General features: G+C 70.4%; 51 protein-coding genes, 1 tRNA gene and 5 pseudogenes. 36 read left to right on the forward strand and 21 right to left on the reverse strand.

Going from position 1 to position 57017, the window contains the following annotated elements; genetic code table 11:
• Nucleotides 1-581 precede the first annotated feature (581 nt).
• The 4 genes and pseudogenes from ACF09E_RS11840 to ACF09E_RS11855 form a co-directional block, all read right to left on the reverse strand.
• The gene (locus ACF09E_RS11840) at nt 582-833 is read right to left on the reverse strand and encodes a hypothetical protein (protein ID WP_392205028.1); all 252 of its coding nucleotides are present in this window, start codon (nt 831-833) and stop codon (nt 582-584) included.
• Between the two features lie 764 nt (nt 834-1597).
• Nucleotides 1598-2020, reverse strand: a complete 423-nt coding sequence (locus ACF09E_RS11845) for a PASTA domain-containing protein (protein ID WP_392205029.1) — start codon at nt 2018-2020, stop codon at nt 1598-1600.
• 112 nt (nt 2021-2132) lie between these two features.
• Nucleotides 2133-2206: transfer RNA gene (locus ACF09E_RS11850), tRNA-Ala, on the reverse strand.
• Nucleotides 2207-2833: 627 nt separating this feature from the next.
• Nucleotides 2834-3248: pseudogene (locus tag ACF09E_RS11855) on the reverse strand (transposase); the annotation flags it as partial.
• Nucleotides 3249-3343: 95 nt separating this feature from the next.
• On the opposite strand from ACF09E_RS11855, the gene ACF09E_RS11860 reads away from it, so the two are divergent.
• On the forward strand, nt 3344-3679 hold the full coding sequence (locus tag ACF09E_RS11860; protein WP_392205030.1) for a hypothetical protein: 336 nt from the start codon (nt 3344-3346) through the stop codon (nt 3677-3679).
• A gap of 128 nt (nt 3680-3807) precedes the next feature.
• Complete coding sequence (locus ACF09E_RS11865; RefSeq protein WP_392205031.1) at nt 3808-4071, forward strand: hypothetical protein; 264 nt, start codon at nt 3808-3810, stop codon at nt 4069-4071.
• Nucleotides 4072-4083: 12 nt separating this feature from the next.
• Here ACF09E_RS11865 and ACF09E_RS11870 read toward each other — a convergent pair whose 3' ends face one another.
• On the reverse strand, nt 4084-4713 hold the full coding sequence (locus ACF09E_RS11870) for a hypothetical protein (RefSeq protein WP_392205666.1): 630 nt from the start codon (nt 4711-4713) through the stop codon (nt 4084-4086).
• On the opposite strand from ACF09E_RS11870, the pseudogene ACF09E_RS11875 reads away from it, so the two are divergent.
• Nucleotides 4600-4878: pseudogene (locus ACF09E_RS11875) on the forward strand (transposase); the annotation flags it as partial. The gene ACF09E_RS11870 and the pseudogene ACF09E_RS11875 sit on opposite strands and share 114 nt — an antisense overlap.
• Before the next feature lie 365 nt (nt 4879-5243).
• Here the strand turns inward: ACF09E_RS11875 and ACF09E_RS11880 are convergent.
• Nucleotides 5244-5480 carry a hypothetical protein gene (locus tag ACF09E_RS11880; protein ID WP_392205667.1) on the reverse strand — a complete coding sequence of 79 codons (237 nt, stop codon included), beginning with the start codon at nt 5478-5480 and terminating at the stop codon, nt 5244-5246.
• Nucleotides 5481-5761: 281 nt separating this feature from the next.
• Between ACF09E_RS11880 and ACF09E_RS11885 the strand changes: the two genes are divergently transcribed.
• The 5 genes and pseudogenes from ACF09E_RS11885 to ACF09E_RS11905 all read left to right on the forward strand — a co-directional run.
• A complete protein-coding gene (locus ACF09E_RS11885) occupies nt 5762-5908 on the forward strand; it encodes a hypothetical protein (protein WP_392205032.1) in 147 nt (48 codons plus the stop codon).
• Nucleotides 5909-5943: 35 nt separating this feature from the next.
• Nucleotides 5944-6246, forward strand: a complete 303-nt coding sequence (locus ACF09E_RS11890; protein WP_392205033.1) for a DUF6087 family protein — start codon at nt 5944-5946, stop codon at nt 6244-6246.
• Nucleotides 6247-6356: 110 nt separating this feature from the next.
• Nucleotides 6357-6926 carry a class I SAM-dependent methyltransferase gene (locus ACF09E_RS11895; RefSeq protein ID WP_392205034.1) on the forward strand — a complete coding sequence of 190 codons (570 nt, stop codon included), beginning with the start codon at nt 6357-6359 and terminating at the stop codon, nt 6924-6926.
• 562 nt (nt 6927-7488) lie between these two features.
• Nucleotides 7489-8505, forward strand: coding sequence for a hypothetical protein (locus ACF09E_RS11900; RefSeq protein ID WP_392205035.1), 1017 nt, complete (start codon nt 7489-7491; stop codon nt 8503-8505).
• A gap of 76 nt (nt 8506-8581) precedes the next feature.
• Nucleotides 8582-8763: pseudogene (locus tag ACF09E_RS11905) on the forward strand (IS5/IS1182 family transposase); the annotation flags it as partial.
• A gap of 12 nt (nt 8764-8775) precedes the next feature.
• Here ACF09E_RS11905 and ACF09E_RS11910 read toward each other — a convergent pair.
• Nucleotides 8776-8883, reverse strand: a pseudogene (locus ACF09E_RS11910) (IS630 family transposase); the annotation flags it as partial.
• Nucleotides 8884-9280: 397 nt separating this feature from the next.
• Between ACF09E_RS11910 and ACF09E_RS11915 the strand changes: the two are divergent.
• The gene (locus ACF09E_RS11915) at nt 9281-11530 is read left to right on the forward strand and encodes an FG-GAP repeat domain-containing protein (protein WP_392205036.1); all 2250 of its coding nucleotides are present in this window, start codon (nt 9281-9283) and stop codon (nt 11528-11530) included.
• Nucleotides 11531-11719: 189 nt separating this feature from the next.
• The gene (locus ACF09E_RS11920) at nt 11720-11893 is read left to right on the forward strand and encodes a hypothetical protein (protein WP_392205037.1); all 174 of its coding nucleotides are present in this window, start codon (nt 11720-11722) and stop codon (nt 11891-11893) included.
• 70 nt (nt 11894-11963) lie between these two features.
• Here ACF09E_RS11920 and ACF09E_RS11925 read toward each other — a convergent pair whose 3' ends face one another.
• On the reverse strand, nt 11964-12833 hold the full coding sequence (locus ACF09E_RS11925; RefSeq protein ID WP_392205038.1) for an IS5 family transposase: 870 nt from the start codon (nt 12831-12833) through the stop codon (nt 11964-11966).
• A gap of 289 nt (nt 12834-13122) precedes the next feature.
• Between ACF09E_RS11925 and ACF09E_RS11930 the strand changes: the two genes are divergently transcribed.
• Entirely contained in the window at nt 13123-13608 is a 486-nt protein-coding gene (locus ACF09E_RS11930) for a hypothetical protein (RefSeq protein WP_392205039.1), read from the forward strand.
• A 374-nt stretch (nt 13609-13982) separates the two neighbouring features.
• Here the strand turns inward: ACF09E_RS11930 and ACF09E_RS11935 are convergent, their stop codons facing one another.
• Nucleotides 13983-14648, reverse strand: a complete 666-nt coding sequence (locus tag ACF09E_RS11935) for a hypothetical protein (RefSeq protein WP_392205040.1) — start codon at nt 14646-14648, stop codon at nt 13983-13985.
• 146 nt (nt 14649-14794) lie between these two features.
• Complete coding sequence (locus tag ACF09E_RS11940) at nt 14795-15280, reverse strand: hypothetical protein (RefSeq protein WP_392205041.1); 486 nt, start codon at nt 15278-15280, stop codon at nt 14795-14797.
• 564 nt (nt 15281-15844) lie between these two features.
• Between ACF09E_RS11940 and ACF09E_RS11945 the strand changes: the two genes are divergently transcribed.
• Nucleotides 15845-18082 carry an FG-GAP repeat domain-containing protein gene (locus tag ACF09E_RS11945; protein WP_392205042.1) on the forward strand — a complete coding sequence of 746 codons (2238 nt, stop codon included), beginning with the start codon at nt 15845-15847 and terminating at the stop codon, nt 18080-18082.
• A gap of 331 nt (nt 18083-18413) precedes the next feature.
• Nucleotides 18414-19499: a BTAD domain-containing putative transcriptional regulator gene (locus tag ACF09E_RS11950; RefSeq protein WP_392205043.1), complete on the forward strand. Its 1086-nt coding sequence runs from the start codon at nt 18414-18416 to the stop codon at nt 19497-19499.
• Here ACF09E_RS11950 and ACF09E_RS11955 read toward each other — a convergent pair whose 3' ends face one another.
• On the reverse strand, nt 19500-20165 hold the full coding sequence (locus ACF09E_RS11955) for a cutinase family protein (protein ID WP_361399560.1): 666 nt from the start codon (nt 20163-20165) through the stop codon (nt 19500-19502). It lies immediately after the preceding gene.
• A gap of 181 nt (nt 20166-20346) precedes the next feature.
• Here ACF09E_RS11955 and ACF09E_RS11960 point away from each other — a divergent pair, with 181 nt between their 5' ends.
• Entirely contained in the window at nt 20347-22089 is a 1743-nt protein-coding gene (locus ACF09E_RS11960; RefSeq protein ID WP_392205044.1) for a peptidase M23, read from the forward strand.
• Between the two features lie 102 nt (nt 22090-22191).
• Here ACF09E_RS11960 and ACF09E_RS11965 read toward each other — a convergent pair whose 3' ends face one another.
• Together ACF09E_RS11965 and ACF09E_RS11970 are read right to left on the reverse strand one after the other, a co-directional pair.
• Entirely contained in the window at nt 22192-23223 is a 1032-nt protein-coding gene (locus ACF09E_RS11965) for an alpha/beta hydrolase (protein ID WP_392205045.1), read from the reverse strand.
• A gap of 53 nt (nt 23224-23276) precedes the next feature.
• Nucleotides 23277-25736: a penicillin acylase family protein gene (locus ACF09E_RS11970; RefSeq protein WP_392205046.1), complete on the reverse strand. Its 2460-nt coding sequence runs from the start codon at nt 25734-25736 to the stop codon at nt 23277-23279.
• Between the two features lie 230 nt (nt 25737-25966).
• Here ACF09E_RS11970 and ACF09E_RS11975 point away from each other — a divergent pair, with 230 nt between their 5' ends.
• From ACF09E_RS11975 to ACF09E_RS11990, 4 genes are all read left to right on the forward strand, one after another.
• Nucleotides 25967-27535 (forward strand): peptidoglycan DD-metalloendopeptidase family protein, encoded by a 1569-nt coding sequence (locus ACF09E_RS11975; protein WP_392205047.1) that lies wholly within the window; start codon nt 25967-25969, stop codon nt 27533-27535.
• Between the two features lie 25 nt (nt 27536-27560).
• Nucleotides 27561-29591: a family 43 glycosylhydrolase gene (locus tag ACF09E_RS11980; protein ID WP_392205048.1), complete on the forward strand. Its 2031-nt coding sequence runs from the start codon at nt 27561-27563 to the stop codon at nt 29589-29591.
• Nucleotides 29592-30090: 499 nt separating this feature from the next.
• Entirely contained in the window at nt 30091-30900 is an 810-nt protein-coding gene (locus ACF09E_RS11985) for a serine/threonine protein kinase (protein WP_198955841.1), read from the forward strand.
• Nucleotides 30897-32324 carry a serine/threonine-protein kinase gene (locus ACF09E_RS11990; RefSeq protein WP_392205049.1) on the forward strand — a complete coding sequence of 476 codons (1428 nt, stop codon included), beginning with the start codon at nt 30897-30899 and terminating at the stop codon, nt 32322-32324. The genes ACF09E_RS11985 and ACF09E_RS11990 overlap by 4 nt, the downstream gene beginning before the upstream one ends.
• Before the next feature lie 158 nt (nt 32325-32482).
• Here ACF09E_RS11990 and ACF09E_RS11995 read toward each other — a convergent pair whose 3' ends face one another.
• Nucleotides 32483-33064, reverse strand: coding sequence for a Dps family protein (locus ACF09E_RS11995; RefSeq protein WP_392205050.1), 582 nt, complete (start codon nt 33062-33064; stop codon nt 32483-32485).
• Nucleotides 33065-33345: 281 nt separating this feature from the next.
• On the opposite strand from ACF09E_RS11995, the gene ACF09E_RS12000 reads away from it, so the two are divergent.
• Complete coding sequence (locus ACF09E_RS12000; protein ID WP_392205051.1) at nt 33346-33945, forward strand: DUF6058 family natural product biosynthesis protein; 600 nt, start codon at nt 33346-33348, stop codon at nt 33943-33945.
• Between the two features lie 147 nt (nt 33946-34092).
• Here ACF09E_RS12000 and tkt read toward each other — a convergent pair whose 3' ends face one another.
• Nucleotides 34093-36306, reverse strand: a complete 2214-nt coding sequence (gene tkt, locus ACF09E_RS12005) for a transketolase (RefSeq protein WP_392205052.1) — start codon at nt 36304-36306, stop codon at nt 34093-34095.
• 115 nt (nt 36307-36421) lie between these two features.
• Nucleotides 36422-38062 (reverse strand): transaldolase, encoded by a 1641-nt coding sequence (gene tal, locus ACF09E_RS12010; protein ID WP_392205053.1) that lies wholly within the window; start codon nt 38060-38062, stop codon nt 36422-36424.
• A 914-nt stretch (nt 38063-38976) separates the two neighbouring features.
• Between tal and ACF09E_RS12015 the strand changes: the two genes are divergently transcribed.
• Together ACF09E_RS12015 and ACF09E_RS12020 are read left to right on the forward strand one after the other, a co-directional pair.
• Nucleotides 38977-39357, forward strand: a complete 381-nt coding sequence (locus ACF09E_RS12015; RefSeq protein ID WP_392205054.1) for an STAS domain-containing protein — start codon at nt 38977-38979, stop codon at nt 39355-39357.
• Between the two features lie 238 nt (nt 39358-39595).
• On the forward strand, nt 39596-39730 hold the full coding sequence (locus ACF09E_RS12020; RefSeq protein ID WP_392205055.1) for a hypothetical protein: 135 nt from the start codon (nt 39596-39598) through the stop codon (nt 39728-39730).
• Nucleotides 39731-39898: 168 nt separating this feature from the next.
• Here ACF09E_RS12020 and ACF09E_RS12025 read toward each other — a convergent pair whose 3' ends face one another.
• Nucleotides 39899-40228, reverse strand: a complete 330-nt coding sequence (locus tag ACF09E_RS12025) for an STAS domain-containing protein (protein ID WP_392205056.1) — start codon at nt 40226-40228, stop codon at nt 39899-39901.
• Between the two features lie 475 nt (nt 40229-40703).
• Entirely contained in the window at nt 40704-41825 is a 1122-nt protein-coding gene (locus ACF09E_RS12030; RefSeq protein ID WP_392205057.1) for a hypothetical protein, read from the reverse strand.
• 666 nt (nt 41826-42491) lie between these two features.
• Between ACF09E_RS12030 and ACF09E_RS12035 the strand changes: the two genes are divergently transcribed.
• The 5 genes and pseudogenes from ACF09E_RS12035 to ACF09E_RS12055 all read left to right on the forward strand — a co-directional run bounded on the left by ACF09E_RS12035 (nt 42492) and on the right by ACF09E_RS12055 (nt 45947).
• Nucleotides 42492-42632: a hypothetical protein gene (locus ACF09E_RS12035; protein ID WP_392205058.1), complete on the forward strand. Its 141-nt coding sequence runs from the start codon at nt 42492-42494 to the stop codon at nt 42630-42632.
• A 417-nt stretch (nt 42633-43049) separates the two neighbouring features.
• A complete protein-coding gene (locus ACF09E_RS12040) occupies nt 43050-43451 on the forward strand; it encodes a hypothetical protein (protein WP_392205059.1) in 402 nt (133 codons plus the stop codon).
• A gap of 606 nt (nt 43452-44057) precedes the next feature.
• A complete protein-coding gene (locus ACF09E_RS12045) occupies nt 44058-45080 on the forward strand; it encodes a DNA topoisomerase IB (protein ID WP_392205060.1) in 1023 nt (340 codons plus the stop codon).
• Between the two features lie 2 nt (nt 45081-45082).
• A pseudogene (locus ACF09E_RS12050) lies at nt 45083-45362 on the forward strand (hypothetical protein); the annotation flags it as partial.
• Nucleotides 45363-45773: 411 nt separating this feature from the next.
• Nucleotides 45774-45947 (forward strand): CsbD family protein, encoded by a 174-nt coding sequence (locus ACF09E_RS12055; RefSeq protein WP_383429246.1) that lies wholly within the window; start codon nt 45774-45776, stop codon nt 45945-45947.
• Between the two features lie 245 nt (nt 45948-46192).
• On the opposite strand, the gene ACF09E_RS12060 is transcribed toward ACF09E_RS12055, so the two are convergent.
• Both ACF09E_RS12060 and ACF09E_RS12065 read right to left on the reverse strand, forming a co-directional pair.
• Nucleotides 46193-47296, reverse strand: a complete 1104-nt coding sequence (locus ACF09E_RS12060; protein ID WP_392205061.1) for an SRPBCC family protein — start codon at nt 47294-47296, stop codon at nt 46193-46195.
• A gap of 3 nt (nt 47297-47299) precedes the next feature.
• Nucleotides 47300-48289: a histone protein gene (locus ACF09E_RS12065; protein WP_392205062.1), complete on the reverse strand. Its 990-nt coding sequence runs from the start codon at nt 48287-48289 to the stop codon at nt 47300-47302.
• Between the two features lie 198 nt (nt 48290-48487).
• Here ACF09E_RS12065 and ACF09E_RS12070 point away from each other — a divergent pair, with 198 nt between their 5' ends.
• The 9 genes from ACF09E_RS12070 (at nt 48488) to ACF09E_RS12110 (ending at nt 54913) form a co-directional block, all read left to right on the forward strand.
• Entirely contained in the window at nt 48488-48850 is a 363-nt protein-coding gene (locus tag ACF09E_RS12070; protein ID WP_392205063.1) for a gas vesicle protein, read from the forward strand.
• A 28-nt stretch (nt 48851-48878) separates the two neighbouring features.
• Nucleotides 48879-49343 (forward strand): gas vesicle structural protein GvpA, encoded by a 465-nt coding sequence (locus ACF09E_RS12075; protein WP_392205064.1) that lies wholly within the window; start codon nt 48879-48881, stop codon nt 49341-49343.
• Between the two features lie 3 nt (nt 49344-49346).
• On the forward strand, nt 49347-50063 hold the full coding sequence (locus ACF09E_RS12080) for a GvpL/GvpF family gas vesicle protein (RefSeq protein WP_392205065.1): 717 nt from the start codon (nt 49347-49349) through the stop codon (nt 50061-50063).
• 38 nt (nt 50064-50101) lie between these two features.
• Nucleotides 50102-50350, forward strand: a complete 249-nt coding sequence (locus ACF09E_RS12085) for a gas vesicle protein GvpG (protein WP_392205066.1) — start codon at nt 50102-50104, stop codon at nt 50348-50350.
• Nucleotides 50351-50371: 21 nt separating this feature from the next.
• A complete protein-coding gene (locus ACF09E_RS12090; RefSeq protein ID WP_392205067.1) occupies nt 50372-50908 on the forward strand; it encodes a gas vesicle protein in 537 nt (178 codons plus the stop codon).
• Nucleotides 50905-51768 (forward strand): GvpL/GvpF family gas vesicle protein, encoded by an 864-nt coding sequence (locus ACF09E_RS12095; RefSeq protein WP_392205068.1) that lies wholly within the window; start codon nt 50905-50907, stop codon nt 51766-51768. Before ACF09E_RS12090 ends, ACF09E_RS12095 begins: the two co-directional genes overlap by 4 nt.
• Nucleotides 51765-51980: a gas vesicle protein gene (locus ACF09E_RS12100; protein WP_392205069.1), complete on the forward strand. Its 216-nt coding sequence runs from the start codon at nt 51765-51767 to the stop codon at nt 51978-51980. The genes ACF09E_RS12095 and ACF09E_RS12100 overlap by 4 nt, the downstream gene beginning before the upstream one ends.
• Before the next feature lie 56 nt (nt 51981-52036).
• Nucleotides 52037-52408, forward strand: a complete 372-nt coding sequence (locus ACF09E_RS12105; RefSeq protein ID WP_392205638.1) for a gas vesicle protein K — start codon at nt 52037-52039, stop codon at nt 52406-52408.
• 240 nt (nt 52409-52648) lie between these two features.
• Nucleotides 52649-54913, forward strand: a complete 2265-nt coding sequence (locus ACF09E_RS12110; RefSeq protein WP_392205070.1) for an FG-GAP repeat domain-containing protein — start codon at nt 52649-52651, stop codon at nt 54911-54913.
• A gap of 199 nt (nt 54914-55112) precedes the next feature.
• Here ACF09E_RS12110 and ACF09E_RS12115 read toward each other — a convergent pair whose 3' ends face one another.
• Nucleotides 55113-55901, reverse strand: a complete 789-nt coding sequence (locus ACF09E_RS12115) for a ribosome-inactivating family protein (RefSeq protein WP_392205071.1) — start codon at nt 55899-55901, stop codon at nt 55113-55115.
• A gap of 538 nt (nt 55902-56439) precedes the next feature.
• Here ACF09E_RS12115 and ACF09E_RS12120 point away from each other — a divergent pair.
• Nucleotides 56440-56931, forward strand: coding sequence for a ricin-type beta-trefoil lectin domain protein (locus ACF09E_RS12120; protein WP_392205072.1), 492 nt, complete (start codon nt 56440-56442; stop codon nt 56929-56931).
• Nucleotides 56932-57017 lie beyond the last annotated feature (86 nt).

Genomic DNA, 57017 nt, shown 5'->3' on the forward strand with positions numbered 1-57017 from the left:
AGCGGCTCGATCCGGTCCCACATCGCATCAGTGATCACTAATCGGACAGACACATCCGATCAACTGATCAACTGATCAAAGAGACACGCTCTAGGTGGTGCCGCCGGTGCCGGTGCCCCGGGTGGCGCCGCCGCCGGTGCCGGTGCCCCGGGTGGCGCCGGTGCCGGTGCCCCGGGTGGCGCCGCCGCCGGTGCCGCGGGTTGAGGCCTCGGCCCTGGACCCCTTGTTGGTTGAGTCGTCATGTGAGCCCCCCTTCCTGGCCGAGTTGAATACCCGACCTGAGGGCCCGTTGAACGTTCATGAAGAGCGCCCCGCAGCCGCAGCCGGGTGCTCTTGCCAGCCGGTCCCGCCTGCGCGGAGTCGACCGCCCGTCAGCTTGCTTTCCGGTAGGCGGCGGCCGGTCTGGCGGCCGAGCCCGCACACAGATCCTCGTGCGAGAGGCCCGGCTACGGCTGGAGCCGGTGATCGGTGGGCGCGAGGCAGGAATCGCGACTCGGGAGGCACGCCGCCTCAACGACTGGGGGTCGGCCGGTACGGCTGGTCAGGCGCGGGGCTTCAGCCGCTGAGGTAGGCGTAGTGCGTCAGGCGGGATCCGGCGGCTTTCTCCGTCGTGCCGAGGGCCTCGGCGAGGCGGGGCAGCGGGACGGCGTCGACCTTGATGTACCGGGCGGCGAGCGGCCCGAGTTCGGCAACGATCGCCCCAGGTTCTCGGCCGCCTTCAGCACCATGACCGGCTCTTCGTCGACCAGCTCGTCCAGGCGCTCGCGCAGGGTGTGCAGCAGGCCTGCGACATCGTCCGGCAGCGGGAGTGCGCGCGTGGCGACATCGTCCATGTGCGCCTCCCACGCTCCTCCGGCCCGGAGACGTCGTACGCGTCGCGGCCGACGCGCTCGACCTCCTCCCAGTCGAGGGAGACGGTGCGCTCGCCGCGCCACCCGCACGCGCACCGGCAGGCGGGGCACGAGGTGCGTGCGGCCCGTGCCGAGCTGGCCCGGTACGCGCGCGCCGGCCGGAGGAGGCGCTGGGGGCTCTGGACGGTCACGCGGATGACGCCCTGGTCCTGGTGGCGTGGGCGGAGCTCATGTCGGGACGCCCCCGGTATCGCGATGCGACGGGCGGGGGCCGAGGCGGCGAGCCGAGCGCACGGGCGAACGGCTCGCCGAGGTCGAGGCGCGGATCGCCCTGGCAACGGCCCTGCACCGGCTCGGCAGGACACCGGAGTGCACCAAGGAGCTGACCCGGGCCGTGGCATCGGCCCAGGGCCTGCCGCATCCGGCGGGCACACGACGGGCGGCATGGGCAAGGAACCTGCTCGGCGACACCACACAGCGCTGACCGGCCCACGCCCCTGGCGCAGGCTCCCCCGGACAACGGGCGGCCGACTACGCACCGACGGCGGGCGCCCTTCACCTTGCGGGTCGACCGCTACAGCCAGATCAGCATCCGGACCAACCGCCACCCGGTACCGGTCCGGCTGATCGGCCGGACCATCTTCAACCAGGTGATCGTCCGCTCCACCTTGTTGCGGCGCCGGTGGATCTCCTCGTCGCACCCAGAGGGCCGCCGCTGACAAGCACCGCTCCCCCCGTCTGTCAGGTCAGCAGGACTCATCGAGCTTGACCGAGTAGATCGCGACACGGAGAACGTCCGTCGCGCCCGGCTGCGGATCCTGGCTGCACACCTTCCAGTTGGAGTTGTTCAGGATCATGCGACCCTCTGGGCTGGCGTCCTCCTCGTTCACCATGAACCCCTGGCTGCGCAGAAGGCTCTGCGCCTCGGCGTGGTTCATGCCGACGACGTCGGGGACCTCGGCCGTCTCGGCGGCCGGGGCCTCCGCGGTCGCCCCCTCGGTCGGCTCCGTGGTCTCCGGGGGCTCGGTGGTCGGCGCGGCCGTCGTCGGCCGTGTGGTGGCCGTCTGCGTCGGCGCCGGATCGGACGACTCGGGGCTGCAGGCGGCGAGCGCGACGCCGGCGAGGACAGCCGTGGCGGCAGTGACGAGGGCGTGGCGGGTCACCTTCATGCGGATATCTCCTTGGCGGGCGTTCTGCTGCTGCGCACCGAAGTCGGTACACCAGGGCGCCTGCCCCGGTGTGGCCCCCGGTCTCCAACTGGAATCGGGAGAAGAGGAAGGACAGGGCTGGCCGGATTCGAACCGGCGTCCTCCCACATGCGGTGAAGGCGCGACAACCGCTGCGCTACGAGCCCCGTCCTGCGAGGGATCATACGAGCCGCGGCGTTCCCATGCCTCGAATATCCACGGTATGGCAGGCCACTTGACGAGAAGCCCTCACAGACGTTGTGCCCCCTGCGGTGTCCATGATCATGAGCCAGGTGGTGCCGTCGGCCTCCTCCGCACCGAACCAGGCAGGGCGGCCGTGGGGGGCCGCTTCGACGTGAATCTCCGCGACGTGCTGGGAGTTTGTAGTTATTCGATCCTCGGACCGGCTGTGTTGTCAGTGGCCCGAGATACGATCACCGCCCTGATGGGCCGGACGGAGATCGTGAGGGACTCGCGGCAATGGGGGGTGGGTCGCACAGGCCCCGGCATCCAGCTCGGGACTGGAGGTATCTTGCCGTACCCCACCCCCCTGCCTCCCTCCTCCGCCGGGCCGTATCGCCGAGAAGGGGCAAGGCCAAGGAGCTGGCAGGCCGGACACCCGGGCGGCGGCCGGGCGGGCGGATGATGTCGTCCGCCTCGCGTTTCCACGTTCCAGGGGGCGAGCGGGTAATCCAAGGTGCCCGGATCGTCGCCAACCGGTCATGTGCGCCGAACATCCGGCGCCGAGCGGGGGTCGGAGGGTACGTTCGCGGCCATGACGGTCCCTGTACTCGATCGCCGCCCTAGCCTGACAAGCCCGGCACCTCGATAGCCACCGTCGGCGATCACTGTGGTGTTCCCGACGGGGTCCTTCGCCCCGGCAGGCTCCCACGCCTTGCAGTCGTTGCGGTTACCTGGCAAAGGTCGGCCGACCACGACCACCAGCCGGGTGCCGGCATCGACGACCACCTGGTGCTTCGTCGAGTAGCGGTAGTTCTTGGACCGCTCCGCCACCGCGTGGTCACGGATGGGAACCAGAGTGCCGGTCCACGATGAGCACGGCATCCCTGCGAAACCGCTCTCGGGGCCGGAACGTGAGAAGAGGCCCGACCTGCCTGACGATGCGGCCGGCTGCGGGCTTCGAGACGCCGAAGAGCGGCGCGAGCTGGCGCAGCGTGAGGTTAGTACGCCAGTACGCAGCCACCAGAAGCTGCCCGCGGCCCCCCTCCACGAGGCCATCGCGCGGCCTTGACCGGCGGCCCGGGCCTTACCCACGATGGCGCTCCGTACGCCGGAGGGGGCACCGTGACCGATACACCGGAGCGCCGATTCCTCGACATCCACGAGGTGCGGAAACTCTTCCCCAGAGGGACCTCGCGGGATGCCCTGGAGAAGGCGCTGCATCCATACAGGGTCACGGGCCATGGCGGCTTCCAGGGCACACAGAAGGTGGACAAGTATCCAGCCGAGGCAGTCCGTACACTGGCCGCGAAAGTCCGGGCGGGCACGGCGACCATCCCGCCGCTGTCCCGCGCCGAGCGCAGGCAGCTCCGGATCCGGGAGTGGGGCACCCTTCTCCCCCTGCTGGCGGGCGCCGCCCTGCTCGCACTGTTCGTGCTGCTCGTCTTCCTGGCAGGGTGACCTTGGCCCTGGATTTCTGCGCCGCCGGTAGGGCGGGACCCGCCCGCCCATTCCACTCCGCAGCCTGAGACTCACCGGCAGCGGTGTCGCATGGGTGACGCTGAGCGGGATCATACGGCTGCGGCTCGATGGCCTGGCACCGCTACCCCTTGGACGACAGCCCGGTCTTCACCGACTCCAGCGCCCTGCGCCTGGCGTTCCAGACACTCCTCGGCCCGCTGGAGAAAGCCGGCGCTCTCGGGCCGGTGGCCATCTGCCACTTCTGCGACCAGCCGACCCGCGACGTGAAGCTGATCGCCTGGGGCGAGCAGATGAGCGGTCCCGGCGGGAGTCAGTACGCATGCCGTCCCTGCATACGCCGAGGCCTCCGGGACATCTGGGCAGACCAGTGAGGCCCGCAAGGGTCAAGTCGACGTGGGCCAGAAGCGGCTGGGCAGCATCATCGTCATCGCGGTGCGCTCAGGTGCGATGAACAGCGGGACGACCTGCTCGTTCAGTACCCGGCCCGGCAGGTGCCTGCGGGCGACGATGATGTCGGTGCAGTAGACGGTGGCGCTGCCAGCCAGCTGCCGGGGTACCTCCAATTGCATCTCCCGGTCCATCTCGCTGGCGATCATGCGGGAGAACGCGGCGAGCTCCGGAGCCCGCTGGCCGGTCCCCTTCAGCCGGTACAGCTCCTGCGCGATGTCGAGGAGCAGACCGGGACTGTCGTCGAACACCGCGGTGTCAGGACTGTAGATTACGGCCGCCGGAAGATCGTCCCGGCCACGTGCGAACAGGGCGCTGTTCGCCTGCACGAGAGCGCCCCAGACCAGACGCCCCTCGGCCAGCAGGATGTGCTGGGCCTTCAGAATCTCCGCAAGCGGGTCCTCACCCGGCTGCAGTCCCAGGCCGATGCCAAGGGTGCGATCGTGTGGGACCTGAGCGTCGACTCCACTGGGTGCCGCGCCCATCAGCATGCGGCCGGGGCCCGCAAGCAGGGTGACCTGCAAAAGGAGCCGCCGGGTGGCGTGTTCACTGAGCCCGGAGATCACGGGCTCGGACGTTCACGCGGCGGGTTCACCACCAAGTTGCACCTGGCCGTTGAGCAGAGGCAAAAGCCCATGTCGATTGTGATCACGGCCGGTCAGCGCGGGGAATCGCCTCAGTTCGAGAACGTGCTGGAGAAGGTCCGCGTGCCCCGCATCGGTGCGGGCCGGCCACGCGCCCGCCCCGATCGCGTGCGGGCGGACAAAACGTATGCCTCCCGCAAGAACGTGCCTACCTGCGTCGCCGGGGGATCCGTTGCACCATCCCCGACAAGGCTGACCAGGCACGTAACCGGCAGAAGCTCGGCTCCCGTGGCGGCCGACCTCCGCGTTTCGACCCAGTCGACTACCGCGAGCGCCATGCGGTCTAGTGCGGGATCAACCGGCTCAAGAGACACCGGGCGGTCGCCACCCGATTCGACAAGCTCGCCGTTCGTTTCGAAGCCACCGTCCTTGTCGCCGCGATCGGAGAATGGCTGTGACGGACGGAGCTGCCGGTACTACCTGCTCGTGTGTCCGCCATACCCTCGCGGCGATCACAGCCAGCCGGCCCAGCCGAAAGTCAAGATGCAAGCGCGCTTGACTGCGGCCCACCCGCGGCGACCGCCACCGGCAACCGCGATAAGGGCGGCGGCGAACCAGAATGCAACCGCTCCGCCAAGGATCAATGCCCACGCGGTGCCGCCAATGGCAATGAACAAGACCACGATGAAGACCGTTATGACGAAACCGGCATGGGCACCACCGATGCTCACGCGGAACATCTCGCGCACGACGCGACGCTCCTCTGCGAGAACCCTCTCGTAAGCGTTCAGCTCTCGCCTCGAACCGTCCTGCTTCCCCTTACCCCGCTCCACAAGTCCCCTCAACACACCCTGGCCAAGCCGAGTCCGGCAATCCCATGGACGCTCCAGCCCGCCACAACGTTGCCTCTCAGCAACTTTCGACACAGGGCCTAGGCGTCCGAACAGAGATGGGCTATGGACGCCGACGTGGTGGCCGCACTCAGGGACCCCGTACGGTGACCTTGTGGTCACCGTACGAAGGGACGTCTATGGCTTCCAGCAGCCGGAGGAACCGCAAGCCGCTCGGCAATGACCTCTTCGACGAGCCCTATTGCAAGGACCCCTACGCGCCAGCTCCGCACCCGTCGCTGCCCGCCTTCACGCCCGAGACCCATTCCTGCCCGACCGACAACTGACCAGCCGACGCAGCCCGAGGACCAGGAGGACGACGATGGGCGATGACGAGCCGTTGGACGAGTGGGCCGCCCACAGACAGCAGCGGCTCAGGCCGATCGGCGAGCGGAAGGCCGTCCACCTCGGACACGGCCCGCACCGCGCCGCACACACCAGCCCGGACGCCCCGCGCCTGATCGTCGAATGGGACGGCCACGCCTGGCAGCCCGTGACGACGGTCGACAACTACGCGGCAGCCTGCCGCATGCTCAACCCGGCGCCCGAGCCACCGCAGACCGATGCCCTGCCGACCACCCGGTCACCCCTGGCACCCGGCACCGGACGCCACAGAAAGCCCTGACCACCCGCGACGACGACGGCGTCCCGTCCCCCACTTCAAACGGGCCACCGTTGCCGCGACCAGCGCAGGGCGCGCACACCCCGCCGCCCCCAGGTACGGAAGGGAACCCCGTGAGCGACAGGAACACGGCCGAGTACTGGAACCCGATCTACGACGACGGCCACGACTGGCGGCAGGTCTGCGACGCCGAGATCGCCATGTTCACCCACCACGCCAACCCGAAGCCAGGCCAACGGGCCCTGGACGTCGGATGCGGAACCGGGCAGTTGGCTCGCGCCCTGCACTCCCTGGGGTACGGCGTCACGGGCCTGGAGGTATCCGCGGCGGCCCTCCTCACGGCCCGCACCCGCTCCTCCGCGCAGGGCCCGCGCTGGGTGCAGCACGACATCCAGACCGGACCGCCGCCCGGCATCCCGCCGACGAGCCTCGATGTCGTCTCCTTCCGCCTCTCCTTCCAGTTCCTCGACGGCAGACCACGGATCCTCGACATGGCGCGCGGAATGCTCCGCCCGGGCGGCCTGCTCTACCTCGTCCTCCCGGTCCTGGAACGCGAAACCCTCGACGCCGGTCGCCAATCCAGCGCCCTGCCCGCCGCCGAGATCGCCGAGCTATGCCAGGGCTGGCACGTCGACAGGTGGGAGCTGGGGTGGATGGACTACCTCATCCTCCGGTCCCCGTGACTACTCCGCCCAGGCCTCGGGGCCGCCGCCCTCCCACCGGAACAGCCCCTCGTCGGTGAGGTGGATGTCCCCCAGCCCGGCAGCTCGACCCGACGCAGGAACTCGCGTAGGTCCCACACGGAGTGCGCCATGCCGAGGATGGTGCCGTCGACATGGACGCAGGGCCCTCCGTGCGGGTCATCGGGACTGGGGCGTGGATCACGATGCGAGGTCCATGCGGCCACCCTCAGCCGTCCCCAGTGAGGTAGTCGAGCTGGACGGGATGGCGCCGGCCTTCCGGGGCGTGATGTTCGCGGGTGGCTGGGATGACGGGGTGACAGCCGTGAGCAAGGCCTTGGTGGGCGTCGCAGACCAGGAGTGGGCGCGGCGTGGTGGGCGATCGGCCGGGGCCGCTGCGCTGGCCGTACATATCGCGGACGCCCGACAACGTGAGCGTGCCATTCGCGGGATGTGTAGGGGAGTTCGCCGTACGGTCCGGCCTCACGGCTTCGACACCGCATGAGACGACCGGAGGTCAACACTCAGTTGACATCCTGTGAACTCTGTTGAAGGCTGCCGCATTGTGAACACTCTGGGAGGGGAACCAGTGCACCGCAGAACATTGTTGAGAGGGATTGGCGCGGCAGCGGTCGGCGTACCGGCGGCATCGCTCGCTGGAGCGGGTAGCGCCTTTGGCGCCGAAGCTTCCGAAACGTACCATATCGCTCTTTGTGAACAAGAAAAGAATCAGATACTCCTCCATGCCCGTGACAAGGCTTGGACTCCGTCCAATGAGATTTGGAGATGGACCCCTCCCGTAGCGATCGACGAGCACGGGGTGAATACCTGGAGAAATCTTTCAGACATCAGGTTCCGTAATACCAGCGCCTACGGATGGATTGCCCTGGTCACCGCAGGGTATGGAAAAGCCGGCATTGTCAACTTCGGCAACAATGACACACTGCTCTGGTCGGCCAGGCCATACGGAAACCCGCACGCAATCGAGCACATCCCGCACCTCGGTGCCACTGTGGTGGCATCTGCGGCTGAATCATCTCGCATTGATTGGCCCGGCTTTCTGACTGTCTACGCCCCGACCCAGCCGGGCGACCTCAGCACACTGACCAGGGTCCAGGAGATCAAGTTCCAGGGGGCGCACGGTCTCTGGTACGACGGAACGTATCTCTGGGCCCTCGGTATGTGGACGCTCGCCAGGTACAGGGTCACCGGTGATCACCTCAACACAAGGCTTGTTGAAGACTGGGTATACCAGTTCCCCGCAGCCTTCGACGGCCACAGCCTGGACACCGACTACAGCGACCCCGGCTATCTACTGATCTCCGGGACCGGGGTAGTCAAAAGAGTCAACAAAGCCACTGGGGCAATAACCAGCTGGACACCTTCGGGAGGCGGCGTGAAGTCATACTCCAGGGTCGCCTCAGGCAGTTCCTTCTGGATGCGGTCAACAGAACAATGGTGGAGTCATCGCATCCAGTTCTTCAACAGCGCCGGCGCGTGGGTTGAGGACAAGGAACTTTCAGGATACGGATATGACGCCAAATTCTACAAGGCACGCGTTTCCAGCACTGCCTTCTTCTAGTAAGCGGGAAATCTAGGCCTGCGTCCACCCCGCCCTAAAGGGTGTTGGAAGGCTCAGTTTCGGGCATTTCCCTTGTATGGGTGGGGTGTTGCGGGCTGAACCGGCGTGGGTGGAGACGGCCGCGAGGCTGGTGAAGGAACGGGGCGGGAACGGGCCTGGTGGTGGCCGGCCATGGTGTCTGCCGCTGCCGGACCGGGTCCTGCTGGGGCCGTCTACTACCGCACTACCCTACTGAGGTTGAATGCCGCTAGGTTGTTCAGGCGGGTCTGAGCGTAGGCCGCGTCGGATGCGCTGGATGAGGTGTTCGGGGGTGGCGAAGGCGGCGTCGGAGAGCCAGCCGCGTCGCAGCAGGGACCAGATGCCCACGACGGGGTCGAGCAGGCCGCCCTCTGGAGGAAGCCGCAGGCCCGGTCGCCATGCAGGACGGAGTCGGTGGTCAGGTAGGCGAAGATGCCGGCATCCGCGAGGATCTCGGCTGCTGGGCCACCCTCCCAGCGCCTGACCAGCCCTACCTGGCGGGCATGGGTGATGTCCCCAAAGCGCCCGTGCTGGGTCGGGCTGCAGAAGAGCATCGAAGGGCTCTCAGCACGGGGTCCGATGAGCACCACGCGGAGAATCCCTGGCCAGCGGGCGTGACCGCGCCGTCCGCTGGCCTCGGTGAGCTGACGGTTCCCGGGGCCAAGCACGGGCAGGTCGTACAACGTTGCGACGCCCTCAGAGGTCATGTTGGGTGCGGCATGGATCGCCGCGTTCACGATGCTTGAGGGGAACTGATTTGTCTCACACCCGTGCGCCCCGCCGCCAACTCACCGCCGCCGTCGCCGTGGCCCTCGCCGCCGCCTGCGTGGGCACGCTCACGGCGGGCGCGGCGGGCGCCGCGACTCCCGAGGCCACGACGATGACCACTGTGTCGAGTAATGCGGCCCCGGAGGGCGTCGCCGCGCTCCTGCCGGACTCCGTGGTCCTGGGCCACGGGCCGACCGGGTTCCTGACCTCGCACAAGGACAGCGTGACCGGCGCGGCCGTCCACCGGTGGACGCGGTACGGGGACGGCGTCAGTACCGTTCTGCCTGCGGGCACGTACCGGGGCGGGCTCGGCACGGACGTGATCGTGAAGACCGAGGGCAGCACGTACACGCTGCACGACATGGCCACGGGCGCCGCCCCGACGGTCATCGACACGAGCTCCCTGGGCGCGACCGCCACGCTGGCCTCGCTCCACGGCACGACCCTCGTCATGCGGGTCCCGCGCGCGGCGGGCGGTGTGGATCTCCATCTCGTCGGCAAGCCGGCCGACACGCTTGAGGACCGTGTCGTCACCGGGATTCCGTCGGCCGCCCAGAACGTCGAGTTCCTCGTGAACGGGCCGAACACTCTGGTGATCCGCTACGCGGTTCCCGGGGAGACGGACTCGCGCGCGGCCCTGGTGGACGTCGCCACCGCCCGGGTCGTGGGCGACCAGGTCCTGACGGCTTCTGGCGACAACCCCATCCTGACCGCCTCCGACTCCCATCTGGCCTGGTTCGAGTCGGGCGTCTACGGCAGCGGCCCCCGGACCCTCCGGGTGGCTCCGCGCGGCCAGCAGGAGTCCATCCGCGTCCCGATCGGCTCGGGTGGCCGGATGGTGCTCGGGTTCCTGGGCGAGGACTGGGTGACGTACGCCGACAGGGAGGGGTCCTGGTCGTACAGCCCCAACCCCCTGCACGCGCTGACGGCCCGCTCCCTGACCGACGGCCGGACGGTCAAGCTCCTCGACCTCACACTGCGCATCCTGCCCGGCAGCGACGGCGAACTGCTCGTCCACGGCGCCACCCTCGAGCACGGCGAGGGCCTCTACCGGGTCACCACCGGCCCGGACGGGACCCCGGCCGCGGCCCTCGTGGCGAGCACCGGCCGCCCCCTCGCCCACACCGTCACCAGCGTTAACATCCCCGCGACCGTCGACCTCACCCTGGCGAGCGGCGACCCGACGCTGTCGTGGACGGCCACCGGCATCAGCACGGGGAAGCTGACGATCGAGCTGACGCACACGGCCACGGGCGTGCGCCGGACCATCCTCACCATCGCCACCCGCGGCGCGGCACAGAGCTGGGACGGTCGGCTCGACGACGGCACGGCTGCCCCCCTCGGCGACTACACCTGGCGGATGACGACGGCGCCCACCAACGGTATCGGCCCGACGACCGAGCGGAACGGCACGCTGCGGGTCGTCGGACAGCCGGGGCCGCATGACTTCTCGAACAGCACCGCGCCCGACCTGCTCTTCCGCAGCGGCGGCCGGCTCTCCGTCTTCGACGCCCGGCAGGTCCTCAACAGCGGCAGCCAGGGCACCCTGTCGGAGGTCGTCGTCGGATCCGGCTGGGACACCTACGACCGGATCGTCACCCCCGGAGATCTGGGCGGCACCGTCCACGCCGATCTGCTCGGCAGGGACAAGAGCGGCGTGCTGTGGTCGTACCCGGGCACCGGCACAGCCTCGGCCCCGTTCGCGACCCGGGCGAGGGTCGGCGGCGGCTGGGGAATCTACAACCACCTCACCGCGGGCCTCGACGTCAGCGGCGACGGTCGCCGCGGCCTCCTCGCCACCGATAAGGACGGTGTGCTGTGGCTCTACAAGGGCACGGGCTCCCTCAGCTCGCCCTTCCAGCCGCGCGTGCGGGTCGGCGGCGGCTGGGGGATCTACAACAAGGTCACCGCCACGGGGAACATCGGCGGTGGCCCGGCCGGAGACCTCATCGCCCGCGACAAGAACGGCGACGACTGGCTCTACCTCGGCAAGGGGGACGGCACCTTCGCCACCCGGACCCAGGTGGGCACCACCTGGGGCTACTACACCGACCTGATCCCCGTCGGCGACGCCGACCGCGACGGCCGTGCCGACCTTGTCGTCCGTCATGTGACCGGCGGCGGCTCGGGCAGCCTCAGCTTCCACCGCGGCAGCGGCAACTGGCGTGACCCCTTCCCGCACTCGGAAAGGATCCAAGCGCCTTGGGGGTTCCTCAGCGACGGCTCCCTGCTGTTCTGACCCGCTGCCCTACCTGCCCACCCCAAGAGAACAGAATCGATCCGTCGTGAGGGACGCCGCCATCGACGGGGTTATGCGAAGGACTCCTGGGTCAAGCCTGTCGACGCCCGCTGGGTCATCGCAGGACCGGGCGCCCTCCGGTAGGACACGCGAAAGAGCGGCACGATCCAGGAGCCGCAATCCACCCTGGTGACAGCCCATCACATGCTGTCGATCAAGGGCCGGCCAGCCCTGTGCCCGCTCGCCGTGACCGCGGACGGGAAACTCGTCACGGCGAGCGGTATCAGCAACACCGACGTCATCAACCGGGCCGTGCTGCTGCTCGACTTCATCGAGGGCAGCACGCCAAGGGGCACCACCTGATGATCCGGGACGGCGACGGGGAACCTGAAGCGGATCCACGTCATCTAAGTGGTCGTTTTCGCCCGATGTTTCATCCCGTGATGGGCTGTTCTGTGGCCTTCTTCGGGTCGCGCCAGGAGATGGTGTTCTCGCTGGTGAGGCGGCGGGCCATGAGGCCAGTCATGGCGATGTGGATCATGGATTCGGATCGGGTGGGCAGGGTTTCGTAGTCGCGGGCGAGGCGGCGGTGGAGCATGAGCCAGCCGTAGGTTCGTTCGACCGCCCAGCGTTTGGGGATCGGGGTGAAGCCCCTGGTCCCGGGCTTGCGGGCGGTGATCTCCATGTCGACGCCGAGGGTGGCGGCATGCTCAACGAGGTGCTGGCGGTAACCGCCGTCGACCCACACCTTGCGGATGCCCGGGTAGTCGGTGGCGACTTGGTCGAGCAGGACGGTGCCGGCGACGGAGTCCTGCACGCTCGCCGCGGTGACCAGCACGGCAAGGAGGAGGCCGAGCGTGTCGGTGACGATGCTCCGCTTCCTGCCGACGATCTTCTTGCCGGCGTCGATGCCCTGGCCGGAGGCGGGGACACTGGTGGAGGTCTTGACGCTCTGGGCGTCGATCACACAGGCCGAGGGCTGGGCGTCCCGTCCCTCCTTCTCCCGCAGGAGCTGCCTGAGCAGACCGTTGAGCTGGGCGAACACGCCCTCGTCCGCCCATTTGGCGAAGTAGCCGTAGACCGTGTTCCAGTGGGGGAAGTCGTGCGGAAGGTAGCGCCACTGGACCCCGGTCCGGTCCACGTACAAGATCGCGTCCATGATGTCGCGCAGATCGTGCTCAGGCGGCCGACCGAAGGCCAGGGCCCTGCCCCGGCGCTCGAAACGCCAAGCGGACAGGACTGGCTCGATCAACTCCCAGCGGGCATCGGACAGGTCACTCGGATACGGACGTCGCTTCGACATGCTTCGGTCGTACCGCCGCCGGCCGAGTGCGTCCAGGCGCACAGGGGTGACGACGGAAGCGCACGGCCCGAAGGGCCGGACATCCTGGGATGAGACAGGCGCACATCACTTCCCGTCCCATCCGCCGCATCCACCGGCCCACGGGCATCAAGCACCTCCCCAGCCTCACCCGCACCACAGTCTCGCACTCTAGGAATCGCTAGATATACGGGCACTCAAGCCAAAACCGACCTCTAAGACGTCGTTTCCTATGGCGGTTCCCAGGCCGAAGGCATGCGGGAATACTGCTGTGGTGCTGTTGACGTGGATCTCTGAGGTGGCGGACGAGCCCCTGGCGCTGGAGCCGGCTGACCGTCAGGTGGAGTGGGAGACCAACACCTGGTGGCTGAGCGCGGAGGACGAGGACAGGAGGTCGTTGTCCGTCTCCGCAGTGGTGGCCGCCTTCGAGCGGACTGCATCAGCCATCCAGGTCCGTATCCGTGAGCTGGGCTTCCCCGGGGTGGCGACTTTTTACGTGTGGCATGAGGAGCAGACTGGTCAGCTGCGATGCTCGACGGGATCGGTGGCTGCGGAAGCATTGCCGTTCGGCGGCGCCTACGAACAGTCCGACGACCTCGGGCCCGTCATCGAGGGGTTTCTGGCCGACAGCGAGCCGGGCGTCACGGGCTGGTCGGGCCTGGAAGGCGTGCAGAACCACTCGGAACCGACCAGAGCCAAGCGAGAGGCGGTGCCTATCCGGGTCTGGGCAAGCAGCGTTGGAGCCGCCCCACGCTGACCGGCTGCCGGGGCGAGCCACTCCCACCAGAGGAGGCCGGGCAGACGACCGGCACGCTCAGAACCGGCAGCGCGAACCCGCCCCGCAGCCACCCGCGGCCTCGCCGGCACACCGCGCACTACGACTGTCAGCTCCTCACCGACAAGCCCTTCGCCTGCCGCATCCGGGTCGGCACCGGTAGAACGTCTACGGCCGCCTTGATGACGCCCAAGACCGATGCGTCGGCCTCCTCACCCAGAACATCGGCGACATGGCCGTCCCGTTCACCGGCCAGTCCTGAATCGGACCCGGGCTGGCCCCGCGGCCAAGCTGGCGTCCTGTGGGCAGCGGCACCAGCCCTACGCCACGCGGACCCGCAAGTACGGGCTGCGGGCTCACCAGTCGACGTGGGCGGTGATCCACCGGTTCAATGCGTCGGTGTCGTCCGCTGCCGGCAGGTTCGGTGCACACACCAGCGGTGTCAGTGACAGCTGAAGGTGCGTGAGGTAACCGTAGGGGCCGTTATCGGCGTGTGGTCCAAGGACCAGGGCATGGGAGGGGGTACGCCACACGCGGTGGGTCATGGCCGGGCCAACCACGGTGGCCGTGTCCGACACGATGGTGCGCTCTGGGGCGGAGCCCATGCATCCGGTCACAGACTGGGCCGCGCTCGTCAGAACGCTCTCGCAGTCCTCCACCGTGGCCGGCAGTCTCCCGGTCCAGCCCGGCTGCTTGCGCCAGTCCTCCAGCAGAGGGAACAGCCACGGGCCGTTGCACATCTCGTCATCGTGTTCGTCGACGGGGTAGACCTCACCGAAGACCAGCAGGTGGCGGGTGTCGGGTTGCCCGAAGGGCACGTAGCTCTCGCTGCACAGCACATGGCCATGGTCGGTGATCAGGGAATCGCAGACGAGGGAGTGCTCCCAGCTCCATCCCCGTCGTCGCACCGCCTCCTCGACAACGTCCTCAGGTACCGGCGGTTCGGACGGGTAGCCGATGAAGTCAGCAACAGCTGCGACCGTCAACGGTTTGTGGGCCAGGGCGTGGACACGAGCAGACACCCTCACACCCTAGACCTGCACACAAGGCCCCCCGCAAAGAGCGCCGTGCCGTCGCGCAACCCCCGCTGTTCGTCACGATCGCAGCTTGCTGTGCCCAGGTTGCGCAGTCACCGACGCCCGACTCGTCATCGCCGTCGAGAACCCGATCAGGCGATCTGGGTGGTGAGGTAGCGGGCGGCGGTGTCCACGAACTCGTCGTGAGCGGCCACCGCCTCCTGCCGGGCGGCGGCCAGCGCTTGGGCGTTGTCGAGCGACTCACGGATCGCGTAGGTCGATGTGATCATGCGGTCGGCCGCCTCCCGCACTGCCGGGTCGGTGATCAGCACGCGCATCGTCACCAGCGGGCGGGCCACCGCGGCCCGAGTCGCCTGGCTCTCGGCACGCAGCGCCTGGACCAGGCCGACGTCGCCGCCTTCGAGGACGGCCTCGCCGCGCTTCCAGAGGGTCCGGCGGTGGTCGCTGACGGCCACGGCCAGCGCGGTGACGGCCTCCAGGCGGTCGCGCCGGATCGTCTCGCTGTGCCCCACACGCACCGCCCGTTCGGCGGCCCGCTCCTGAAACCGGCCGGAGACGATCGCTCCCAGGAGTGTGCCGAGGATCGCCAAGGCGGCGGTGACGAGGGTGACCAACACAGTCGTCCTTCCGTGCTGTTGAAGGCCAGGCGTCACAGGCCGGATGCCTGGGCATTCTTGCGCATGGACAGTGTCGGCGACACTGTCCCCCGCACCGTCTTCCTGCACTTGAGCGTCTTCAGGGACACCGCGGGCCGCATGGCCGGCGAGGTTCTGCACACCTTGGCCGTTCAGCTTCGCCGGCACCCGTGCGGTAGACAACAAGGCCCTCGCGGGAGCACACCTCTGTCGCCAGCACGATGTCTGGAACCGCTCAACGGCAAAACGCCCAGGGGGTTCATCTCGCGCCGTACTGCACCTGACGAACCAGGTTCCCGTCGGCGAACAGCCGTACAACCTTGCGCGTCTCCCATGAGTCCTTCAGTCAGGCGCACGACCGCTTGGCCATGGACCTTGGGAGGAATCCGTCTGCATCACCTCAACCAACCCCGACCGGCGCCTCACCGTTGACGGTACGGTCCGGCCCACAGTGAAGGGCCGCTACGGCCGTGTCCACGGTTCACGCCCTCGCGCAGGCCCATGCCCCTTCATCTTCTGGTCCCTCCTCTCCTTTCTAGGACTTCCGTGACGCTGCACCACCGCACCACCCACCGCCTCACCACCGCCGTCGCCGTTGCCCTCGCGGTGATATCGGGCGGCCTGGCGGCCCCTGCGATCGCGGCGGCCCCGGCCGCCCTGCGGGCGGGCACCGCCGACGCAACGGCCCCTGCGCTCAAGCCCGGCGACAGCATTCATGGCCTGGGGCGGACCGGCTTTCTCAGCCGGGACGCCGGCGAGGCGAAGCTCCAGCGCTGGACCCGGCTGGCCGACGGCGCGGTGACCACCTTCGCGTTCGGGCACTCCGTCACCGGTTCCCTCGACTCCGACGTGGTGGTCGATCAGGGATACGGCACCGTCACGCTGAGGGACATGGCGGCGGGCAAGGAGCTGTTCTCGCTCCCGATGGCCGCGAACCGCTACGCCGGGGCCGTCGGCTCCACCCTCTTCGTCCGCGGCGACCTGTCGGGCCACGGCCCGCTGGAGCTCTACTCCCCCGGCACGGACGGGCCGGTGCGCCGGACGGTGACCGGCCTGCCGGCGGACGCGGCCCGCCTGACCGTCGAGGCGGCGGCGGGTGACGACGCCCTGCTGTCGTACACCACCGGTTCGGATACCGCCCGTCACTGGGCGGTCCTCAGCCTCACCTCCGCCGCCGTCACCTCCTCCCGTCGGCTCCCGGCCACCGGCTCCTTCGACAGCTTCGCCTACGCCCTGTCCCTGGGATACGTCGCCTGGACGGAGACCGAGGCCGACGCCTCCACAAGCCTCGTCGTCCTCGACCGTGCCACCCAGAAGGCGCAGCGCTTCCCCGTGGCCAGGGCGGGGAGGCTCGTCATCGGCCTGGTCGGAAAGTGGGTCACCTACTCACGGCCCGACGGGCTCCTCGGCTCCAGCGCGGATCCGGTCATCGCCGTGACCGCCCGCAGCCTGACCGGGAGCGCTACTCGCAGGCTCCTCGACCACACGGTGTCCGGCGTCGACGCGCCGGGAGAGGCCCACGGGTTCATGGGCGGCAGCGTGAGCGGCGGTGAAGGCCTCTACCGGATCGCTCCCGACACCGACGGCATCCCGGTCGCCACCCGGCTGGCCGCAACCGGCGCGCCGACACACGTGACCTTGCTGCGCCACACCGTTCCCGCGGCGGTGGATCTGGACCGCACGGGCGGCAAGCTCTCCCTGTCCTGGTTCCTGAGCAGAAACAACGTCGACATGACGCTGACCCTGCGCAACACCCGCACCGGCGAGTCCCTGACCCGGAACGTCGGCCCGTCGACACGGGAGGAGAACCCGCGGCCGATGCGGTTCGACTGGTCCGGCGAGCTCCAGTGGCACGATCAGCCCGGCTTCTGGACGGCGGCCTCACCCGGCCCGTACACCTGGCAGATCACCGCCGCCCCGCTCAACGGCATCGGGCCCGACCTCAAAGCGTCCGGCTCCTTCACCGTGACCCGTACTTCCGGCGCACACGACTACGACGGCGACGGGTCGCCGGACGTCCTGGCCCGCGACACCGCGGGCCGGCTGTGGATCCAGGACATGTACCACCACACCGGACAAGACCAGATCCAGCAGAATCCCGAGTCGCCGGTCGGGTCCGGCTGGCAGGTCTACGACCGGATCGAAGCCGCCGGGAACCTCGGCGGAACCGCCTTCCCCGACCTCGTGGCCCGCGACCGGAGCGGCGTGCTGTGGCTGTACCGCGGAACCGGCGACGCAAAGGCGCCGTTCACCGCACGGACCCGGATCGGCGACGGATGGAACACGTACGACAAACTCACCGGCGGAAGCGACCTCACCGGCGACGGCCGGCCCGACCTGGTCGCCACGGACCCATCGGGCCGGCTGTGGCTGTACCAGGGCACGGGAGTCGCGTCGGCGCCCTTCGCCACCCGCCGGCTGATCGGCGCCGGCGGCTGGCAGGGCTACGACCGTGTCACCGCCACCGGTAACCTGGCAGGCGGCCCGGCCGGCGACCTCGTCGCCCGCGACCGCACCGGCGTGCTGTGGCTCTACCTCGGCAAGGGTGACGGCACCTTCGCCGCCCGCACACGGATCGGCGGCGGCTGGGGCGCCTACAACGACCTGATCGGCTCCGGCGACATCGACCGGGACGGCAGGCCCGACCTCCACCTGACGATCCCGAGCGGCAGCTGGTGGTCCGCGGGCGTCCACCGGGCCACAGGCGACTGGCGTGCCCCCTTCCACGCCCTGGAGACCGTGAACCACACCCCGTCCGAACGGACATACAACCTCTTCGCCTGACCCCACCCCCGCCCGCCCCTCTCGCAAGTCCGGCCGAGTACCGGGACCCCGAGGGCATCGACTACGACGCCCGGCCCCAGCGCCACCCCCCCCTCAGCAGCTTCCTCGCCCTCCTTTGGGAGGGCCTCTCGGCCGGCCCCTCATCGCTGTGGGGCGAACTGGCGACTGCGGGCCCGGCACCGGGGACGGCGAGTGGGGCGGCGGAGAGGCGTGACGCCGTAGATCGCGCGTGTCACTCCGGATCGTTCCGGATGCCCAGCCCGGTGCTCCCCGTCCTACCGTGTCGACGGCGCCCGCCAGATCCGACCAGTCCGGAGCCCGGGGAGCAACGATGCCGACGACCGCCACCCTCGCCCGCCGTCCCGCCGCCACCGCCCTCGGGCAGCGGGAGCGCCAGGTGCTCTCCGCGGTCGGCTGCGGCCTGCGGGACGACGAGATAGCCGCCGCCCTCGCGATCCCCGAGGACGTCGTGGCCGAACTGCTCGCGCGGATACTCGTCACCCTCCGGCTCCGCGACCGGGCAGCGGCCATCGTCCACGCCTTCGACTGCGGCCTGGTCGTCCCCGGCCGTGGCGCCCGTACGCAGCCGGTGAGCGCGGCGCCGCGGGCGGCCGGCCGGGCGGCCGGTCCTGCGGTGCGGATCTCCCTGCTCGGACCGCTGCGGGCGTGGCACGACGGGCGGCCGCTGAACCTGGGGCATCCGCGCCAGCAGGCGGTGCTCGCGACCCTGGCGCTGTGCGCGGGGCGCTCCCTGAGCCGGCAGGAACTGCTCGACGACGTCTGGGGCACGGAGGCGCCGGTGGCGAACGTGGTGCCGGTGTACGTCTACCGCCTGCGCAAGACCCTGCGCATCGGGGACAGTCCCGGCTCGGTCATCGAGCACGCCCGGCACGGATACCGGCTCGTTCCGGGCGCGGTCGACGTGGACGTGGCGCGGATGGAGGAGCTCCTCGTCGGCATCGGCACGGCCGAGCGCGCGGGTGAACCGGCCGAGGCGGTCCGCCTGTGCGCCCAGGCCCTCGACCTGTTCCGCGGGGAACCGCTGGCCGGTCTGCCCGGGCCGCTCGCCGAGCTGGAGCGGCTGCGGCTCACCCGGCGCAGGATCGCCGTCGTCCAGCGCAAGGTGGAGTGCCAGCTGCGGCTCGGCCGGGACGCCGAGGCGATCTCCGAGCTGTTCGCCCTGTCCGCCGCGCATCCCCTGGACGAGCCGGTGGCCGCGCTGCTGATGCGGGCGCTGTACCGCGACGGCCGCCAGGCCGACGCCCTCACCGTGTTCGACCGGGCCCGCCGCGGCCTCGCCGACGAGCTGGGCGTCTCCCCCGGCCGGACCCTGCGGCGGACGCACGAGATGATCCTGCGCGGTGACGAGATCGGCCTCGGCCTCACTCCCTCGGGCGGTCGCACCGCTTTCGCGTGATCACCAGGACGCGGGATACCAGGCGCCGTTGTACCACTGCTCGTTGGCGACGTCGTTGTGGAAGTCCATGTTGAAGTCGTTGGGGTAGTTCCTCACGTGGTTGCCGGGGTAGGTCCAGATTCCGGCGGACTCGTCGCAGACGTAGTCCCAGTGGCAGATGGTCTTGACCGGCACGTTGCCGAAGAACCGGTCGGCACCGGCCAGCGGGGCGCCGACGATTCCGCCGAAGGGGACGGATCCGCCGTTGGCGCCGGGATTTCCCTGCCGCTTCGGGTCGGCGATGAGAATGGCGTTGACATTGCCGAACGTCTGCCAGTTCTCGGTGACCCAGGTGTGGACGACCGCGGCGCCCAGGGAGTATCCGCCCATCTTCACGTGCTGCCACGGGCACGCGGCCCGCTGGTCACGGACCAGCCGGTTGAGCTCGTTGACACCGGCCCGGGCGCTCGCGCCGTTGGGAATCTGGGTCGGATATCCCACGTGCTGCTGGATGTTGCCGGAGAAGCCGTCGTTGTTCCACGAGCTTCCCGTCCCGCCGACGACGATCGTGTACGTGCCCTCGCACGGGGCCGTCGCCGCCGCCTGCGCCGTGGCGCCCTGCGTCACCGAAATCCCGGCCGTCAGCAGAATTCCGGCCAGCGCGGCCTTGATCCTCTTCGCTCGCATGTCGATCCTCCCGTGTGTTCGGCCTGCGTACGACGAGATTGGCAGCGGCCGATGACATCCCGATGAAACGCGCTCGGGAATCGATTCCATCGGCATTTCATCGGTGCCTCCTACTGTCGGCCGCCGACCACCTGAATGCATGACGGAAAGGCACACGATGAGAGGAACCGGCTTCACACGCATGCTCGGCAGGCTGGCCCTGCTGGCCGGCGTCTGGGCGCTGGTCGTCGGGTTGACGGCCTCGGTCGCCGTGGCCCAGCCGGACCCCGGACCGGCCCCGCGTGACGACCACTACGGCGTCTCCCGGTACTTCAGGGGACCGGACGCCCTGGCCATACCGACCGAGCCCTGCGACCCGGCCGGCCCGTCGGCCGCCGACGGCATCATGGCCGGCCAGCTCAACCCCCAGATGGGGGCGCGGATGCGGGGCCTGCTGACGCCCTACAGGATGTCCTGTGCGCGGATGGTGACCAAGGCGGTGAAGGACCGGGGGCTCAACCCGAGGGCCGCGGCCATCGCGATCGCCACGGTCATCGTGGAGACCGACATCAACAACTACTCCCAGGCCGTCGACTACACGAGCATCGGGCTGTTCCAGCAGCAGGACTGGTGGGGCAGCAAGGCGCAGCGGCTGGACCCGGTCTACGCCACCAACGCGTTCCTCGACGCGATGGAGGACATGTTCCCCGGCGGCTCGTGGAACGACGTGGCGATCGGGGACGTGTGCTGGCAGGTGCAGCGGCCGCGTGAGGACCTGCGGTACAAGTACGGCCTGGAGGCGGGCGACGCCGTGATCATCGCCAACGCGCTCTGGTCCGGGATGAGCACGGGTCCCCGGCACCCGTACGGCTCCGGGCGGGTGGTGTCGGGCCGGTCCGCCGACGGGCGCCTGGAGGCCTTCGCGGCGGGCGCCGACGGCGTCTACCACTCGTGGCAGAACGAGGTGAACGGCGGTTGGGCGCCGTGGCGGTTCGCGGGCGGCCCGCGCGACGCCCAGCTGGCGGTGGCCGCCAACGCCGACGGCCGGCTGGAGCTGTTCGCGCTGTCGGGCAGCACGCTCGACCACATGTGGCAGACCGGGCCCAGTGCGGGGTGGTCCGGCTGGGCGACCTTCGGCACCGGCGGGTACCGGCTGGCGGCGGGCAACAACGCCGACGGCCGCATCGAGGTGTTCGCCTCCAACGCCGAAGGCGTGTTCCACCGCTGGCAGACCGCGCCGAGCGGCGGCTGGTCCGGCTGGAAGGGGACCGGTGGTGGCCCGGCGAACGCGCGGCTCGCCATGGAGAACGCGCCCGACGGACGGCTCGAGGTGTTCGCGCTGTCGGACTCGACCTTCGGGCACCTGTACCAGACGGGGGTCAACGGCGACTGGTCCGCCTGGGAGCACTTCGGCGAGGGCGGGCACGCCGTGACCGCGAGCCACAACCAGGACGGCAGGCTGGAGGTGTTCGCCTCCAACGCCGACGGGGTGTTCCACCGCTGGCAGACCAGCCCCACCACATGGTCGGAATGGACGGGCACGGGCACCGGGGGGCTGCCCGACGCCGAGCTGACCACCTCGCGGTCGGTCGACGGCCGGGTGGAGGTGTTCGCGATCAACGCCGACGCGGCGAGCCACTCCTGGCAGACCGCCCCCAACGCGCCGTTCTCGCCGTGGGAGAACTTCGGCACCGGCGGCACCGCGATCGGCGCGAGCAACAACGCCGACGGCCGCATCGAGGTGTTCGGCACCAGCAGTGCCGGTGTCTACCACCGGTGGCAGACCGGGTTCGCCAGCTGGTCGCAGTGGGGCTGGCTGAACGGCCCCGGCCCGGCGGTCGGCAGGCCCGCCGCGCCCGCCCGGTCCGCCTCCGCGCCTGCCCGGTTCGCCTCCGCGCCTGCCCGGAGCGCGCCCGTCGGCCGGCCCGTACCGGCGGTCGGCTAGACGGGTCCGCTGGCGGACCGCGCAGGCCCGCCGGCGGAGGGTGCGAGCCCGCCGTCGTCCCGTGCCGCTCGTGCGGTACGGGACGACGGCGGGCTCGTGGCGTCAGGAGGCGAAGTGCCGCTCCAGCCGGGGAATCAGGTCCCGGAGGTCCTCCTCCCAGCAGCCGGCGTTGTGGCCGCCGTTGCACAGGGTGCCCCAGCCGGAACCGTCGCCGTAGTTCACGTAGTGGTACGACATGCCCAGCGCGTCCATGGCGTTCTTGACGTGCTTGGCCGCGCCCTCCAGCCAGAACTCCAGCTCGGTGACCGAGCCTCCTCCGTTGCCCACGTAGATCGAGACCCCGATCCCGCCCTGCTTGATCCGGTCCATGTGCTGCGAGGGGTCGACCTCGTTGAACCGCCAGTCGGCGTTGAACACCGGGTACGGCGAGCCGAACGCGGCGTCGCTGTCCACGGAGGGCTCGTAGGCGACGAGGGAGGCGACGACGGCCAGGCGCAGGTCCATGGACCGTACCGACAGGTCGATGTCGCCGGACAGGGACGCGGTCTGGCTGAAGAGGTCCGGGCGCGCCTGGGCGTAGTGGAGGGCTCCGAACCCGCCCATCGAGACGCCGGCGACGGCCCTGGCCTTCTTTGTGGCGATGGTCCGCAGGTTGGCGTCGATGAACGGGATCACCTGCTTGAGGTGGAAGTTCTCCCAGTTCTGGGCACCGGCGGCGGTCTTCTGGTTGAGCCAGTTGGTGTACCAGCCCCGGGCGCCGCCGTCCGGGATGACGGTGATCATCCGGTCCGACATGCGCAGCGCCGGATAGTTCTGCTGTATCGGGTCGTCGGGTGATCCGTGCAGGAAGTACATGACCGGATAGCGCCGGTTCGGGTCGTCGTAGTAGGACTTCGGCAGAATGATCTTGATGTGCTGTTCCTCCGCGACCTCGGGCGTGGTCACGGTCAGGTAGAACTCGGTCGCGTTGCCCGTCGCCGTGCCGACCTGCGTCAGGCCGAACCCGTTCGCCATCGGGGGCGGCGTGCCGTCGTCGGCGGCCTGTGCCGAGGCCGCCGGTATGACCGTGACCACGGCCAGGACGGCGAACACCCATGCCAGCGCCGTGCGCCGGACGTTCGCTGTACTTCTCACGGTGCTCCCTCTCTTGTGATGCTCTGTCTGCGCTTGGGATGTCGTGCGTCGGATCAGTCGAGGACCTTGACCACCAGGGCCGGTGAGGCCGCGATCTGTTCCTCGGTGAACCGCTCGGTCACCCACTGGCCGGCCGAGAAGAGCCTGGTCTGGTCGGCGTGGTGCGGCGAGTTGGGGTCGGCCGACTGGGAGTAGGCCAGGACGGAGCGGGCCTGCGGCGGCCCTTCGGCGGTGAACCGGACCTGCTGGATGAAGCTGGACCCGAAGACGACGTCCGTCTTTCCATCGGCCTGGCCCATGGTGATCACGTTGAGTACGCCCAGTTCGCCGATCATCCCGTGGATCGGGATCTGCTCGCCGCCGCGGGTGACCCTCTGTACGTCCGAGAGCGGCGCGTTCAACGGAATGCCCGCCTTGCGCATCGCGAGGACGGCCCGGCCGAACGCGTCGCGGACGGCGGAGCTGCCGGAGTCCAGCGAATTCGGTGTGTGCACCGGGTCCTTGGGGTCGAAGGGGACCCGCCAGGGGAGCTTCTCGATGCCCTGTCCGCCTTGCAGGGAGGCCCAGTAGTTCGCGAACAGCAGGGAACCCCGGCTGTCCGCCGTGTAGTCGTGGCTCTTCCAGGCGGCCAGGATCGGGCACGCCTCGCTCACGTTGACCAGCGTGCCGTCCACGAGGATGAGCCCGAAGGGCACGCTCTTGCACATCGCCACGGTGGCGTCGAGGGCGAGGTCGGCCGCTCGGCTGTTGTCGGCGAACAGCAGCTTCCCCATGGTCTCCGGGGTGAAGCCCCTGCCCGGCAGCCCGTCCGTGCCGTCGATCCGCTTCCGGGCGGTCAGGATGAGCTCCTGGGTGCGCAGTGAGCGGGGTGCCTGGGCGTCGCCCATCACCCGGGGGAAGGTCAGCGGCTGGTCGGGGTTGGCCAGCCAGGCGCTGTCGTTGGCGTTGCCCACGAAGTCGTCCCGGATCAGGCGGGGTTGCTTGCGCGGGTCGAGGAGTCCCGGCGCGACCGCGTTCGGGTCGTCGGGCCAGTCGCACGCGCTCCGCTTGCCGTCGAAGATGGAGATCGGCGGCACGTTCGGCAGCCTCAGGGGCTGGTTGAAGAGGAGTTGGCCGGTCATCGTGAGGCACGACTGGGCGTGCGCGTCGGTGATGTTCGCGGTGGCCTGGATGTCCGCGTACAGCGCCTTGCCCTTGCGGTCCGCGGCGATCGTGTTGAAGAAGGGGACGCCCTGCGTGGTCTCCAGGGTGTCGACGACGTCTTCGACGTCCTTGGCCTGGTCGAGACGGAACCAGGTGTTCAGCGCCCGCAGGTTGTTCATGTTGACGTCGCGCACGGCGTGCGCGCTGACCACCCAGGGCAGCGGCACCCCCTGCATCGACGTGGTGACGGGGCCGTACCGGGTGGACCACAGGGTCCGGGTGACCTTGCCGAGGGAGCCGTCCGGCTTCCGTACGTCGACGGTGACCTGCTGCGAGGTCATCTGTTCCCAGACGCCGTCGACGAGGTACTTGGTGGGGTTGAGCGGATCCACCTGGACGTCGAAGAGCCCGAACGGGGCGACCGTGGCGACCGTGTGGCTCCAGGCGACGTCGTCGTTGTACCCGATGTTCACCGCGGGGAGTCCCAGGAGGCTCGCCCCGGAGACGTTGACCTTGCCCGGGATGGTGAGATGGCTCTGCCACATCCGGTTCTTGCCCTGCCACGGGAAGTGCGGGTTGGCCAGCAGCATGCCGGTGCCGCCGGAGACGCCCTGCGAGCCGACGGCCAGCGCGTTGCTGCCCATGCTCTGCTGCCGGCTCACCGCCAGCGCGGAACTGATCTTCGCCGCGATCTCCCGGGGCGAGGACGCGGGTTTCGCGGGGGCGGACGCCGCCCCCGGCGGCGCGGCGTCGACCTGGCCGTCGAGGAGCGCGTCGGCGCTGCCCATGATGATCTCGGCGTGCGCGTGCCGGTAGACGTCGAGTTCCGTGATCGGCCGCACCCAGGCGGCGCCCCGGCAGGCCGGGTCGGTGAGGGCGTCGACGCCCGTCTCGGACAGGAACCGGTTGTATCCCTGGACGTAGCCCCGGATGGCCTCCTTGACCTCGGGCTCCGGGCCGTCGGGGGCGGGCTGTGCGATCAGCCGCTCCACCACCCCGTCGTCCTTGATCCGCTGGAAGTACAGGTCGCTCTTGAGATTGGTGGTGGTGTTCTGGTTCTGGCCGGGGCTCGCCCGGCCGTCGGGCCCCAGATATCGGGACCTCTGGGCGTTGACCATCAGATAGGTGTCGGCCAGGGTGCAGATGTTGTCCCTGGCCGCCGCGTATCCGTAGCCGGTGCCCAGGCCCTCCCAGTCCGAGGCGATGATGTGCGGGATGCCGTACTCGGTGTACCGGATGGTCGGCCTGTCCGGTCCTGCCGCCGCCGGCCGCGTGGCGGCCGTGGAGCCCGTGGCGGCCATCGTGCTCATCACCGCGACGGCGGCCGCCACCGCCACCGGCAGCCTCGCTCTTGCTCGCGTCCGTGCCATCGGCCCGTCCTCCCCTTCGTACCGCTCCTCGTGCGAACGCGGTCAGGCTAGGAAGGGGCGATGAAATCCCGATGATGGAACGCCGCCGGCGGGCGGTCCCGTACCCGAGGCGGGGCCGGCTGTCACTCCGTAACCTTCCGGGGTCTCGGGGCCGTCGGGGCGTTGCTACGTTCCCTACCGCCCGCTCGCGCCACCCGGTCAGCGGCCCGCGCCCCCTGGAGGAGCTTCCTGTGCTTCGTGGACTTTCCCGCCGCGCGGTGAGCTCCGTGCTCGCGGCGTCGGCCGCCCTGCTGCTGCCGGCCCTGGTGCCCACGTCCCCGGCCGCGGCGCGGACCACCGCTTCCACCGCGTCCGTCCGATCCACCGCTCCAGCCGTTCCGGTCGCATCGGCCGCCTCCACCGTGGCGTGCCCGGCCGCCGGGCCGGTGTCGCAGCACTTCCACTCCGGCCACAACGGCGTCGACATCGCCAACGGGGTGGGGACGCCGATCCACGCCGTGTCCGACGGCGAGGTGACCATCTCCGGGTACGAGCCGGGCTACGGCCAGTGGATCCGGATCCAGCAGCCCGACGGGCGGATCTCCGAGTACGGGCACATGTCCCGGCGGGACGTCTTCGCCGGCGACCGTGTCGTGGCCGGCCAGCAGATCGCCCTGATGGGTTCGGAGGGGAACTCCACCGGCCCCCATCTGCATCTGCGGATCTGGGGGGACTCGTCCGCCTCCTACGGCGTCGACCCCGAGGTCTATCTCGCCGAACGCGGCGTCGTGCTGCCCTGTACCCCGGGCACGGGGCCGCGGCCGAAGCCCCTCGTGTATCCGTCGGAGTCGGGCCGGGTCGTGTCGGCACGGTCGGCGGACGGGCGTCTGGAGGTGTTCGCGGCCGGGACCGACGGCATCCACCACGCCTGGCAGCGGGAGGTCAACGGCGACTGGTCGCCCTGGGAGTCGCTGGGCGGTCCCGCCGACGCCGAGCTCGCGCTCGCGCCCAACGCCGACGGCCGGCTGGAGCTGTTCGCGCTCAACGGGACCACCTTCCAGCACCGTTGGCAGCTGAGCCCGTCCGGCGGCTGGTCGCACTGGGAGGGCTTCGGCGAGGGCGGCCGGGACACCGCGGCCGGGGTCAACGCGGACGGCCGCATCGAGGTCTACGCCTCCGGCCCGGTCGGGCTGTTCCACCGGTATCAGCTCGCCCCCGACGGCGGCTGGTCGGGCTGGGAGTCCACGGGCGGCGGCCCCGCCGACAGCCGGGTGGAGATGGGGAAGGCTCCCGACGGACGCCTTGAGGTCTTCGCCCTCAACGGCAGCACCTTCCAGCACCGCTACCAGACCGCGCCCAGCGGCGGCTGGTCCGCGTGGGGTGCGTTCGGCGAGGGCGGTCACGACCTGACCGTCGATCACAATGCCGACGGCCGCCTGGAGGTCTTCGCCTCGGGTCCGGTCGGCGTGTTCCACCGGTACCAGACCGGGCCCTCCGGCTGGTCGGGCTGGGAACGCACCGGCGGACCGGCCGACGCGCAGCTCACCAGCGAACGCACTCCCGACGGCCGCGTCGAGGTCTTCGCCATGAACGGCACCACCGCCATGCACAGCTGGCAGACCGCCGTCAACGCCCCCTACAGCGACTGGGCCCCCTTCGGCTCCGGCGGTACGGAGGTCACCGCCGCCTCCAACGCCGACGGCCGGATCGAGGTCTTCGGGACCAATCCCTCCGGAACCTTCCACATCTGGCAGACCGGGTTCTCCAGCTGGTCCCGCTGGGAGTGGCTGGGCGGCTCCCCCGGCCCCGGCCAGGGCTGACCACTCACGCGGAGGGATCAGATCCGTGTTTCCGATCAGCAGACGGAGTGTGCTGCGGGGTGCGGCCGGAGCCGGGGCGCTGCCCCTGCTCGGTCTCTCCCCGGCCGTCGCCGCGCCCACCGGTGACGCCCCGGCGCCCTCGTGGGTCGGCGCGGGCCCCTTCGCGTACGTCCACGACCCGTCGACCCCCGCCGGCCCGCGCTATCTCAACGACCACACGCTGATCAGGGCGCGGGGACGCTGGCACGTCTTCGGCATCGTCGGCGCCAGCGCGCCGCGCGGCGAGGCGCCGGACAGCTCGGCGGAGATCTCCTTCGCCCACGCCTCCGCCCCGAGCCCGCTGGGTCCGTGGACCGCTCACGCCGACGCCCTCACCGTCGATCCGTCCTACTTCGGCGAGGAGCACCTGTGGGCGCCGCACGTCATCGAGGCCGACGGCACGTTCTGGATGTTCTACGCCGCGGGCGGCGCGAGCGGGGCGGCCGTCAACCTGGCCACGTCGACCGATCTGTTCACCTGGACCCGGGTACCGTCCGGCCCGCTGTTCCGGGGCCTCGCGGCGCGTGACCCGATGGTGCTGCGGGTGGGGGACGAGTGGGTCATGTACTACACGGAGCTCTCCGGTCCGGGCGGGCACCACGTCGTCGCCCACCGGCGGTCCGCCGACCTGACGCACTGGAGCGAGCCGGGCGTCGTCTTCACCGACGCGAGCACGGACGCGACCGTCTCGGTCACCGAGTCTCCGTTCGTCGTCCGGCGGGACGGCTGGTACTACCTGTTCATCGGCCCGCGGGGCGGCTACGAGGGGACCGACGTACTGGCGTCGCGGGACCCCTTCCGCTTCGAACTCGCCGGGTACGCGGGGCATGTGGCCGGTCACGCCGTCGAGGTCGTCGACGACAGGGGCACCTGGTACGCGAGCGCGGCCGGCTGGTTCCGCAACGGACTGTTCCTCGCGCCGCTCCAGTGGCGCGACACTCCGGTCCCGTGGCAGAGCCCCGACCACCCGATGGCCGGGCTCGACGTGCACGGCCGCCTCACGCTGTTCGCGCTCGACGCCGCCGACCGCTCGATGCTGCGGCGCGTCCAGCTCGACCCGTACGGCGACGGCTGGTCGGAGTGGGAGCCGTTCGGCGGCCCGGCGGGCGCGGTTCCCTCGCTCGGCCGCGACACCGACGGGAGGCTGGAGGTGTTCTCGATCGCCCCGGGCGGCACCCACCTGAATCGCCGCGTGCAGCGCCCGGACGGCGGGTGGAACGACTGGGAGGGGTTCGGCGGCCCGGCCGGCGCCGCGCCCGCCGTCGTCCGTGACGCGGCCGGCCGGCTGGAGGTCTTCGCCCTGAGCCCGGGCGGCGCGTCCTTCGCACGGCGCCGGCAGCGGTCGCCCGGGGCACTGGCCTGGGACCCTTGGGAACCCGGCTTCGGTCCGGCGGCGGGCGCGCCACCGGTGGTCGCGGCGAACGCCGACGGCAGGCTCGAGGTGTTCGCCCTCGCGCCCGGCGGCGCCGGGATCGTCCACCGGTGGCAGGAGACCCCCGGCGGGCCGTGGACCCCGGCATGGCACCCGTACGGCACGGCGGCGGGCTCCGCGCCCCGAGTGGCCGAGGACGGCAGCGGCCGGCTCGCGGTCGCCGCGATCGGGCCGTCGGGCGTCGGGACCTTCACCCGGCGGCAGACCGCGCCGAGCGGCGGCTGGGACGCGTGGCTGCCGATGTTCGGGTGGAGCGCCGCCGCCCCGGCGTTCGCCGCCAACGCCGACGGCCGTCTGGAGGCGTTCTCGCTCGCTCCGGGCGGCGCCCGGCTGAGTCACCGCTGGCAGCTCGCTCCGGGCGGTGACTGGGGCCCCGAGCGGGAGTTCGGCGAGCCCGGCGTCCGGCTCGTCGCCACCCCCACGGCCGTACGCGACCCGGCCGGGCGGCTGCACGTCTTCGCCGTGACCGCCGCGGGGCGGATCCGGACCCGTGTCCAGGAGCGGCCGAGCGGCGGGTGGCGGCCGTGGGCCTCCTTCGGCGAGCGTGCGGTGGCGCCGCTGGTGTCGCATGCTCCCGCCCTGTGAGCGGAGCGTACGGATCTCGCCACGTGAACGGTGACACAGGCCGCCCCCGGACGCCTGTGAGGGCCCCGGCCCCGGATTCCGCCCGCCGTTCACGGTGACCTTGCCCACCTTGTACGGCCCCGTGCCCTGTGGCGGCGGCCGGCCCCGGCCCGGCCGGTCCGCCGCCCAGGCGAACCGCGGACACGGCCCTTCTCCCGCTCTCCCCGGTGCACGCTCCACCTCCCGACTGCTCGGCGGAGGACCGGAAACAGTCCCACATGGCGGCTCATTTCACGGCGCCGACATGATCTGGGCCCGGCGAGAAGGTCCCCGACGGTCCGCGTCGCGCGGAGCCACGGGGCGAGCGGCTCCGGGGCGCCCCGCGCACCGTCGTGGCGGGCGGCTCCGGCCGCCGGGCGGCCCGTCCGGAAGAGGTGGCCAAAGTACGACGGTGAACTCTCCCTACGGATGAGTATCGTTCGGCTCGTCCGAGAGTACGGCCGGGGGAACGGGGGAACGGGTGAGCGGCGTAGTCGTCCATCTGCCGCGAGGTACGGGAGGCGCCGACGGCGGCGAGCCGGGCGGGGACGCGGTGACGCTCCGGCTCGGCCCGGGCGAGGTGGCCCGCTTCGGACGGGGCTCCGCCGCGGTCCCCGTCGAGCTGGTCCTGGACGACCCGGCGATCTCGCGGCTCGCCGGGGAGATCCGGGTGACCCAGGACCACTGGCAGCTGACGAACTACAGCGCCGGCCACAGCTATCTGGTGGAGAACCCGGAGGGCGCGGGCGAGTACCTGAGGATTCCGCCGCGCCGGGTCGGGGCGCCCATCCCGTTCGAGTTCTCCCGGGTGGTGCTGCCCACCCGGGGTGACGCCACCGTCTCCTTCCAGGTGTTCGCCCCCGACCATGTGTTCCTCGACCCGGAGGCCATGGACGTCCCCTGGGGGAACAGCACGGTGACCGCGTACTCCCTGGACGAGACGGCCACGTACTTCCTCGTTCTCGTCGCGCTCTGCGAGCCGCGTCTGCGGGACCAGTCCCGGGTCGCGGTGCCCACGACCCCGCAGATCGTCGAGCGGCTCAGGGAGCACGTCACGTGCGGCACGCTGACCGCTCGGGCGGTCAGTTCGCACATCGACTACCTGGCCGAGGAGAAGCTGCGCATCGCGGGCCCCGCCACCGGGGAGTCCGGCAAGGGGGACCGCCGCAACGGCAAGCGGGAGGAGATCGTCGGGCTCGCCCTGCGGTTCGGGCTCGTGCGTGAGGAGCACCTCGCGCTGCTGCCGCCCCTGACGGGGGCCGGCGGGCGGGAGCGGCAGGGCGCGTCGTGACCTCCCCGGGTGTCCCGGGAGGGATCGCGGGGCACGACCGTACGGACGAACTCCCGCCCGGCTACCGGGTGGGAGGCTGGGTGGTCTCCGAACTGATCGGGTCCGGGGGATGGTCCACCGTCTACGCGGCGCGGCCGGCCGAGGGGCCCGCGGGCCGGTCCGCCGCCGACCCCGCGGGCGCGCCCGCGGGCCCCGCCGAGGTCGCGCTCAAGATCATGCCGACCGCGGGACTCGCGCCCCGGCAGGCGCGCAGGATCATGGAGTCCGCCCGCCGCGAGGTCGAGCTCGGGAGCAGGGTCGGGCATCCCCGGCTGATCGGTCTCCTCGGCTCGTTCGTGCTCGCGGCGCCCGACCGGCCTGCCGTGGACGGCGCGATCGTGCTCGTGATGGAACGGGCCTCCGGCAGCCTGCGGGAGCTCCTCGACGCGGGGGTGCCCGAGGCGGACCGGGGACCGCTGATCGCGGGAATCTGCGAGGGGCTCGCGCATCTCCACCGGTCGGGCTGGGTCCACGCCGACCTCAAGCCGGAGAACGTCCTGCTGGGCGCCGACCGCTCGGTGAAGCTGTCGGACTTCGGCCTCGCGACCGAGCTGACGGGGACCCACGGGTACGCCCCGCCGATGGGCACCCTGGACTATCTGCCGCCCGAGCGCTGGCGGGCGCCCCTCGGCGAACTCGGCGTCCGGATCAGGCCGACCGCGGACATCTGGGCCCTGGGCATCGTCGTGCACGAGGTGTTCTCGTCGGGCGGTTCGCCGTTCTCCGGCGCGACGCCGGTGGCGCGGGGTGCCGCGGTCCAGGAGTACGGCGAGGGGCGGGCGCCGCTGCGGATGGACCACGCGGTGCCGCCGTTCTGGCGGGAGCTGGCCGCCGACTGTCTCGCCCCGACCCACGAGGCGCGGGCGCCGCACAGCGCCGAGAGCCTGCTCGCCCGCATCGCCGGCCGTCAGGAGGCGCCCGCCGGGGGGCGTCAGCGGGTCCGGGCACGCGCCGCCGTCCTCGCGACCGCGATGTGCGGGGTCGCCGCCGCGACCCTGTGCTCGGACGCGGTGCGGCCGGTCGGGTCCGTGCCGCCCGGCGTCGTGGGCTCGACGGCCGGCACGGTCCGGGTGTTCAACGCGGAGCGGAGCTGCCGCGAGCGGGTCGACCGGCACCCCGGGTGCAGTCTGGGGCTGGCGATCGATCCCGTACGGCCGTACACGGCGGACAACGTCGTGCCGACCAGGGTGTGGCACGGCGATGTGCTCGCCGCCGACTGCCAGGTCCCCGACGGGCAGCCCATCGTCGACGAGGAGGCCCGGTGGTCCACCCGCTGGTTCCGCGTCCGGCTCCCTTCCGGGTCCGGTCCCCGGGTGGCCTGGCTGCCCGCCGTGCGCACCAGGGAGCGGCCGGCGCTGCCGGAGTGCCCGCGCCCGCCGGTCTGAGCGGGAGGTGCGAGGATGCGTGTACCCCCGGGAGGGCTGCTTCCCGGGGGTACGCGAGGGTGTGCTCCGCTGGGGTGGGGTACGTCTCATGACGGGCGCCGTCGGCCACCTCGTCTGTCACCCGGCGGCAGTGCCCGAGAACGGCCGGCACTTTGCGGTCATGCGCCCTCGGCCGATGCGCGGACGGCCTGGCCGGCGGCTTCGCTGAGCGTGTGCGCACCAGAGGTGCTGAGGCGGCCGCTGCCGCTCTCCAGATGGGCGCGGACGAACCACTGGAACTGCTCCAGCTTCGCCAGCTGCCCGATCAGCATGTCCTCCGTCACCGGGTCGATGTCGCCGGCCGTCTTCATGGCGGCTCGATGGTCTTCGATGACGCCGGTGTACACCAGGTCCAGTGCGCCGAGGTGTGCGACGGCGTCGGCGCGTCCCACTTCGTAGTCGTCCCAGGTGCGCCCCGCGACGAGGGCGCCCGGGGTGCCGATCGGGACCCCGCCGAGGGCGGCCATGCGCTCCGCCATGGCGTCGGCCATCTCCCGCACGGCGTCCACCTGCGGGTCGATCATCTCGTGCACGGCGATGAAATGCGGGCCGACGACGTTCCAGTGGACGTGCTTCAGGGTGAGGGCCAGATCGTTGAGAGCGTGCAGCCGTCCCTGCAGGGCGTCCACGACCCGCTCGGCCTCCACCGGGTCCAGTCCGGGCACGGTGTGCGGTGCGGGGGCCTGAGTGGCGTCAGTCATGAGCGGACTCCTCTTGATCACTGTCGTTCCGATGCTGTGTCTCCCGGGCGGGCCATGCGGCCCGCCCCTGTTTCATCCCCTGCCCCACCAGACAGAACGCACACCCCCCGGCTCTCGCCATCACCCCGGACGATGTGCGCGACTGAGGTGATCAGCAGCAGATGGGGCCTCGTGCCGTCGTGATCTCGTCGATGGTTCGGTGAGTGCCGAACCATCCCGCCGGTAGCGTCCCGAGTCCTGTGCGGGAGATGCCCGCGCTGGTAGACGCCGGAGGCGACCCCATGCCGGAGACAGTCCTGAAGCAGCAGCTCGCCGAGCGGTACCGCGAAGTCAACGGCGACCACCCGATGACGGATGACGATGACGCATATGTCAGCGCGCAGTTCGTCTCCCTGGAGGAGCTGTGCGCAGCCCATGGCCGCGATGCCGATGCGGCCCGTCGGCTGATGCTGGGGCAGCATCTGCCGCTTCCGGGGTATCTGCGCTCCGACGGTGCTGAGATGGTGCCGGCCGACCTGTTCGCTCTCGCCGACGAAGCCGGTGGCGTAGAGCTGCTGGAAGCGTGGTTCACCGCTCACTGGGCAGACCCGGCTTCCGGGAAGGCGGAGTGGCATGCGTATCTCAGCGGACAGTACGTGTGCCTGCACTCGGTGACCCCCGCCGCCATCCAGCGCAAGGACTACCTGACAACCGCGATCAGCGCCGCGGCGAACGAGCCAGACGCCGTTACGACACAGTGGTCTGAGCGGCTGCACGCGCTCATCGACGAACTCGACATACTGGAACCGGAGTTCACGGCCTACGACCGACTCCGGTTCGGCGGACCCACGTCCCGGGACACGTGTATCGACGCCCCGCGCGCCCGCTTCCCGCGCCCGTGATCCGGATCCCAGGACGGCACCGTCGTCATCATCGTCGCAGGGGCATTCCTGGTGCTGAGAGCGGGGCCGGCGGCGGTGCCCGCGCGGGCACGGCTCGGGGTCTGGTGCGGTGTGGGTGGCTTCTTTCCAGGTGGTGGCGGCAGTCGGTCAGGGGCGGTCGCCGGTGCCTCCAGTGGTGGGGGTGGATGTCTGCTGTCGTCCGCCCGGCCGCGGCGCACGTCGTGTGTCGGTGATGCTGTCCCGGGCGGCCTGGGCGACAGCTGCCGCGGTGATGCCGAACTCGTCGTAGAGGCGCTGGTAGGCGGCGGAGGCTCCGTAGTGTTCCAGGCTGACGATGCGGCCGGCATCGCCGACCATCTCGCGCCAGCTCTGCCCGACGGCCGCCTCGACGCTGACCCGGGCGCGCACGTCGGGCGGCAGGACGTGGTCCTGGTAGTCCTCAGGCTGTTCGGCGAACCACTCGCGGCACGGCATCGACACCACGCGCACCGACAGGCCTTCGTGCGTCAGCAGATCGGCTGCGTCCAGGCAGACGTGTACTTCGGATCCGGTGGCGATCAGGATGACCTCCGGTGTTGCGTGGTCGTCCGGGTCGGTCAGTACATATGCGCCGCGGCGCGCCCCGGCGGCGGGTGCGTACCGGCCGCTGTCGCGGTCCAGGACGGGAAGGTTCTGTCGGGACAGCACCAGCCCGGCGGGGCGGTCCTGGTGTTCGAGGATGGCCTGCCAGCAGGCGGTGGTCTCGTTGGCGTCGGCAGGGCGTACGACGTCGAGGCCGGGGATGGCGCGCAGGGCGGCGAGGTGCTCGACGGGCTGGTGGGTGGGTCCGTCCTCCCCCAGGCCGATGGAGTCGTGGGTCCAGATGTAGGTGGCGGGCAGCCGCATCAGCGCCGCCAGGCGGACCGCGGGGCGCATGTAGTCGGAGAACGTCAGGAAGGTGCCGCCGTAGGGGCGGGTCAGACTCTGCAGCGCGATGCCGTTGAGGATGGCGCCCATGGCGTGCTCGCGGATGCCGAAGTGCAGGGTCCGGCCGTAGGGACCGCCCTTCCATGTCTTGGTCTGCCGGTCGACCGGTATGAAGGAGGGCTCGCCGTCCATGGTGGTGTTGTTGCTGCCTGCCAGGTCCGCCGAGCCGCCCCACAGCTCCGGTAGCACCGGGGCGAGCGCGCTGAGCACCGCGCCCGAGGCGGCGCGGGTGGCCATGCCCTTCTCTGCGCCGGCGGGGAAGGAGGGAAGTGCGTCATGCCAGTCGTGGGGCAGTTCCTGCTTCTGCAGCCGGTCGAGCAGCGCGGCCCGGTCCGGATGCTCGCGCTGCCAGGCGGTGAACCGCTCGTCCCAGTCGGCGCGAGCCCGTCGCCCCCGGTCGACGACCTGTCGGGTGTGGGCCAGTACGTGGTCCTCGACGGTGAAGTGTGCTTCGGGATCGAAGCCGAGCAGCCGTTTCGTGGCCGCTACCTCCTCCTCGCCCAGAGCGGCGCCGTGCGCCTTGCCGGTGTTCTGCTTGGTCGGGGCCGGCCAGCCGATCACGGTGCGCAGCATGATGAGCGACGGTCGGCCGGTCTCCTCCCGGGCCGTCCGGGTCGCCGCGAGGAGGGCGTCGACGTCTTCGACGTACGTGCCGTCGGCTGTCCAGTCCACGGTCTGTACGTGCCAGCCGTAGGCGGCGAAGCGTGCGGGGACGTCCTCGCTGAAGGAGACGTCGGTGTCGTCCTCGATCGAGATGTCGTTGGAGTCGTAGTAGACGATGAGGTCGCCCAGTTCCTGGTGGCCGGCCAGGGACGCGGCCTCGGCGGTGACGCCCTCCATGAGGTCGCCGTCGGACGCCACGACGTAGACGTGGTGGTCGAAGGGGCTGTTGCCAGGTGCGGCATCGGGGTCGAGCAGTCCGCGCTCGCGCCGTGCCGCCATGGCCATGCCGACCGCTCCGGCCAGGCCTTGGCCGAGCGGGCCGGTGGTGATCTCCACGCCGCGGGTGTGCCGGTGTTCCGGGTGGCCCGGGGTGGCCGAGCCCCAGGTGCGGTACGCCTCCAGGTCGGGCTTCTCGAGTCCGTACCCGGCCAGGTACAGCTGGATGTACAGGGTGAGGCTGGAATGGCCGCAGGACAGCACGAAGCGGTCCCGGCCCAGCCACTGGTCGTCGGTCGGATCGTGCCGCATGACGTTCTGGAACAGCAGGTACGCCAGCGGGGCCAGGCTCATGGCGGTCCCCGGGTGCCCGTTGCCGGCCCGCTGGACCGCGTCGGCCGCCAAGAGTCGTGCGGTGTCCACCGCGCGCACGTCCACGGCGTCCCACGCGGCGCTCTCGGCCACCGGATACGCCAGGGACCTGGCGCCCTGTGCTTCGCCGGACTGCTCGCTCATCAGGCTGTCCCTTCGTCGTGCGGACGGACCGGGCCGACGGGCCGCCCGCGGTTGGTGGATGATGCGCCCCGGCGGCTGAGACGTGTGGTCCTGGCGGCCGCCCTCGATCGCGCCTTCACGTGGCGTTATCCGCTGATCCCAGTGTCCGGGCCGCCGCTGCGGCGCGAACCTCTTCCAGCGCGGCGCTCTGCTGCGCGGCGCGGTCCAGCAGCGTGTCGAGGTCCTCGGTGTGGAGCCGGCTGTCCGTGGCGGCCAAGGCGCGCAGCGTGCGCCAGCAGGCCGCCTTGCCTTGGACACCGGTCAGCATCGCTTCCGCTTCCAGGACGTCGCTGAGCGGGGAGCGGGTGAGCAGGTGTCCGTTGGTCTTCAGTCGGCCCGCCTTCTCCGCCAGCCAGCCCGCGACCGTCTTGGAGTGGCTGGTGGAGACGCCCAGATCCGTCATGATCCGGGCCAGTGCGCTCCTGTCCTGGTCGATCTGGTCCGCGAGCCCGGCGAGCGTACGGCCGTCCTGCGAGCCCTTGCGGGCGTCCGCGGCCCGCCTGAACAGCTCCAGGCCGCCGGTGGCCGCGGCGTAGTGATCGCCCAGGTAGATCGCCAGCAGGTCAGCGCTCTCGGAGCCGGCGACCGCCGTGTCGGGCTTCGCGCGCATCTCGCGGGCCACGGACTCGCCCAGCTCGCTCCAGCTCGCCTCGAACTTGGCCAGTCCCTCGCGCTCCAACGTGTCGGTGACGTCACGGAAGTCGACGCCGACCCGCTCCAGTGCGGCGAAGTGGTCCTTGGCGGCTGTGAAGTCCTCGACGGTGGGCGGGTGCACGGGCACGGTTCCGTGGTCGGCGAACGCGGCCAGCGTCCCGCGGGGCATGGTGTTGACCGTGCCTGCGATCACGAGCTCGCTGACGTACATCGTGTCGGGCCGGGCCGGGTCCTTGACGCCGGTGGACGCCCACAACGGGCGCTGGGTACGGGCACCCGCCGCGGCGAGGCGCTGCCACCTCGGGTCGACGAGGAGTTGTTCGTAGGCCTGGAACGCGAGGCGCGCGTTGGCGACTCCGGCCCTGCCCTTGAGCGCCGAGGCCTCCGGGGTACCGACGGCTTCGAGTCGGCGATCGACCTCGACATCAACGCGGGAGACGAAGAACGAGGCCACCGAGTGGATGTCCGCCACCTCGTGGCCGTTGGCCTGAGCCTGCTCCAGGCCCCGCAGGTACGCGTGCACCACGTCGCGGTAGCGGTCCAGGGAGAAGATCAGTGTGACATTGACGCTGATGCCTTCGGCGGTGACCGCGGTGATCGCTTCCAGCCCTGCCCGGGTGGCGGGAATCTTGATGAAGAGGTTCGGCTGGTCGACCGTCTCCCAGAGCCGGTGGGCCATGGCAACGGTGGAATGGGAGTCATGGGCGAGGCGGGGGTCGACCTCGATGGACACCCGGCCGTCGATCCCCGCACTCCTTTCGTACACGGGGAGCAGTTCCTCACAGGCATCGCGGACATCGTCGGTGGTCAGGGCGAAGACCGCCTCGTCGACGCTGTCTCCTGCCCGGCCCAGGCCCCGGAGCTGCTCGTCGTAGCGGTCTCCCTTCGACAGGGCCGAGGCGAAGATCGTGGGATTCGTGGTGACTCCCACGACGTGCTGGTCCGCGATCAGCTTCCTCAGCTCCCGGCCTGCGAGAAGCTCCCGGGACAGATCGTCGAGCCAGACCGACACTCCGGCCGCGGACAGGGCAGCGAGCGGGCTGGTCTGAGCGGAGAGAGACATACAGGACCTCCATAGCGGTACGGCGCCGCACACGCTGGGGCTCGACTTCGCCTGATGGCGGACTGCCGGCGGCGGCACTCGCACGGTGGTTCTCTGGTCGCCTGCCCGGATCGCCCAGTAACAAGCGCAATACCCCGAAGAACCGGTCTTGCATGATTCCGTGCCTGTCTCGGGGGCGGTGAGCTGGGCGAGGGCGTCAGTGACGGTGCGCGGCTCGCTAGGGGCCCGGGTCGGCGTCGGCGCATCGTGCGGGCCTGGGATGCGGCCCGGTCTCCTGCCTTGGGGCACGGGGCGCCGAGCGGCTTCAGGAGTGCTGAGAGCAGCGGGGTGTCGGTGACGTTCGGGCGGGGTCCAAGTGAAGGCGTATCGTGAGGAGTACCGAAGGCCAGTGGACGCGCAGGTCAAGCGCTTCATTCCAACCGCGGAGGGTTGGTGTTTCCGCTGGTCGAACGGCCGGGAACCCCTCCCTGGCTCAGGTCGTTGACGTCCCTTGTGACGGCCCCCGTCACAACGTGAATCCGACCCGTTCCCGGCCGTGCTCCCCCACCCCTGTGGTGAGGCCATGGTGCGCTGCCGGTCTGGTGAAAGCAGCCCTGCATGTCTGTGGAGCACGTCATCGAAGGCCGAGTCTTGGCACTGAGCCTTCCCCCGGATCTCGACGTCACCGGCCGAGCCGCCGCTGTACAGCACGCACAGCGTCTGCTTCTCTCCCACCGGCCCCTGGGTGTGCGCCTGCATCTGGCGGCCGGCCCAGCCAGTGGTGCCTCGCTCAGCGTGCTCGCGCGGATGCGCCGGCTGTGCGAGGGGCTCGGGATCGCCCTCGCCGTCACCGACCGGCCTTGGCGCTCCTACGCCTCACCTACGAGGAGTGCCGGGGTTCTGGGTCCCGACGTGATAAGAGGTGTGTCCTCGTGATGAACGACAGCCACTCCCCGGTGGACGTGCTGCACGCCTCCTCCGGCGGAGGGCATATCTACAGCGCGCCGGGCGGGGCGAGCGTCTATCGGCGGGCCACCGGGCTCGACGGCACCGCGGAGCTGGTGGCGGCCGGCGAGTTCGACATGGACAGTGTCGGATGCCTGCACCGCGCCCTGGCCGACGCCGGCGCGGATGACGCCACCAGCGTCCGGCTCGACGTCTCGGGCGTCGTCTTCGGCGACACCTCCGTCATCCACGCCCTCCTTCGCGCCCGACAGGGCCTGGGGCGACTCGCCCTCGTCGGCCCCGTCCCGCCCCAGCTGCGCCAACTCTTCGACCTCACGGGCACCACGCCTCTGTTCCCCGTCGAAGCGTGAAACGAATGCCACCGGATCAGATGGGGGTTTCAGAGCATTCACCGCGTTCGCGTTCCTGCGACGGTCGCGGCCCCGGATGCGACCACCAGCGGCACTTCCGCTCGTACGTGGGACAGCAGAGGGCGCCGTCTGCGCCTGACCGGAGTGACACCCGCGACAGAGCGCCTGCGGGCGTGGCCTGGGGATCCCCGCCGACCTCCCACCTACACACCGGGAGGGGGCCGGCCAGGGAGGAGACATGACGTTCTGCCTGCTGGTCCTCGTCCCCAGCATCCTGGCGATCTCCCTCCTCCCTGCCCACTCCCCCACGCGCCACAGACGCCCCCGCCGCGCGGTGTGCCTGGACCCGGCAAGAAGTGGCGTCCCCGGCTGACGCCTCGCGGCGTGCAACCGGCCCCCTTCACCCTGGTCGCCCAGTCCGGCCCAACAGGCGTTGGGCCGGGCCGGGGCGTGTGGTCGTCTTCGCAGCTGTCCTCCGGGCCGGGTCCAGCCGCCGCGAGCGTTCGCGCCGCGGCCTACCTCGGCTTCGTCCGTGGAGGCTCTACCCGCGTGCGAGCGTGCCCGCAGGCAGGAGGAGGGCGTCGGCGCCGGTCAGGGTGAGCACCCGCATCGTTCCTTCCCGCACGCCGGTGAGCACGAGTCGGTTCCCGCCGTCAGCGAGGCGAAGGCGCAGCTGGAGCAGGAGGTTGAGGCCCGAGGAGTCCATGAAGGTCACCTGGGACATGTCGATGCACAGCGGTGCGCTGTCGGCCAGGGAGGCGCGGCCTATGGCCTCCTCGAGGGCGGGGCAGGACGTGAGGTCCATCTCTCCGGCCACTGTGATGGTGGTGGCGTCGGAGTCTTCGTGGGTGGTGAGGATCAGATCGCTCATGGTTCGCCCCTCTCATCAGGGTCGAGCCCGATGCACCCCGGCTGCGGGGTGCCAGGAGCGTGACGTGAGGTCACGCGCAGACCAGCAAGACCACCCGAACCGCGTCCCGGCCCTCTGCTGAGAGCCTGCGCGAGCGGCTCGGGGTCTCCTACCAGACCAGGCTGGTGTCCTGCGACCATCCCACACCACCCCCTGCTGCTGAAAGTCCGCTGCCCACACGGCAGTCCACGGCAGGACACGAGTACCGCCCACCTGTCGTCCGCCCGTCCCGGTACCGCCGCGGGGAGGGCCTCTGAGGAGATCCATGTCTCAGAGCCGGCTGCCGGGGCGGTCCAAGATGTTGGTCCTCCCGTCCGACGACGGCGGAATCGGCTGCCACCCTGCGACCACACACTCATCGCCCGGGCGCGATCAGCTTCGGCTGGTCACCCTCTTGAGCGCCGAGGCAGCGATCCGCGCGCCACACCTGAGGCTGTCACGCGATCGCGGCGATGATGTGGAGATGAGAGCGGACGTCGGCGATGAGGCGGGAAGCGTCCGTGAGCAACGTCCCCTGGATAGTGGGCGCGGCCTGATCCACATGCGGTTGCTGCAGATGGCGCAGGTGTTCGCCGACGACGTCGAAGAGTTCCTCCAGGCGCCGGGAGTCGGTCCGGTCGGACTGCCCTATCTCCTCCAGGACGTCTGACACGCGATGCAGGAACTCCGCGTACTCGGAACGGAACAACGGCGGCACGGACTGGATGTGACCGTCTGCCAGAGCGTATTCCAGGGTGCGCGTCATGGACTGCAGGTGGTCAAGTGAGCGTTGAATGATGGTCAGCGCCTCGCGGGCCCGCGGCATGGCTTCATCGCGGGGGTCGACGGTGCGACGCGGATTGAGTAGGGAGTTCTCCGTCTCCGCGTCCACCTCACCGTGCAGGCGGTCGCACGTCGACGCCAGCCGCCGCCACTCTCCGCGCAGGCGTCCCACTGCGTCCACGTCTCCGTCTCCCGTGCCCGACGCGTCGGCAAGCAAGCGTATGGCGGCGGAGACGTCCTGGCAGACGGCGGCGACCGACGCCTGATGGCGGCGGGTGTGCCGGGCGGGGGCGAGGAGAAGATGGGCGCCGATTCCGCAGGCGGCACCGATCGCGACCGATGCGGTGAGGTGGCCGATGTAGTCGAGGCGTCCTCCCCCGGCGGAGAAGGCGAAGAGCCCGACTACGGCGACCTGCGCGCCCTGGCTTCCGAAGGGGCGGAATCTGCCGACGGCCAGGCCCAGCAGCATCAGAGAGGCGAACGCCCACCAGTGGATGCCGGCCCAGGCCGCCAGGCCGGCGGCCAGGACGGCGCCTGCGGTCATGGCCATCAGGTACCGGGCACACTCGCGTACCGACCGGTAGACCGTTGCCTGCAGCACGACCAGAACGGTGAAGGGTGCGAAGGTCGTCACGGCCGCGGGCAGCAGGTGTCGGGCGAGTATCCAGGCCGTCGTGGCTGCTCCCACGCTCTTCGCCCCCAGCACGAGATCGTCTCGCTCCGGCCCGGGAGAACGCAGTCCCCTGCCCACGCGCCCCACCACGGCTGCGATGGCGTTCCCCGCTCTGTGCAGCATCGTCTTTCCCCTCTCTCCCACGCCCCCTATCGCGCACTTGACGACCGCCGCGCCCGGCCGGGCTGTCCCGTCCCGGCCCCGCCTGACCGCCCGGCCGTTCACGTGCATCGGCGTACGCCGTGGGGCGGCGCGACATTCGCAAGCCCCCGGACGGGCACCGGCAGAAGTAAGGGATGGGTGTGAGTCAGCTGTCGGGCGTTCCAGGGCCGCAGGCCGACGGCCCGCTCCTCATCGGGTGCGGGCCGTTCCTCCACCCCAGAGGCTGCCGGAGGGGGGAGGTCGGCAGGCTCTGCACTTCCGAGCGCCCCAAGCGCTCGCGACCCGCATGCCCCACAGACTCAAGCCCACACGTGGGCAACGCAGCGCATTCCAGACACCACCAGCCCCTCCGTCCTGGTCTACGCAGCCCTCGACGGCCGGCGTCGGCAGGTGGTCGAACACGGCCGGAGCCTCACGACCACGCCCTGGCCCTCGCGGACGACGTCCGCTCCCGGATCGCGGGCATCGGCGGCATCCGCGTGCACAGCCGCGAGGACTTCTGCGGCCCCGGCAAGGCCAGCGACCTCGACCCGCTCCAGATCATCATGGACATCGGCGCCTGGCAGGTCACCGGCTACCGGGCCGCCGACTGGCTGCGGACCGGCCGGACTGCGCCTAAAACAGGCGATGCTTCCCCGGGATGCGTTCTTCGGGCCGACCGAGCAGGTGGACTCCGCAGCTGCCGCAGGCCGGATCGCCGCGGAAATGATCACGCCCTACCCGCCGTGGATCCCCTCCGTCCTGCCGGGGGAGCGTCTGACCAGCTAAGTCTTCGCCTATCTGCGCACCGGTGCGCAGGCCGGGATGGTCGTTCCCGACGCCGTCGACCCGCAGGCCACGAGCGTCCGGGTCCTGCACGAGGGCTGATATCGGGGGTTGCACGGCGGCCCGGCGGGCAGAGGCCTGAACGGAGGCGATCACCATGGGCCGAACAGCGTGCCTCGTTCTCGATCTGCACAGCTACGAACCCGAGGAAGTCGATCTCGTACCGCCCGTGCGAGAGGCGCTGCCAAGTGTCTGCACACTGCTGAAGAAGGCCGGTGTCGGCAAGCAGGTCCGTGGGTTGAGGGCCTCGCCCCCGGGGCAGTACGCCGAAGGCCGGCATCCCTTCACAGCCGGAGCTTCGGCGCGTGCAGCGGCTCCGCGCCGCGTCCTGCTCCACCTCTCACCGGCCACGGAGCTCCCATGAACAGCCCGGTCATTCAACTCGCAGACAGCTGCCCGGAGGCGTTTCGTCGGGTGAAGGAGCACCGGGACGTGAACACCGTCGTGCTGAGGCTCACCGGCAGCACGCTGGACGTGGAGGCCGAGGCGAACTGGACACCAGAGGAACTGATCGCCAATCTCCCGCCCGACCAGGCGCGGCTGCTCGTCCACGAAGTCCCTTACGCGACGCAGGCCGGTGCCCGTCGGCACGCACATCTCCTCATCTGGTGGATGCCTCCCACCGCCGTCGAGGACGAGGCCGCCTACGCCCCCGCTTACGACATCCTGAAAACACAGTGCACCGACGTGCCTGTCCACCTGATCGCACGCATCTCCACACAGCTGGCCTACCCGCGGCTCGTCGCACTCGCCGACAACTGAGCACCGCTGAAAACGCACGCGCCTGCGACGTTCCGGCCCGCCCGTAGCATCGCTCGGACCACGCGGCCTCAACGGCCGCTCGCCGCCACAAGCCGATGCCCGCGTCGGCGGCCGAGCTGGACGCGCGCGTGCCGCAGGCGGTGGGTGAACCGAAGTGCCGCTGCACTCTCCGTGCGGGCGGGGGCACGCTCACTCACGGGTGTGACGACCGAGTGGTGGCTGCCGGTGATCTGGAGCAGGAGACGCAGGCCCGAGTGGAGCCCCCGCAAGCACCCCACCTCCCCCGTCACCGCATGTCTCCTCTCCTGTATGGCGCCCGAGACGACGATCAGTGCCTCCGGGCATCGCGGGCCCTGATCCTTGAACTGGAAAGTAGTCGGGTGAACCGGCCATACCGGGGCATAGGCCCACCATGAACGACAGGGAAGAGTGGAAGCCGGGCGAGATCGTGACGCAGAGCGGGATCTACGCATGCGATTGCGGCAGAGAGCATCTGTGGAGCAAGAGCACCGATGTGCGAGGGCATCGGTTCCCCCCGCTCCCCTACGACTGCACGGGGCAGGCGTGGGTCCTGCGTACGCAGGCCCACCCTGACGAGGACTGAGGGTGCGGCTGCGGACCAGCGATCCGAGCAAGCCGGGATGGAGTCGTGTGCGCCACGGCCGCGGGTTTCGCTACCTGGGCACGGACGGCGAGCCCCTGCCTCCGGACGCTCGTGACCGCGTACGCGCCCTGGTCATTCCTCCGGCCTGGGAGGACGTCTGGGTCTGTCCCTGGCCGAACGGTCACATCCAGGCGGTGGGAACGGACGCCGCGGGCCGGCGCCAGTACCTCTACCACCCCGCATTCCGCGAGCGGCAGGACGCCGCCAAGCACGAGCACGTCCGGCGCGTCGCCCGTTCGCTGCCACGTTTGAGGCAGCAGGTGGACAGCGACATCTCCGGGCGCGGACTGTCCCGGGCCCGTGTTCTGGCCTGCCTGACCCGCCTCCTGGATCTGGGATTCCTCCGTGTCGGCGGAGACGGTTACGCGCGCGACAACGGCAGCTTCGGCCTGACGACCCTGCTGAGGGAACACGCCGACTGCCGAGGCGGGGAGATCCATCTGCACTTCCCGGCCAAGTCCGGAAAGGAGGTCACGCGCGCGCTCGTGGACGATCAGGCGTACAAGGTGGTCCGTGCGCTGCTGCGGCGCGGTAATTCGGACGCGAGGCTCTTCGTGTACTGGGAGCGCGCGAAGTGGCACGAGCTCCACGGCGACGACCTCAACGCCTACCTGCGGGACGGGTCGGGGCAGGATGTGACGGCGAAGGACTTCAGGACCTGGTACGCGACCGTTCTGGCCGCGGTGGCTCTGGCCGTGTCCGACAACACCACCGATGCCTCCGCCGCCCGCCGCAGCAGGGTCGTCTCGCGCGCCGTGCGCGAGGTCAGCGGGTACTTGGGCAATACGCCGGCGGTGTGCCGGGCGTCGTACATCGATCCGCGCGTCATCGAGCTCTACGACCAGGGAGAGACCATCGCGGCGGCCCTGGGCGAGCTGGGCAGGGACGGCGTCTTCGGCCACCCCGCCACCCATGGCCGCGTGGAACACGCCGTTCTGCAGCTTATCGGTTCGGCGGGTCCGTGACGACGTCCGAGGGTCGCGCCAAGGAGATGGCCTCACGGATGGTGAACAAGGAACGCGCGCGCTCGCGAGGGAGCAAGACCGCGAGCCGCAGCTCCACCCCGGGGCAAGTCCGCCTCGCAGCGCGGAGGCGAGAGGTCCGGCGGCGGCCGCGGCTCATCGTCGCGCGGCGGTGAGAAGTCCGGCGCCCGCGGCTCATCGTCGGATCGCACCAAGGACGACCTCGACCTAGAGGCCAGGCAGCGCGGCATCGGGGGACGCTCGACCATAAGGAAGCAGCAGCTCAAGAACCGCCCTCGGTCACTGACGCCGCACGCAGGGGAAGAGGCCGTGCCTGACGCGGTGGTGATCGGCGCGGGCCCCAACGGTCTGGTGGCCGCGAATGCTCGGGCAGAGCCACGGCTTCCCGGTCCCCGCAGGCGCAGGCGCGCTCACCGGCGCGCTGACGAACCGCCTGCAGCGCCGGCCTGCAGCGCTGCGGCGAGCGGGTCGCCGCCGTCACCCTGCGATCCGACACCGCGACCGGGGGTCACCACCGCGAGCGGCGAGAACGTCGGCGCCCGCCGCGCGGTCCTGGCCGACACCTCGGCACCTGCCCTTGTTCGTCGACGGCCCCGCATGGAGGCCCGGATCCGGGGCAGTGGCCACTCGGCGCCCCGACCTGGGACGCGCACTCCGCGCGAGAAGGTGAGCGACATGGCCGGAGGGAAGAAAGCCAAGAACGCGGCCAAGACGGCCAAGGGCAAGGTGAAGGAGACCACGGGCAAGGTCGTCGGCAACGAGAGCCTGGAGATGAAGGGCCGCGCCGAACAGGCCGAGGGCGACGCCAAGCAGGCGGGACAGAAGGTCAAGGACGCGTTCAAGCGCTGATCCGCAGATCACGGCCCCGGCCTCGCACTGCCCGTCCGGTCGACCGACCGGACGGACGGCGGCACCCGCCGTGGTGGACGACCGGAGGAGCGGCCCACCTAGGCCGCTCCTTTCACGAGTCGGCAGCGCATCGGGGGCAGGTCCGGCCTACGCCGAGGGGAGCCCGTCACCTCCCGAAGCTCCCTCTACGGCCGACCGTCCGGGTCACCCACCCCGTAGAACGGGTGGCCCGGACGACCCGCGGCTCAACGCCCGCGCCGCCGGCCCCCGGCGGTCTCGCGCTCGTCGGCGTCGTCTTCCTCCTCTTCGTCCTCGTCGTCGGCGTAACCCTCGTCGTCCTCGTCGTACTCCTCGTCCGGCTCGCCCTCGTCGTACTCCTCGTCCGCGTCCTGCTCGTCCTCTTCGCCGGGCTCGTACCCGTCCTCGTCCTCTTCGTCCAGCCCGTCGTCCTCGTCGTCGGGGCGGTCCTCGCCCTCGACCTGCCCCTCGTCCTCCTCCTCGCCGTCCTCGTCGGCTGCGTTCTCCTCCTCCAGGGCCTCCTCGTGCGAGCGGACGACCTCGCCGTCGCGGATCTCCCCGCGCCAGCCCTCAGGTTCGTCGTCGGTCAGGGTGACGTGCCGGCGGAAGTGCTTCAGGTCCAGCCGCATCCGCCGGCCCTGGGCCCGCCAGAGGTTGCCCGTCTTCTCGAACAGGCCGGAAGGGTAGTACTCGACGGTGAGGAGGATGCGGGTCAGCGTGGGGCCCAGTTCGTGGAAGCTGACACAGCCCCGCGTCGAACCCTTGGCGCCCTCGGACGTCCAGACGATGCAGTCGTCGGGTACCTGTTCCTGGACCGTCGCCTTCCAGCTGCGGGTGGAGGGCCCCACCTTGACCTTCCAGTCGCTGCTCGTCTCGTCGCCCTGGGAGACGTTGCGGACGCCCTTCGTGAAGCCGCTGAAATCCTCGTACTGGGTCCAGTGGTTGTAGACGCGGCTGAGCGGCGCTCCGACGTCGATGGTCTCCACGATGCTGGTGATCTTCTGGCTGCCGCTCTTGCGTTTGCCCTTGCCCCCGCCGAACAGGTTCGACGCCGTTTCGGTGACCTTGTCCTTCAGCCCGCTCAAGGATTGGCCCACCACGGCCTTGACGGGGGAGTCGCCCTGGAGCAGCCGGCCGCCGATGTCGGTGAGCTTCCCGCCGTTCTCGGCCACGTCGTTCAGCTGGTCGGTGACGTCCCCCAGCTTGTCCGTCGCCTTGTCGGCCAGTTGACCGGTCTGTGCGGTGAGGAACTCGCCCAGTTCGCCGAACAGCCGGTCGAGTCCGGATTCCGACTTCTCGGAGCGGTCGCGGTCGCGGTCTTCGCTTGCCATGACCTACCTCCGCGACGCGGTCTTGCGCGTCGTCGTCTTCTTGGCCGCGGTCTTCTTGGCGGCGGACTTGCGTGCCGTGGCCTTCTTGGTGGCCGGTTTGCTCGCTGCCGCCTTCTTCGCGGCCGGCTTGCGAGCCGAGGACGTCTTCTTCGCCGCCGTCTTCCTGGCCGCGGCCGTCTTCTTCGCGGGGGCCGCCTTCTTCGCCGGTGCGGCCTTCTTCGCCGGGGCGCTCTTCTTGGCCGGTGCGGCCTTCTTGGCGGTGCTCCGGCTCGGCGCCGACCGCTTACCGGGCGCCTTCTTCGCCGTCGCCTTCTTGGCCGGTGCGGCCTTCTCGGCGCGGGAGGTCGATCCGCGTCCCGAGGCCGACGTCCGGGCGCGTGACCCGGTGGTTCCCGACCGCGAGCGGGAGGCGGTGCTCCCTCCGGAACGCGAGCGGGAGGACGTGCCGGACGACCGGCGCTTCCTCGGCGGCTCCGGCTCGGCCTCGGGTTCCTCCTCGTCCGCCTCTTCCTCGTCGTACTCGTCCTCCTCGGCCTCTTCGGGCTCCTCCGGTTCCTCCTCGTCCTCCTCCCACTCCTCGTCGTCGGCGTACTCGTCCTCGGGCTCCTCCTCGTCCTCCCACTCCTCGTCCGCGTCGTCGTACCGCTCGTCCTCGTCTTCCTCCTCGTCCCGACCGCCGCCGCTGCCGATCGCGAGAGTCCGCTCGTGCAGGGAGTCGGCGAGATCGGTGAGCTTGCGGTTGGCCGCGGCGCTCAGGGCCTGCCGTCCGGCGTTCAGCGCCTCACCCCGCAACTGCTCGCCCATCTCGGCGACCTGAGGTACTTCCTTGAGCTTGTTGAGCCCCTGCGTCACGAGCTGTCCCGGCTCCAGGCCGAAGCGCCGGCCGGCGAGATAGGTCGCCACGGTGAACGCGAGGCGAGCCTTCTTCGTCCGTCCCAGTACGTAACCGCCTGCCACCGCGGCCGCCAGGGCGATCTTGGTCGTGTCCTCCATGACCCCTGTCCCTTCACCGGGCGGCGCGACCGTTCCGCTGCTCGCGTGGAACGCCCAGGACCAAGCCGTACGACCGGCGAAGCCGCGCGGGGACGCCCCTCCGGGGCGGTGGGGAACGAGCCTGCCCTCCCGGGCATGGCGTTTATCCCTATAGCATGAAATTCTAGCCTTTAGTTGCTATTCGTCTCGCGGAGTGTCATGAGCCCGGTGGATCCGGATCGGCCTCGACGGGGAACCTCACGCCCCGCCGAAGAGCGACGATCTCCCACTCGGCGCAAGGCGGCGCCCAGCAGAGCGAAGTCCGTGGACGCGGGCTCGGCGATGGCGGCGGCTATCGAGCAACTCGCGAAACTGCTCGGAAGAAACCCCGAGTCCGTCTCCTCGCTCAAGCCCGTCGACACGGGGTGGGAGGCACAAGTGGAAGTGGTGGAACTGGAGCGGATCCCCGACACGACGAGCGTGCTGGCCAGCTACCGGGTCTCCCTGGACGAGGCGGGCGCGCTGATCTCCTTCGAACGAACCCGCCGCTACAGCCGCGGAATGATCGATCGGCCGTTCTGAACCCGGTGCGGCCGCGGAAGGAGGCACCATGACCATGGTGCCGCAGGGCGGCAGCGCCGTCAGCAGGGGCGGTGGCGCCTCCACGGGCAGCCTGTACGACGTCCTGGAGCTCATCCTCGATCGCGGCCTGGTGATCGACGTCTTCGTGCGCGTCTCCCTCGTCGGGATCGAGATCCTCAAGATCGACGCCAGGATCGTCGTCGCCAGCGTGGACACCTATCTGCGCTTCGCGGAGGCGTGCAACCGGCTCGACCTCGAAGCCGGCCGCAAGGCTCCCGCGCAGCTCCCCGAAGTCGTCGGCGGGATGATGGAGGGGGGAGCCCGCGGCAAGTCGAAGGGCGCGCTCACCGGAGCCGTCGAGGCCGTGACGGAGTCCCTGACCGGGAAGTCCCGCGACGACGAAGAACCGGACGAGGAGGAGGAAGAGGAGGAGTCCGCACCCCGACGCCGACGGCCCGCCTCCCGACGCACGACACGACGGGAGAAGGAGTGACCGATGGCTTTGTACGTCTACGCGATCACAGCGGACGACCACCCACTCGACCTGGACGGTCTGTCCGGCGTCGGTTCGGAACCCGCTCCCGTGCGCCCCGTCGCCTCCGGTCCGCTGTGCGCCGTGGTCAGCGACGTCGCCGAAACGATCCGTCCCAAGCGGCGCGACCTCTCGATCCACAACGAGGTGCAGGATCACCTCATGCGCGGCGGCCCCGTCCTGCCGCTCCAGTTCGGATACACGGCCCCCGACGAGTCGACCGTCGAGGAGGTGCTCCAGAAGGACGCCGAAGGCTTCCTGGCCAATCTCGAACGGCTCGGCGGATGTGCCGAGTACCACGTGCGCGCGTCACAAGACGAGGAAGTGCTCCTGCGGCAGATCCTGAGCGAGGACGACGAGGCCCGCGCGCTCAACGAACGCATGCGGAGCGGCGACATCGATCCACAACTCCCCTTGACACTTGGGGAACTGATTGCTCGTCAGGTCCAGGTCCGACAGGACGCCCTGGCATCCGGGCTGATCGAGGCCCTCGTACCGTTCGCCCGGGAGCACACCGTCCGGCGGGCGTCCGAGCCGGACTTCCTGAACTTCTCGCTGCTGGTCCCGGACGACCGCCGGGAGGAGTTCCTGATCGCCGAGGGCAACCTGGCCCGCGAGATCGGAGACGGCGTCGAGTTCCGGCTGAACGGCCCCCTGCCGCCGTACAGCTTCGTGGAGTGACCGGGCAGGGCGGGCGAGTCGAGGAGGGAGGCAGACGCATGGGGCTGCTGACATCGCTGCTCACACTTCCCCTCGCTCCGGTGCGCGGAGCGACCTGGGTCGCGCAGCGCGTGCTGGACAGGGCCGAGGAGGAGTACTACGACCCGGCCCCCGTCTGGCGAGAGCTGGCGGAACTGGAAGACCGGCTGGTCCGAGGGGAGATCTCCCAGGAGACGTTCGACCGCTGCGAGGACGAGCTGCTGGACCGTCTGGAAGAGATCGACGCCCACCGCTCGCAGAGCCCCTGACCGGAAGCGAGGAACACCGCCGTGTCCGATCCCCTGCCCGACCGCTTCGGGTCCGCGCCCTCCAGGGCCTCCCCGGCGCCGTACGGGCCGAGTTCCTCCGCCAATCTCGCCGACATCCTGGAACGCGTCCTGGACAAGGGCATCGTCATCGCCGGAGACATCCGCATCAACCTGCTCGACATCGAGCTGCTGACGATCAAGCTCCGGATCGTGGTCGCCTCCGTGGACAAGGCGAAGGAGATGGGAATCGACTGGTGGGAGCACGATCCGTCGCTCTCATCGAAGCACAGCGGCAGCCCCCTGGAGCGCGAGAACCGCCTACTGCGAGCCGAGCTGGAGGAGCTGAGGCGCGAGGCGGGGATCGGCGGCGGGGCCCGCCGTGCCGAACCGCTCCGGCGCCGTGAGCGGGACGCGGAACCCGGGGTACGGGAGCTCGACGTCGAGGAACCGGAAGAGGACGACGACGCGTACGCGTACGAGACCGACGACGAGCCCCCGGGCCCCGCCGCCGGGACGCCGCCGCCCAAGGGAGCGGCCCGACGCAGGCGCAGCCCATGACCGCCCCGGCGAGCCTCACCTACGTCTACGCGGTGGTCCCCGACACCGGGAGGGTGCGGACGGCCGTGGAGGACGTCCGCGGCGTCTCGGGCAGGGCCGTGTCGCTCCTCGTCGTGGAGGAGCCCGCCGAGCCCGCCGAGTCTCCGCACCGCGTCGCTTTCGTCATCAGCCGCGTCGCAGCGGACGAGTTCGACGAACGGACTCTCAAGGCCCGCTTCGAGGACATGGAATGGCTGGAGGACATCGCCCGTGCCCATCACGAGGTGGTGCAGACCCTCTCCCGTGCGGGCAGCGTCCTCCCGCTGCGGCTCGCCACCCTGTACCAGGACGACCGGCGCGCACGGGAGGCTCTCGCCGCCCAGCACGCCCTCTTCGCCGAGCGCATCGCGCTGCTGCGCGACCGGAGCGAATGGGGCGTCAAGCTGTACATCGGCTCTCAGGACGCCTCGGAGGACCAGGCGGCCGACCGGACGAGGAGCGCGGACACGCAGAGTCCCGGCATGGCGTACCTCCGGCGCCGCCGGGCCCAGCACCACGCCAGGGAGGACCACTACCGGAACGCCCAGGAGGCCGCGCAGCGCATCGACGCGCTCGTCTCCCGGTTCGGTACGCACCGGGTGCGCCATCCTGCCCAGCGCGGCGCGCTGGCGGGACCCGAGGAGAACGTCCTCAACGACGCGTACCTCGTCCCGGACGACCTGGCCGGCGACTTCCGCACCGCACTCGCCGCCGTGGCGAGCGACCTCGACAGCGTACGCGTCGAGGTGACCGGTCCGTGGGCCCCGTACTCCTTCGCCATGCCGCCACCGCCCCCGGAGCCGCCCCGGGAGGACTCCACGGGTGACGGGCCGGTGCGATGAGCTCCCCCCGGCCCGTCGAGTCCCTGCCGAACCGGCAGGTCGCCCTCGTCGACCTGCTCGACAGGCTGCTCAGCGGCGGCGTGGTGCTGTCGGGGGACATCGTGCTCTCGATCGCCGACATCGATCTGGTCCGGGTCTCCCTCCGGGCGCTGATCGTGTCCGTCGGCTCGGAGGCGGATCCGCTCGGCCCGTCGGCGGGGAGGAGGCCGTGACCGGGACCGGCCCGGACCGCGGGAAGGGGCGGCGGGCCCCGGGCGGGCCGCCGCGCATGGACGACATCGGTGGCGCTCTGGGGGACGCGTTCCGCCTCGTGCGGGCGCCCCCCGCCGGCGCCGACGCACCCCGTCGCCCCGCGCGCAGGCTCCGCACCGACCACGAGTCGGTCGAGGAGGACCTCCTGAAACTCGTCCTCACCGTCGTGGAACTCCTGCGCCAGCTCATCGAGCGACAGGCGCTGCGACGCGTCGACGCCGGCGACCTCACCGACGACCAGGAGGAGGAGCTGGGCGCCACGCTGATGGCGCTGCACGACGCGCTGAGCGACCTGTGCGCCGAGCACGGCTACACCCTCCAGGACCTCAACCTCGACCTCGGCCCCCTGGGGCCACTCCTCCCGCCCGCCGACGGAGCCCGCGAGTGACGGAAGCGCACCGTTCGGCCCGTCCGCGGAACAGCGGTCGGAGCGGGCCGACACGGAGTGGCCGGCCGGGAACGGCCTTCCGGGGCGGGCCGGTTCCGGGGCGGCCGGGGCCTGCCCCTCCGGATCGGGCCGGGCTCCCTGCGACGACCTGGGGATTCGCTTTTCGATCATGCCCGGGGGGCGGCGCGAGGTGGGACGGAGGGGGCCGCTACTCTCCTCCCCTCTAGGGGAGGGAAATTCGTGAAGCACCTTCGTGTACCCGGGCGCGTGCCCGGGCGCCGTATGACCGCCGCGGCCGTCACCGCGGTCCTCGCCGCCACGGGCGGCATCCTGTCCACGGTCCCGGCGACCGCGACACCGGTCCCGGCGACCGCGGCCGACAGCGCGGACCAGCAGACGACCACCGTCCCGTTCCCGCGGAACGCGGAGGTCGTCGGCGCCGGCACGACCGGCTTCCTGTCACGGACGAACGGCGCCGCCCCCGAGCTGCGCTGGACCCGCTACGCCGACGGCACCTCCACCGTGCTGCCGTCGAGCCCGCTGCGCGGCGCGGTCTCGGACGTCGTGGTGACGGGGGACCACGCCACCGACGTCACCAAGTTCCGGGTCGTGACGCTGCACGACATGGCCACGGGCGCGGCGCCCGTGCGGATCGACCTGAACTCGCTGGGCGAGGACCACGTCTACCGGGGAGCCGTCGGGGCGACCCTGGTGGTCGGGGTCAAGCAGGCCGACGGCACGATGGAGGCGCGCCTCCTCACCAGGGCGGGCGCCGGCCTCGACGAGCGCACGGTGACCGGACTGCCCGCCGGCACGGTGGGCTTCTCGGTGACGAGCGTCTCCTCGTCCTCGTTCGCCCTCGTCGCGGCGGCCGGGCCGGTGGGCGCCCGCACGTACCACCGGCTCGCGGTGGACGTCCGCACCGGCGCGGTCACCGACGCCTACCCGGCCACCGGCACCCAGCGGGTGTCGGGGGCACTCTCGGACAGCCACCTGGTCTGGGACGAGGAGGCCGGGCCGTCGATCGTCATCGGCACCAGGGGAAGCAGCGAGACGCGGCGGATCCCGCGCGAGAGCCTCGTCCAGTACGGTCTCGTCGGCCACTGGCTGCTGACCGCGCGCCCCTACGTCCTCGGGCACGACACGCGCCGTGACGTGCACCGTCCCCTCTCGGTGCGGTCGCTGACCGACCCCGAGGACTACGGGGACCAGCTGCTGGAGCACATGTCGTCGCTCGTCCCGGGCCCTGACGGCTCCGTACTGGTCAGGGGCGGCACGCACGAGCACGGCGAGGGGCTCTACCGCGTCACGGTCGGCACGGACGGGCGGCCGGTCGCCGAGCAGGTCGCCGCCACCGGGGAGCCGACCTCGGTCGCCTACCTCGGCGCCGACGTTCCCGCGGTGGCCGACTTCGACCGGCAGAAGGCGGTGGACCTGCGGTGGCGCTTCTCGCGCAAGAACACCCGGGTGTACCTCAAGCTCACCCACGCGGGGACGGGCGCGTCGAACGAGATCCTGATCTGGGAGCCGGGCGGCCGTCACCCCGACCTGGGGCCGGACACCGTCGGCTGGACCTGGCACGGCGAGGACCTCTGGTCCCCCTGGCTGTCCGGGGTCAGCGGCGCGTACACCTGGGAGATCGAGGCCGTGCCCCTCGACGGCGTCGGCAGGTCCGCCCTCGCTTCCGGCACGATCACCCTCGTCCGCAAGCCGACGGCGCACGACTACAGCGGCAACATCGACCCCGAGATCTTCGCGCGGGACTTCTCGGGCCGCCTCTGGGTCGCCCAGGCGAACTACGACGAGCGGTGGGGAGCGCTCGTCGAGACGGACGAGACGCCGGTCGGCTGGGGCTGGGGCGGCTACGACCGGCTGGAGTCGGTCGGCGACATCGCGGGGACGGGCACGACCGACACCCTCGCCCGCGACAAGGACGGCGTGCTCTGGCTCTACCAGGGTTCCGGCGACCCGGCGAAGCCGTTCCTCGGCCGGGTGAGGGTCGGCGGCGGCTGGCAGACCTACGACCAGGTCGGCGGCGGCAGCGACCTGACCGGGGACGGCCGGTCCGACGTCGTGGCCGCCGACAGGTCCGGTGTCCTCTGGCTCTACAAGTCCACCGGCAGCACCGGCAGCCCGTTCGAGACGCGCAAGAGGGTCGGCGCCGGCTGGGGGGTCTACAACCAGATCACCGCCGTCGGCGATCTCGCGGGCGGCCCCGCCGGGGACCTCGTCGCCAGGGACAGGGCCGGGGTGCTGTGGCTGTACCTCGGCAAGGGGGACGGCACCTTCGCCGCCCGTACCCGGATCGGCGGCGGCTGGGGCACCTACGCCGGCCTCATCGGCGTCGGCGACGTCAACCAGGACGGCCACCCCGACCTCTTCGCCCGCCCCAAGGGCTCGGAGTCGTTCCTCTACGCCGGTACGGGCGACTGGCGGGTCCCGTTCAAGCCGCGGCGGGCCGGCCAGGTGTTCACCGAGGTGTCCGGTTACAACGAGGTCTTCTGACGGGCCGGTACCCGGACGTGGACCGGGCATCGGTCCTGATCCGGACCGGTGCGGACCGATCGTGAGGTGACGGCCTCAGCCATCCGCGCCGCGCCGCTCCCCCTCCTTCAGGACGGGAGACGGCGCGGCGCCGGGGTGAGGAGAACCGGGAGCGCGAGTGCCTCCGCTCCCACTCCCGCCCCGCCCCCTTTGCGAGCCCTTAGAGCGCCTGGCTGCCGAGTCCCAGAAGGTAGGAGAGGGCCGGACGCGCCGGGGGATCCCCGCGCATCATGTCCGTCAGATTCTCGTAGCGCTGTCCATGGACGACTACCGGGGTTCCAGTGCCGCCGTTGCGTGTCTGGAAGGCCAGCCTGCTCAGGGGCGACCAGCTGGTCTCCAGCGCCATTCCGAACGGCCCTAGGGTCGTCTGCCAGCCATACCCGTCGTTCTCACCACCGTTCCTGATGGTGTTCGAGATGCGATTCCTGATCCACCCGAAACGGGCCGCCTCGGAAGTCGCCTGAACGATGTTCGCGAGGTGCAGAGTGTAGTTGTTGCGGGTGCCGTAGGTGAAACCCCTCAGCGCCACGAACTGATTTCGCAGGTTCCGCGAGTCGAACGAGGTGTCCCCTCGGCGACCGTTGGCATCCAAGCCGCCATTTCCGTAGTGCCCGCCATAAATGGTGGTGAACATGTTCCCATTGCCATGGAAGTTCTGAACCAGCGCAGGCTGCGCGTTACTGAACCGGTAGTTCTCACCTAGGACACTGAAGCCGTCCAGGTAGAGGTTGTCCGTTCGGTAGAACAGGCTGAGGAAGTGTTCACCACCGTCGAACACTCGGATCTCAACATACCGCCCCGTTCGCGCCTCCGTCTGGGCGAGCTGCCCTCCTTGCGCATTGCCGGGCCTGGAGTCCACATGCCTCCTGAGTTCTCCCAGCATGTCGTCGTACCGCAGGGCGGCCAGGGGCCCTCCGCCGTGCTGAAGGCTGGTGATGTCCCAATCCATGACAGTCCAGATCTGAGACGTGTTCGCTCGGGCCGGCGACGCGACAGTCAGCTGAGCCAAGCCGAGTAAGGCGGCAATGACAGGAACGACCGCTCTCCACCTTCTCATGGACAACAGGTTCAACTCTGCCTCTTTCCCTGAAACCGGCCTGCATCACAGTCAATCCATACGGCCGGACCGATAGGAAGGCCAACTCTGGGCCCCGCCGCTAACGTTTCACCAACCCGCCGCTAACGCCCCCGCATACAGCGGTAGTTCGACATCGAGCAGCGCGGCGCCTGGAAGAGGGTTACGTGCGTTCGCCGGCGGGAGGGTCGCGACTACCGGAATGCGGCGCCCTGGAGAGAGTATCCAAGGAGCCAACTCTGGATTTCGAAGAGCACCTCGCGTTGCAGTTGTGCAACGTTAGTGGAACGTTAGCACGGGCAACGATACTGGCTCTCAGAATGGCTCGGTTCAGGTTACGTATCCGTCTGAACGGGCCGTACCGCGATCGAAGAAGATCTGCATCCGACCGTCACAGCCGAGGGGATTCCGTATGAGAACGAAAAGGACTGTCGCAGCCCTGACAACAGCAATTGGGGCAAGCGTCACCCTGCTGGCCGGCACGACCGGCAACGCGAGCGCCACGGAAGTCGGCACCATGGCCGTGGGGCAGCAGATCAAGAACATACGCACCGGCCTGTGCCTGGATTCCGACTACAACGGCAACGCGTACACGAAGGGCTGCGCCGGCGATCACAGCAATCCGTACCAGCAGTGGATATTCCAGTGGACGAACTACGGAACCTTCAAGATCGAGAACGTGCAGACTCAGCGCTGTCTTCAGCGCAGCGGGTCTAAAGGTATCGTTACGGGGTCCTGCAACAGTGTCGATGCAGACTGGCGTGAAGAGTATCTCGGAAGCCAGAGATACAACCTGATCGCCACCAACGGCTTGGCCCTCGATTCGGACGCGAAGGGCAACGTCTATCTCAATCCGAAGAATGTGCCGTCGGATAATCCTTATCAGCAATGGTGGGTGTGGTAGTCACGACTCCGCCACATTTCCTTCTGAACTGAGGGTTCTTCTGACCCGTCGGAGTCAGGGCAAGGTGGGTGGAGATTCCGTCCGCC

Source organism: Streptomyces sp. NPDC014891 (genome assembly GCF_043081085.1).
In the GTDB taxonomy this organism is placed as follows: Bacteria; Actinomycetota; Actinomycetes; order Streptomycetales; family Streptomycetaceae; genus Streptomyces.

Bases quoted from the DNA above. Each gene is read 5' to 3' on its own strand.
- ACF09E_RS12000 (WP_392205051.1), top strand. From the start codon at position 33,346: ATGCCGGAGACAGTCCTGAAGCAGCAGCTCGCCGAGCGGTACCGCGAA.
- ACF09E_RS12065 (WP_392205062.1), bottom strand. From the start codon at position 48,289: ATGGAGGACACGACCAAGATCGCCCTGGCGGCCGCGGTGGCAGGCGGT.
- ACF09E_RS12035 (WP_392205058.1), top strand. From the start codon at position 42,492: ATGCTTCCCCGGGATGCGTTCTTCGGGCCGACCGAGCAGGTGGACTCC.
- ACF09E_RS12120 (WP_392205072.1), top strand. From the start codon at position 56,440: ATGAGAACGAAAAGGACTGTCGCAGCCCTGACAACAGCAATTGGGGCA.
- ACF09E_RS11970 (WP_392205046.1), bottom strand. From the start codon at position 25,736: ATGGCACGGACGCGAGCAAGAGCGAGGCTGCCGGTGGCGGTGGCGGCC.
- ACF09E_RS12100 (WP_392205069.1), top strand. From the start codon at position 51,765: ATGAGCTCCCCCCGGCCCGTCGAGTCCCTGCCGAACCGGCAGGTCGCC.
- ACF09E_RS12075 (WP_392205064.1), top strand. From the start codon at position 48,879: ATGACCATGGTGCCGCAGGGCGGCAGCGCCGTCAGCAGGGGCGGTGGC.
- ACF09E_RS12105 (WP_392205638.1), top strand. From the start codon at position 52,037: ATGGACGACATCGGTGGCGCTCTGGGGGACGCGTTCCGCCTCGTGCGG.
- ACF09E_RS12020 (WP_392205055.1), top strand. From the start codon at position 39,596: ATGACGTTCTGCCTGCTGGTCCTCGTCCCCAGCATCCTGGCGATCTCC.
- ACF09E_RS12060 (WP_392205061.1), bottom strand. From the start codon at position 47,296: ATGGCAAGCGAAGACCGCGACCGCGACCGCTCCGAGAAGTCGGAATCC.
- ACF09E_RS11950 (WP_392205043.1), top strand. From the start codon at position 18,414: ATGCCGACGACCGCCACCCTCGCCCGCCGTCCCGCCGCCACCGCCCTC.
- tkt (WP_392205052.1), bottom strand. From the start codon at position 36,306: ATGAGCGAGCAGTCCGGCGAAGCACAGGGCGCCAGGTCCCTGGCGTAT.
- ACF09E_RS11840 (WP_392205028.1), bottom strand. From the start codon at position 833: ATGGACGATGTCGCCACGCGCGCACTCCCGCTGCCGGACGATGTCGCA.
- ACF09E_RS12115 (WP_392205071.1), bottom strand. From the start codon at position 55,901: ATGGATTGGGACATCACCAGCCTTCAGCACGGCGGAGGGCCCCTGGCC.
- ACF09E_RS12085 (WP_392205066.1), top strand. From the start codon at position 50,102: ATGGGGCTGCTGACATCGCTGCTCACACTTCCCCTCGCTCCGGTGCGC.
- ACF09E_RS12080 (WP_392205065.1), top strand. From the start codon at position 49,347: ATGGCTTTGTACGTCTACGCGATCACAGCGGACGACCACCCACTCGAC.
- ACF09E_RS12030 (WP_392205057.1), bottom strand. From the start codon at position 41,825: ATGCTGCACAGAGCGGGGAACGCCATCGCAGCCGTGGTGGGGCGCGTG.
- ACF09E_RS12095 (WP_392205068.1), top strand. From the start codon at position 50,905: ATGACCGCCCCGGCGAGCCTCACCTACGTCTACGCGGTGGTCCCCGAC.
- ACF09E_RS11955 (WP_361399560.1), bottom strand. From the start codon at position 20,165: ATGCGAGCGAAGAGGATCAAGGCCGCGCTGGCCGGAATTCTGCTGACG.
- ACF09E_RS11865 (WP_392205031.1), top strand. From the start codon at position 3,808: ATGGCCTGGCACCGCTACCCCTTGGACGACAGCCCGGTCTTCACCGAC.
- ACF09E_RS11885 (WP_392205032.1), top strand. From the start codon at position 5,762: ATGGCTTCCAGCAGCCGGAGGAACCGCAAGCCGCTCGGCAATGACCTC.
- ACF09E_RS11960 (WP_392205044.1), top strand. From the start codon at position 20,347: ATGCTCGGCAGGCTGGCCCTGCTGGCCGGCGTCTGGGCGCTGGTCGTC.
- ACF09E_RS11890 (WP_392205033.1), top strand. From the start codon at position 5,944: ATGGGCGATGACGAGCCGTTGGACGAGTGGGCCGCCCACAGACAGCAG.
- ACF09E_RS12055 (WP_383429246.1), top strand. From the start codon at position 45,774: ATGGCCGGAGGGAAGAAAGCCAAGAACGCGGCCAAGACGGCCAAGGGC.
- ACF09E_RS12025 (WP_392205056.1), bottom strand. From the start codon at position 40,228: ATGAGCGATCTGATCCTCACCACCCACGAAGACTCCGACGCCACCACC.
- ACF09E_RS12015 (WP_392205054.1), top strand. From the start codon at position 38,977: ATGAACGACAGCCACTCCCCGGTGGACGTGCTGCACGCCTCCTCCGGC.
- ACF09E_RS12040 (WP_392205059.1), top strand. From the start codon at position 43,050: ATGAACAGCCCGGTCATTCAACTCGCAGACAGCTGCCCGGAGGCGTTT.
- ACF09E_RS11845 (WP_392205029.1), bottom strand. From the start codon at position 2,020: ATGAAGGTGACCCGCCACGCCCTCGTCACTGCCGCCACGGCTGTCCTC.
- ACF09E_RS11995 (WP_392205050.1), bottom strand. From the start codon at position 33,064: ATGACTGACGCCACTCAGGCCCCCGCACCGCACACCGTGCCCGGACTG.
- ACF09E_RS12070 (WP_392205063.1), top strand. From the start codon at position 48,488: ATGAGCCCGGTGGATCCGGATCGGCCTCGACGGGGAACCTCACGCCCC.
- ACF09E_RS11925 (WP_392205038.1), bottom strand. From the start codon at position 12,833: ATGTCGAAGCGACGTCCGTATCCGAGTGACCTGTCCGATGCCCGCTGG.
- tal (WP_392205053.1), bottom strand. From the start codon at position 38,062: ATGTCTCTCTCCGCTCAGACCAGCCCGCTCGCTGCCCTGTCCGCGGCC.